The following is a 40675-nucleotide window of genomic DNA, read 5'->3' as shown; positions in this document are numbered from 1 at the left end:
CACGGCGAGGTGCTGCGGTCGGTCGTGGTCTTCACGTGACGGCTCGCATCGACAAGACCGTCGTCAGCGGCGTCTTCAGCCTCGACGGTCAGGACTTCGACGTCGACAACAACGTCTGGCTGGTCGGTGACGACGACGAGGTGCTGGTCATTGACGCCCCGCACGACGCCGCCCCGATCCTGGAGGCGGTCGGCGGCCGCACGGTGACGGCGATCGTGCTCACCCACGGGCACAACGACCACATCACCGCCGCCGTCGCGCTGCGCGAGGCGACCGGCGCGCCGATCTGGTTCCACCCCGCCGACCGGATGCTGTGGGACGACGTGTACGGGGATGGCGGGCGGGCTGGAGTGGTGGCCGCCCCCGACCAGGAACTGGCCGAGGGGACGACGTTCCGGGTCGCCGGGACGACGTTGACGGCGCTGCACACCCCGGGCCACTCGCCGGGCAGCACCTGCCTGCACGCGCCGGACCTGAACACGGTGTTCACCGGGGACACGCTGTTCTGCGGCGGGCCGGGAGCCACCGGGCGCTCCTACAGCGACAAGCCGACGATCCTGAACTCGATCCGGTCGCGGCTGCTCACGCTGCACGGCGACACCGTGGTCAGGACCGGTCACGGCGACGACACGACGGTGGCCGCCGAGATCGGCAACGTGCACTGACGGCGTACCCCCTCCTCGGCGCCCCGGGTGCCGAGGAGGGGGCGTGGTCCCCGGGCATGGTCCCCGACGCTCAGGGGACGGGCACCCGCCGCCGGGCGGAGGCGAAGCCCAGCCACGTGTGCCGGTTGCCGGCCCAGCACCACCCGACCTTCGGGGCGTGGCGCCGCTCGCGGCCGTCCCGCCCGGTGCCGTTGCTGATCCACAGCGCCGGCGTCCGGGGGTCGAGGGTCCCGTTCGGCCGGCGCAACCGCGAGCCGATCGTCATGAAGCAGTGGTTGCGGTCGAGCACCTCGGGGGCCTGGAGCAGCCAGTGGATGCCCTCGGTCAGCGTCAGCGGCGTGCGCCCGGCGCCGGTGATCGCGGGCAGCGCCTCGTCGGGGCTCCAGTTCGCCATCGCGTCGCCCCGGTCGAGGTCCGCCACCAGGTAGACCGGCCCGGCCGGCAGGTCGATCCCCGCGATCGGGCCGAACGCGTCGACGTCGGTCATGTCGGTCACCACGAACCCGCGCCTGCCCCGGAGCTCGAGCAGCGGGGCGAGGGCCGAGGCCGGGGCCAGGTCGGGGGAGAGGACCAGCAGCGCGCCGGGATCCTGGACGCGGGTGGCGCAGCCGCGCAGGTCCCCGGCGGACAGGCCGGCGACCTCGTGCGCGCCGAGGGCGATCAGCCGCTCGGCCTGGTCGGCGGCGGACGGGAGAGCGTGCAGGACGGCGGTCACGGACACCTCCGGGACGGGCGGGTGCAGCCGGGGGTCAACGCGCCGGGTGCCGTCCCGGTTCCCGGGCCCGACGCGCGGACGTGGGCACGGTCACCCCGCGGCAGCCGGGTGCCCACGGCGACCCCGGTACCCTCGACAGGTGCCCCGCGGTGATGGACGGCTGACGCACGACCTCGATCCCCACTCTCCCGGACCCCAGGACGCCTGCGGCGTCTTCGGCGTCTGGGCGCCGGGGGAGGAGGTCGCCAAGCTCACCTACTTCGGTCTCTACGCCCTGCAGCACCGTGGCCAGGAGGCCGCGGGCATCGCGGTCTCCGACGGCGCCTCGGTGGTCGTCTACAAGGACCTCGGGCTGGTCAGCCAGGTCTTCGACGAGGCCACGCTGGGCAGCCTCCGCGGGCACCTCGCCGTCGGCCACACCCGGTACTCCACGACCGGCTCGTCCACGTGGGAGAACGCCCAGCCCACGTTCCGGACGACGGAGTCGGGCACGGGGCTCGCCCTCTGCCACAACGGCAACCTCGTCAACACCGCCGAGCTCGCCAGCCGGGCCGCGGACGCCGGCGTCGCGGGTGCCTTCACGTCCACGACCGACTCCGACCTGGTCACCGCGCTGATCGCGGCGCACCAGGACCTCTCGGTCGAGGCCGCGGCGATGCAGGTGCTGCCGCAGCTGCGGGGCGCCTTCAGCTTCACCTTCATGGACGAGACCACGCTCTACGCCGCGCGTGACCCGCAGGGCGTCCGCCCGCTGGTGCTCGGCCGCCTGGAGCGCGGCTGGGTCGTGGCCAGCGAGACCGCGGCGCTGGACATCGTCGGCGCCTCCTTCGTCCGGGAGGTCGAGCCCGGCGAGCTGCTGGCCATCGACGAGGACGGGCTGCGCAGCCAGCACTTCGCGCCCGCCGAGCCGAAGGGCTGCGTCTTCGAGTACGTCTACCTCGCCCGCCCCGACACCACCATCGCCGGCCGCGGCGTGCACGCCGCCCGTGTGGAGATCGGCCGGCGGCTGGCCAGGGAGCACCCCGCCGACGCCGACCTGGTGATCCCGGTGCCCGAGTCCGGCACCCCCGCCGCGGTCGGCTACGCCGAGGCCTCGGGCATCCCCTACGGGCTGGGCCTGGTCAAGAACTCCTACGTGGGCCGCACCTTCATCCAGCCCAGCCAGACCATCCGGCAGCTGGGCATCCGGCTCAAGCTCAACCCGCTGCGCGACGTCATCCGCGGCAAGCGGCTGGTCGTCGTCGACGACTCGATCGTGCGGGGGAACACGCAGCGGGCGCTGATCCGCATGCTGCGCGAGGCCGGCGCGGTCGAGGTCCACGTGCGGATCTCCTCCCCGCCGGTGAAGTGGCCCTGCTTCTACGGCATCGACTTCGCCAGCCGCGCGGAGCTGATCGCCAACGGCCTCGACGTCGACGGCGTGCGGGCCTCGATCAACGCCGACTCCCTCGCCTACGTGTCCGAGCAGGGCCTGATCGCCGCCACCGAGCAGCCGGTCACCCGGCTGTGCACGGCCTGCTTCACGGGCCAGTACCCGATCGCGCTGGGCGAGACCGAGGTGCTCGGCAAGCACGTGCTCGAGGGCATCGAGCGCCGGGTGGACGAGTCCCGCGCGGTCACGGGGTGGACCGGCCAGCAGGCCGGCAGCGCCACCGTGCCCGGGGGTGCGGACGACGCCCTGACCCGCCCGTGAGCGACGAGTTCACCTACGCGGCGTCGGGCGTCGACATCGACGCCGGCGAGCGGGCGGTCACCCTCATGCGGTCCGCGGTCGAGCGGACCAACCGACCCGAGGTCGTGGGCGGCCTCGGGGGCTTCGCCGGTCTCTTCGCGCTCGACACGGCGAGGTACCGCAGGCCCCTGCTGGCGTCCTCCACCGACGGTGTGGGCACCAAGATCGCCCTGGCCCGCGCGCTCGACCGGCACGACACGGTCGGCATCGACCTGGTCGCCATGGTCGTCGACGACCTGGTCGCCTGCGGCGCGGAGCCGCTGTTCCTGCAGGACTACGTGGCCTGCGGCCGGGTCGTCCCCGAGCGCATCGCGGCGATCGTCACCGGCATCGCGACCGGCTGCACGCGGGCCGGCGCGGCCCTGGTCGGCGGCGAGACCGCCGAGCACGGCGACCTGATGGCCCCCGACGACTACGACCTCGCGGCCACCGCCGTCGGCGTCGTGGAGGCCGACGCGGTGCTCGGCCCCGAGCGGGTCCGGGACGGCGACGTGGTGGTCGCGATGGCCTCGAGCGGGTTCCACTCCAACGGCTACTCGCTGGTGCGCCGGGTGGTCGCCTCCGCCGGCCTCGACCTCACCGCGACCCCGGCCGGCCTGGCCCGCCCGCTGGGGGAGGAGCTGCTGGAGCCCACGCGCATCTACGCACTCGACTGCCTGGCGCTGGTGGAGGAGTACGGCGTCGAGGGCGTGCACGCCTACGCGCACATCACCGGGGGCGGGCTGGCCGGCAACACCGCCCGCGTCGTCCCCGCAGGGTCGGAGGCCGTGCTCGACCGCGGCACGTGGGCGCTCCCGGCCGCGGTGCACCTGCTCGAGGAGCACGGCGTGCCGCGCACGGAGTCCGAGCGCGCCTTCAACTGCGGCGTCGGCATGGTGGCGGTCGTGGCCCCCGAGGTCGCCGACGGCGTCGTCGGGACCCTGAGCGACCGCGGTGTCCCCGCGTGGGTCGCCGGCACCGTCACCGCCCGGTCGGGCGGCGAGGCCGCCCGCCTGGTCGGCTCCTACCGCTGACCCCGCCCCGTCGGTACCCGGGGGCACGAGCGGGGACGACGGCACGCGACGACACCGCGACTCCCCAGGGGGAGGCGGTGTCGTCGCGTCAGACCGTGGGCGTCAGGCGCGGATCAGCGGCTGGCAGCCCAGTCGTCGTCCGTGTCGTCGTCCGCCCAACGGTCGACGAACTCGTCGTCGTCCTCGTCGTCGGTCGCCCGGTGAGGAGCGGTGTACGACGACGACGGTGACCCGGCCAGCTCGCGCTGCAGCGCGGAGAGGTCGGTGTTCGGTGAGCTGTACTTGAGCTCACGGGCCACGCGTGTCTGCTTGGCCTTCGCTCGGCCGCGCCCCATCGGCTCGACCCCCTCGTTACGGAGTACGGGAGCCCAGCTCCGGGCTGGACGGCCCGCGTGGCGACCCCGACTGAGTGACTGTGTCTTGTCCGAGCTTACGACACGGATCGACGGCGGGCACGGGTCTCCCCTCACCGTCCCCCGACCGGGGGCGTGCCCGGACGGAACGGACCGTCCTCCCCGGCCCGCCTAGGACGCCGGGTCAGCGCGCCCGCGTGGGGTCGGCCTGCTCGGCGGACGACCTCGGCCCGGGCACCGCTGCCGCGTCCGCACCGGTCCCGACCAGCCCGAGCTGGACCGCGAACTCCATCTGGTCGTAGTAGAAGCGGTGCTCCACGCCCCGGCCGTCGCGCACGGTGAGGGCGTCGCACTCCCGCAGGCGGATGGCCCTGCCCGTGGGCGGGATCTCACCGTCGGGAGAGGTGAGCGGCTGCGTGTGGGTGCCGACGAGCCAGCCCTCGTCGATGGCGGTGTCGTCGGTCTCGTACTGGTGCCGGGCCTCCCACGTCAGGTCGGGGAACCCGCGGCGGAACGCCATGACGTACTCGACGATGGCGGGGCCACCCTCCAGGCGGCCCGCGTCCGGGGTGTCGGCGACGGCGTCCGCCGCGTACAGCCGACGCAACGCGTCGGCGTCCCCGCGGGTGATCGCGTCGGTGATCCGGTCCATGACCTCACGCGCCTGTCCCATGGCGAGCTCCCGAGTCGTCGCCCGGCGCTCCCGCGAGCTGCGCGGTGCCGGACCGGCTCCGCGCCTGCGGGACGCCGACGCCCCACGATCCGGCCGCACCGCGGCGCCGGACAGGGGCGAACGGCCCGGCCGCGCGGCTCAGCGGGGGAGGCGGATCGTCGCCAGCCGGCCGACGGAGGCCATCCGCTCCTCGGCCAGCCGGTCGGCCGCCACCGCCGGGGAGACGCCCTGCTCCTCCGCCGTCCGGAAGACCCGCAGCGCGACGTCGAGGATCCCGGCGGCCTTGGCCTCGGCGCGGGCGAAGGAGAACCCGTGGCGCTCGTCCTCGACCTGGATCACCCCGCCGGCGTTCACCAGGTAGTCGGGGGCGTAGAGGATGCCGCGGGCCACCAGCTGCTCGGCGATCCCGTCGTGCGCCAGCTGGTTGTTGGCCCCGCCGCACACGATCTCGGCCTCCAGCACCGACACCGTCTCGTCGTCGAGGGCACCGCCCAGGGCGCACGGGGCGTAGACGTCGGCGGAGGTCCGGACCAGCGTCGCGGTGTCGGCGACCGCGTCCACGGCGGGGTGACGGGCGAGCACCCGCTCCACCGCCCGCGCGTCGACGTCGGTCACGACCACGTCGGCGCCGTCCTCGACGAGCCGGTCGACCAGCCAGCTGCCGACCTTGCCGACACCCGCGACGGCCACGGTGCGCCCCGCCAGGGAGGGCTTGCCCCAGCGGTGCTGGGCGGCGGCCCGCATGCCCTGGAACACGCCGTAGGCGGTGAGCACCGAGGAGTCGCCGCAGCCGCCGTAGGCCTCCGACCGGCCGTGCGCGTACCGGGTCTCCCGGGCCACCACGTCCAGGTCGGCGTTGTAGGTGCCGACGTCGCACGCGGTCAGGTACCGGCCGCCCAGCGACTCGACGAACCGGCCGTAGGCGCGCAGCAGGGCCTCGGTCTTGTCCCGGTGCGGGTCGCCGATGATGACCGCCTTGCCGCCGCCGAGGTCCAGCCCGGCCAGGCTGTTCTTGTAGGCCATGGCCTTGGACAGCGCCAGCGCGTCGGCGACGGCGGCCTCCTCGCTGGGGTAGGGGTAGAACCGCGTGCCGCCCAGCGCGGGCCCCAGCGCCGTCGAGTAGATCGCGATGACCGCCCGCAGCCCGGAGCCCGGGTCGGAGCAGAAGACGACCTGTTCGTGACCGGAGCCGAGAACGTCCACGGTGGCGAGCGTAGAACGCCGGCGATCGCCCGACCGGGGGTCCCGGAGGCGGGCTCGCGCCGCGCGCGCCGGGGGAGCCGGGCATGATCCAGGGGCGACACCCGCACGGCGACCGGAGGACGACGGACCCATGGCTGCACCCAAGCGACTGCTGGCGTTCGTGGTGGCCGCGCCGCTGGTGCTCTCCGCCTGCACGACCGGGGGCGGGAGCGACGACGGCGGCAGCGGCGGCGGGACCGGAGGCGGTGGCGGCGGGGGCGACCTGTCCTTCGCGGTGGTCACCCACGGGTCGGCGGGCGACGCCTTCTGGGACGTCGTGCAGAACGGCGCCGAGGCCGCGGGGGAGGACCTCGGGGTGTCGGTGGACTACCAGAGCGACGGTGACCCGCAGCGCCAGTCGCAGCTCATCGACGCCGCGGTCAACCAGGACGTCGACGGGATCGTGGTCTCGATGGCCAACCCGGACGCGCTGCAGGACTCCGTCGAGGCCGCCGTCGCGGCGGGCATCCCGGTGGTGACCATCAACTCCGGCGGGGACCGCTCGGCCGAGTTCGGCGCCATCGGCCACGTCGGTCAGGACGAGACGATCGCCGGGCAGGGGGCCGGTCAGCGGCTGGCCGCCGACGGGCGGCGCAACGTGCTGTGCGTCGTGCACGAGGCCGGCAACATCGGGCTCGAGCAGCGCTGCGCGGGCGCGGCGGAGGGGCTGGGCGCGCCGCTGACCCCGCTGCAGGTGGACGTCAACGACCTGCAGACGGCGCAGTCGACGATCACCTCCCAGCTGCAGAGCGACCCGAGCATCGACGGCGTCCTCGCGCTGAACTCGGCCGTCGCCGCGGTGGCCGTCGCCGCCGTCTCGGACGCCGGTTCGCAGGCGCAGGTCGCCACCTTCGACCTCAACCAGGACGTCATCAGCGGCATCCAGGCCGGCGAGGTCTCCTTCGCCGTCGACCAGCAGCAGTACGAGCAGGGCTACCTGCCGATCGTGATGCTCAAGCTCTACGCGGAGAACCTGAACACCGTCGGGGGTGGGCAGCCGGTCCTCACCGGGCCCGCCATCGTCGACGAGTCCAACGTCGACGCGATCGCCGACCTGGCCACGGCCGGCACGCGCTGAGCGCGGCCACGGCGCCCGCCCAGCGGGCCGACGAGCGCGTCGCCGCCGTCGGCCCGCTGCGCCGGCTGCTGGTCAAGCCCGAGCTCGGTGCCCTCATCGGCGCCGTCGTCGTCTTCGCGTTCTTCGCGGTGCAGTCGCCGGTGTTCCGGTCCCCCGGCGGGGTGGCCAACTGGCTGGACCCGGCCTCGACGCTGGGCATCATGGCGGTCGCCGTCGCGCTGCTCATGATCGGCGGGCACTTCGACCTGTCGGCCGGCGTGATGACCGGGACCACCGCGCTCACCGTCGGCATCGTCGCCACCGAGCTCGGCCAGCACATCTGGGTGGCGATCGCCGTCGCGCTGGTGCTGGCCCTGGCCGTCGGGTTCCTCAACGGCTGGCTGGTCACCCGCACCGGCCTGCCCAGCTTCATCATCACGCTGGGCACCTTCCTCATGCTCCAGGGTCTCAACCTGGGCCTGACCAAGCTGTTCACCGGCACGGTGACCGCCGGCGGCATCGCCGGCGCGCCGGGCTACGGCAGCGCCGAGTGGGTCTTCGCCTCCCGGATGCAGATCGCCGGGGTGGAGTTCCGGGTGGCGATCCTGTGGTGGGTGCTGTTCACGGCGCTGGCCACGTGGGTGCTGCTGCGCACCCGGTTCGGCAACTGGGTGTTCGCCACCGGGGGGGACGAGGTGGCGGCGCGCAACGTCGGCGTCCCGGCCCGGCGGACGACGATCACGCTGTTCATGACCACCGCGGGGGCCGCCTGGTTCGTCGGCACCACCACCGCGATCCGGCTCACCTCGGTGCAGGCCAACACCGGCATCGGCCAGGAGCTGATCTACATCGTCGCCGCCGTCATCGGCGGCTGCCTGCTCACCGGGGGCTTCGGCTCGGCGGTCGGCGCCTCGCTGGGAGCGCTCATCTTCGGCATGACCCAGCTCGGCATCGTCTACCTGCGCTGGGACGCCGACTGGTTCTACTTCTTCCTCGGGGTGATGCTGCTGCTCGCCGTCCTGGCCAACCGGCTGGTCCGCCGCTACGCCGAGGCGGCCCGGCGGTGACCGGGGAGGGGATGCCGCTGCTGGAGCTGCGGGACGTCGGCAAGGACTTCGGCTCGGTCATCGCCCTGGACGGCGTGAGCACCACCGTCCGCGCCGGCGAGGTCACCTGCGTGCTCGGCGACAACGGCGCCGGCAAGTCCACGCTGATCAAGATCCTGGCCGGGGTGCACCGGCCCGACCGGGGAGAGGTGCGCCTCGACGGGCGGCCGGTGTCGTTCGCCGCGCCGCGCGACGCCCTCGACGCGGGGATCGCCACCGTCTACCAGGACCTGGCGATGATCCCGCTGATGGCCATCTGGCGGAACTTCTTCCTGGGTGCCGAGCCGACGAGGGGCTGGGGCCCGTTCCGCCGGTTCGACTCCGCGCGGGCCAAGGAGGTCACCCGGCGGGAGCTGCTCGCGATGGGGATCGACATCCGCGACCCGGACCAGCCGGTCGGCACGCTCTCCGGCGGTGAGCGGCAGTCGGTCGCCATCGCCCGGGCGGTCCACTTCGGGGCCCGGGTGCTCATCCTCGACGAGCCGACCTCTGCCCTCGGCGTCAAGCAGGCGGGCATCGTCCTGCGCTACATCGCGCAGGCCCGCGACCGCGGGGTCGGCGTGGTCTTCATCACCCACAACCCCCACCACGCGTACCCGGTGGGCGACCGCTTCCTCCTCCTGGGCCGGGGCCGCAGCCTCGGCGACTTCCCCAGAGGCGAGGTCAGCATCGAGGAGATCACCCGGATGATGGCCGGCGGCGCGGAGCTCGACGAGCTGACGACCCAGCTGGAGCGGGCGGACCCGCAGAAAGGTCGCGGCTAGCCCTCAAGGTCACCCCGACGGGTGACGAGAACAAGAGGGACAGGAGAGGAACCGGTGCTCCCGCGAGCACGGTGTGACGACTGTGCCGCGTGTTGCCTTTGTCGTCGCCTGCGGCGCTGCGACGCTGCCCCGGTTCCTCCGCACCCCTCTTCCCCAGGGAGCGCCAGTGCTGCACAGCCGTCCTCGCCGCTGCGCGACCGGGGCGCCGGCGCACCGCCCGCGGGTGCGGGCCGGTGCCGTGCGGGTGCTGTTGGCCGGTGCGGTGACCGGCGCGGTGCTGCTGGGCGGCGCCGTCCCGGCCGGAGCCGCGCCCGAGCCGCCGCCCAACCCCACCGACGCCGAGCTCGGTGCCGCGCAGTCCGAGCAGGACGCCGCCGCCGCCGAGGTGGGCCGCATCGCCGGGCTGGTCGCCGAGGCCGAGGGGGAGCTGGAGCGCTACGCGGTCCAGGCCGAGGCCGCCGGTGCCGCCTACCTCGCCGCGGAGGAGGCCCTGACCCAGGCCCAGGAGGAGGCCGAGCGCACGGCGGCGGCGCTGCAGGAGGCCGCGGACGCCGTCGCCGCGGCCGAGTCCCGCATCGCCGGCTTCTCCCGCGACAGCTACATGAGCGGCAGCACGCTCTCCGGTGCGGCGGTCCTGCTCGACGCCGACGGGCCGGCCGAGCTGATCGAGCGGGCCGCGATGCTCGACTACGTCTCCGAGAACCAGCTCGACGTCCTCGGCCAGCTCGAGGTCGCGAAGGTGCGGCAGGCCAACGCCGACTCCGAGGCCCGCGCCGCGCGCGACCGGATGGCCGAGCTCGAGGAGGCCGCCGCCGCCGCCAAGGCCACCGCCGACGACCAGCTGGCCGCCCAGCAGAACGCCTACGCCCAGGTCTCCGCGCAGAAGGCCGAGTACGACCGGCAGCTGCAGGCCGCCCAGATCCGCCTCCTGGAGCTCCAGGGAGCCCGGGACGCCTACCAGCAGTGGCAGGCCCAGAAGGCGGCCGAGGAGGCCGCCGCGGCCGAGGCCGCCCGCCGTGCCGAGCAGGAGGCCGCCGCGCAGGCCGCCGAGGCGCGGCAGGAGGCCAGCAGCTCGTCCGGGGGCCGGGGCTCCTCGGGCGGTTCGGGTCCGTACGTGAAGCCGACGTCCGGCCGCACCTCGAGCTGCTTCGGCTGGCGCTGGGGCGCCCTGCACGGCGGCGTGGACATGGCCGCGCCCATCGGCACCCCGGTCTACGCGGCCCACTCCGGCGTCGTGCAGCGCGCCGGCACCGCGACCGGCTTCGGCTACGCGGTCTACATCCGCGGGGACGACGGCGCGGTCACCGTCTACGGCCACGTCAACCGCTACTTCGTCAGCGCCGGCGAGCGCGTGGTCGCCGGTGAGGAGATCGCCGAGGTCGGCAACCGCGGCCAGTCCACCGGCCCGCACCTGCACTTCGAGGTGCACCCGAGCGGCGCGATGTACGGCAGCCAGGTCGACCCGGTGCCGTGGATGCGCGCCCGCGGGGTCTCCATCAGCGGCTGCTGACCGGCCGCCCCGTCCTCGCGACGGGGGCCTCGCTCAGCTGGCCGGCGCGGGGGTGGCCGCGGTCCCGCTGAGGCCGCAGTTGGTCTCCACGTAGCCCGCGACGGCGGCCTGCGCGGCGGCCAGCTGCTGCGCCACCTGTGCCTCGGCCGCGGTGAACTGCTGCTGGCCCTCGGGCGTGGACAGGTCGAGGGACGCGGCGGTGTCCTGCAGCGAGCGCAGCCCGTCGGCGACGGCCTGCCAGTCGCCGGCGATCTCCGCCGGTGGCTGCACGGCGTCGAACCCGGCGACGACGTCGGGCAGCAGGCCGGGGACCTGGTCCGGGGTCGCGCCCTGGAGCGCCGCGGCGACCTGGGCGAACACCGACTCCACGCGGTCGCAGAACTCCGCGGCGGCGGGGTCGGGCGTCGCGGTCCCGCTGGGCCCGGGCTCGGCGGGGGCGCTGGTCGAGACGGCCGCGGCCGGGCTGGACGAGGCGGCCGGCTCGCCGTCCCCGGAGCTCCCGCAGGCGGTGAGCAGGACGACGGCCGCGGCCGTCGCGAGGACCGAGCGGAACAGGGGAGCGGGGGGACGCATGGGGAGGACGCTAGCCGCCGGTCGCGCCTGGCCGGGCCGGCGCGGCTAGCGTGCCGGGCGTGCACACCCCGGCCGACCCGCGCGCGACGTGGGACCTCCCGGCGCCGGGTGCCATGCCGCGGACGGCGGACCTCGAGCCGCTCGTCACCCGCGTGCTGGCGCCCAACCCCTCGCCGATGACACTCGACGGCACCAACACCTACCTGGTGGGCGCCCCCGGCAGCGGGCAGGCCGTCCTCGTCGACCCCGGCCCCGACGACCCGGCGCACCTGGCCGCGGTCGAGGCGGCGCTGGCGGCGCGGGACGCCCGCTGTGTCGCCGTCCTCGTCACCCACCACCACGGCGACCACGCCGAGGCCGCGCTGCCCTGGGGCGAGCGCTTCGGCGCGCAGGTGGCGGCCGCCGACGCCCGTGTCGCCGGGCCCTCGGGGCGGGTCCTGGCGCCCGGGGAGCAGCTGACGCTGGCCGGGACGACGGTCGGCGTCGTCCCCACCCCGGGGCACACCGGCGACCACCTGGCGTTCCGCCTGGACTCGGGGGCGGTCCTCGTCGGCGACCACGTGCTCGGCCGCGGCACGTCGGTGGTGACCCACCCGGAGGGCGACGTCCTGGCCTACCTGGAGTCGCTGCGGCGGGTGCACGACCTCGGCCCCAGCGCGCTGTACTGCGGCCACGGGCCGGAGCTGACCGAGGACCCGGGTGCGGTCCTCGACTTCTACCTCGCCCACCGGAGGTTCCGGGAGAGCCAGTTGCTCGCCTCGATGGTGCGCGGCGCCGCGACGGTGGACGAGCTCGTGGCCGACGTCTACGCCGAGGTGCCCCGGGAGGTGTGGCCGGCCGCCGCGCAGTCGACCCGGGCGACGCTGGCCAAGCTCGCCGCCGAGGGCCACGTGGTGGTCGACGGCGACCGGGTGCGGTTGCCGTGAGCGCCGTGCCGCTGGTGACCGCCGCCGACAGCGAGCGCGACCAGCGGCGGGCGGCGGCGGCGCTGCGGGCCGCGGGGCTGCGTGCCGGTGACCGGCTGCTCGTCTCGGCGGCGTCCTCGCCGGCGCTGCTCGCGGTGGTGCTGGGGGCGCTGCGCACCGGCGTCGTCCCCGTCGTCCTCGACCCCGCCCTCACCCCGTCCGAGCGGGCCGCGCTGGCCGAGGACGCCGACCCGGCCCTCGACGTCGGACCGGACCCGGCACGGCTGCTGACCGGCAGCGCGGAGGCCGAGCTCGCGCAGGTCCCGCTGGCCCGGCCGATGCACTACACGTCGGGCACCACCGGTCGGCGCAAGGGCGTGTGGTCGGGGGTGCTGGCCGAGGCCGACGCCCGCGCGCTGGCCGGCGAGGAGATCGACCTGTGGGGCTTCGGGCCGGGCGACCGGCACCTGGTGCTCTCCCCGCTGCACCACTCCGCGCCGCTGCGGTTCGCCCTCCACACGCTGCTGGCCGGCGGGGAGGTGCTGCTGCCCGGCCCCTTCGACGCGGCCCGCGCCGCCCGGGTCATCGGCACCCTGCGGCCGACGACGACGTTCTGCGTGCCGACCCACCTGCAGCGGCTGACCGCGCGCGACGACGTGGACTGGTCGTCGTTCCGTCGGCTGGTGCACGCCGGGGCGCCCTGCCCCGAGCCGCTCAAGCGGGCGGTCCTGGCGGCGCTGCCCGAGGGCAGCGTCTGGGAGTTCTACGGCTCCACCGAGGCGCAGTTCACCGTGTGCTCACCGGAGGACTGGCTGGCCGCCCCGGGCAGCGTCGGCCGGGCGCGGCCCGGGCGGGCACTGGAGACCGACGAGCGCGGCCAGCTGTGGTGCGCGGTGCCGCGGTGGGCGCGGTTCGAGTACTGGGGCGCGCCGGACGGGACCGCCGCGGCCTGGCGAGGGGACCGGGTCACCGTAGGCGACCTGGGCCGGGTGGACGTCGACGGCACCGTGTGGCTCGACGGCCGCCGCGAGGACCTGGTGATCTCCGGCGGGGTGAACGTCTACCCGGCCGAGGTGGAGGCGGTCCTCGACGCCCACCCCGGCGTGGTGGAGAGCGCGGTGGTCGGGGTGCCCGACCAGCAGTGGGGGCAGCGGGTGGTGGCCGCGTACGTGGGCAGCGCCGACGCCGCGGAGCTCGCCGACTGGGCCCGCGAGCGGCTCGCCCCGGCCAAGCGGCCCAAGAGCCTGCACCGGGTGGCCGAGCTGCCCCGGACCTCCACCGGCAAGGTGCGCCGGCTGGACCTGCCGGGGGTCCTGGGGCTTGGCTGAGCCGGAGTGGGACGTCGTGGTGGTGGGCGCGGGGACGTCGGGCGCGCCGCTGGCCGCCCGGCTGGCCGACGCCGGGCGACGGGTCCTGGTGCTCGAGGCCGGCGCCGACCACGCCCGGCCCGAGGACTTCCCGAGGGAGCTGCGCGACGCCGCGACCATGGGTGCCGCGGTCCCCGGGCACCCGGCCAACTGGGACCTGACCGGGATCCTCACCGAGGACCTCACCTTCCCCGTGCCCCGCGGCCGGGTCGTGGGCGGGTCCAGCGCCCTCAACGGCGGCTACTTCATCCGCGGCACCCGGACCGACTTCGACGGCTGGGCGACCGCCGGCAACGACCTGTGGTCCGCCGACGCCGTCCTGCCCGCGTTCGTGCGGCTGGAGGACGACCGCGACCTCGGCGACCGCCCCGGGCACGGCCGCGGTGGCCCGGTGCCGGTGCGCCGGCCCGACGGCGGGCACCCGCTGGCCGACGCGTTCGCGGGCGCCGCCGCGGACCTCGGCTTCCCCGCCGAGCCGGACAAGAACGGCGACGGCCCGCCCGGTTACGGCCCGGTCCCGCTCAACGTCGACCGCGGCGTGCGGACCAACACGGCCATGGCCTACCTGTCCCCGCGGCGCGGGCACCGGGGGCTCGCCGTCCGCGGCGGCGTGCACGTGCGGCGGGTGCTGGTCGAGGGCGGCCGGGCGGTCGGCGTGGTGACCGCGGACGGGGTGGTCCGGGCCGGGGAGGTGGTGCTCAGCGCCGGCGCCGTCGGCTCACCCCAGTTGCTGCTGCTCTCCGGCATCGGTCCGGCCGACGCGCTGCGGGCGCTGGGCATCGACGTGGTGGCCGACGTCCCGGGCGTGGGCGCGGAGTGCACCGACCACCCCGACCTCTACGTCACCTACCGGCCCGCTCGCCGGCTGCCGATGCCGCGCGGTCTGCACCCGCTGCACGGCGTCCTGCACACGACCGCCGACGGGTCGGCCACCCCGGGCGACCTCGAGGTGCTGCCGTGGCTCACGCCGTTCAGCCGGGTGATGGTCAGCCGCACCGCCACGGGGGTCGCCGGTGCCCTGCGCCGTCCGGGGGCCACCCTGCGCGCGCTGCGCGGGGTGTCCCTGCACCGGCTGGTCGACACCGCCCGCCGCCGGGACGACCTGTTCGTCGGGGTCGGGCTGCAGGCCGAGGACAGCCGCGGCCGGCTGTCGCTGACCTCGGCCGACCCGCACGTCCAACCGCGGATCGAGTACCGCTACCTGACCGAGGAGTCCGACCGCCGGCGGATGCGGCAGGCGGTGCGGCTGGCGGCCGAGCTGCTGCGCACGCCGTCGCTGGCGCCGCTGGTCGCCGAGCGGACCGGCCTGCCCGACGACGTCCTGGCCGACGACCGCGCGCTGGACCGCTGGGTCCGCCGGCACCTGGCCACCGCGGTGCACCTGGCCGGGACGGCGCGGATGGGGCCCGACGCCGACCCGGGCGCGGTGGTCGACCAGCACCTGCGGGTCCGCGGGGTCGAGGGGCTGCGGGTCGTCGACACCTCGGTCATGCCGCGGGTGACCTCCCGGGGGCCGGCCGCGACCGCGGTGATGATCGGCGAGCGCGCCGCGGAGCTGATGACCGGCGGGTGACCCGGCCTCCCGTCTCAGGCCGGCGGGGGCGGGGGCGGCGGCCCCAGCGGGATGCCCGGCGGCGGGAAGAGGGCGGGCGGCTGGGCGGACAGGATCGGAAGCATCGCGGCGTGCCAGACCGGCGCGGCCAGACCGCCGCCGAACCCGCCGACGTCCTGGTTCTGCTTCGGGTTGAGCAGCATGACGCTGGCCGCGTACTGCGGGGTGTAGCCGACGAAGGCGACCGAGAAGCGGTCCTGGCTGGTGCCGGTCTTGGCGGCCACCTGGTGGCCGGGGATGGCGGCGCGGGTGCCGGTGCCGATGGGCAGCGCGGTGTCGCCGACCAGGATCTGGTTCAGCGTGGTCGCGACCGCCGGGGGCACGGCCTCGGGGGTGCAGGAGTCGCCGGTGGGCACCGGCGACCCGTCGTCCCGGGTGAGCGGCTGCCCGTCCCGGTCCAGGATCTCGGTGACCGGAGTGGGGTCGCACTGGGTGCCGTTCGCGCCCAGCGTGGAGTAGGCGCTGGCCAGCGCGAGGGGGCTGGTCGCCTCGGCGCCGAGGGTGAAGGAGCCGCGCTCCCTGGCGATGATCTCGTCGGCCACCGGGTCGAGGGAGAACAGCCCCATCCGCTGGGCCATCCGCACCGGGCCCTCCACGCTGCCCAGCTGGTCCTGGAGGGCGACGAAGTAGGTGTTGGAGGAGCGGATCAGCGCCTCGGTCATGCTCAGGGTCGGCGGGAAGTTGGGGCTGGCGTTCTCGACCACGTACGGCGCCTGGTTGTTGCGGTACACGCTGGACACGTACGGGTTGCTCGTCGTGATGACGTGGGACGGCGGGAACCCGCGCTCCAGGGCCGCGGCGGCGACGAACACCTTGTAGGTGGAGCCCGCGCCCTGGCTGGCGGCCACGCTGAGGTTCACCGACTCCTGTGCGGGGTCGTTCGCGTCGTAGCCGAAGACCCGGTTGACGCTCATCGCCTGCACGCGCCCGGTGCCCGGCTCCACTGCGGTGAAGATCGCGGCGATCGGGTCGCCCATGGGCTTGGCGGCCAGCACCGCAGCATCCCCGGACCGCTGGATGTCCGGCCGCAGCGTGGTGCGGATGGTCAGCCCACCGTCCTCCAGCCGCTCCTGGGAGATGCCGAGGGTCTCGGTCAGGTGGCGCTGCAGGAAGTCGCAGAAGAACCCGCCGATGACCGCGTCGACGCAGCCGTTCGGCGGGGCGGGGGCGGGCTTGGTCTCCACCGGCTGGGCGGACACGTCGGCGAGCTCCTGGTCGCTGATGTGCCCGAGGTCGTGCATGCGCTCGAGCACCTGGTTGCGCCGCTCCCGGCCCTGCTCCGGGTCGGCCAGCGGGCTGTCGGTCGCGGGGTTCTGCACGAGCCCGGCCAGCATGGCCGCCTGGGGGAGGGTCAGGTCGGCGGCATTGACCCCGAAGTAGGCCTGGGCCGCGGCCTGGACCCCGTAGGCGCCCTCGCCGAAGTAGACGATGTTGAGGTAGCGGTTGAGGATCTCCTGCTTGTCGTAGGTCTCCTCCAGGGCCAGCGCCAGCCGGGCCTCGCGCAGCTTGCGGCCCACCGTCTGCTCGGTGGCCGCCTGCCGGTCCTCGGGGGTGACCGCGGCCTGCAGCAGGGTCTGCTTGACCAGCTGCTGGGTGATGGTCGACCCGCCCTCCTGCACCGAGCCGGCGGTGGCGTTGCGGACCAGGGCGCGCAGCGTCCCCTCGACGTCGATGCCGTTGTGCTCGTGGAAGCGCGAGTCCTCGATGTCGACCAGCGCCTGCTCCATGACGTCGGCGACCTGGTCGGGCCCCACCGGCGTGCGGTTGTTCCGGTAGAAGTACGTGACCACCGAGCCGTCCGCGGCCAGGACGACGGTGTTGCCCGGCGGTGTGGCGTCGGTCAGCTCGACCGGCAGGGGGGCCAGCAGGTCGGCCGAGGAGCTCGCGGCCATCCCCGGTCCGACCACCCACGGCAGCAGGACGGCGGCCACCAGGGCCCCGGTCAGTGGCAGGACGAGGAGCAGCAGGCCGAGGGCCCGCAGCCGCGGGTGGGGGCGTGCACCGACCGACTTCCGCATGTGTGACCTCGCCGTCGGCGACCCACTCGGAGTGAGCGGGTCGGCGCGGTCCGATCATCGCGCACGGTGGCGTTCCGAAGAAGTCGATCAGGTGCGAGGCCGGAGCGTCCCGGCGGCGCGCTGCCGCAGCCGCCGGGACGCCGGGTCGAGGGGCCCGTCAGCGGGCGGTGGGGATCTCCGACGTCGGTGTCGACCAGGCGTCGGGGTGGCGGCGCCCGGTGTCGGCGACCCAGCCGGGTGCGCCGCTCGTGGAGGGGGCGCTGCGCCGGGCGGCGGGCCGGCCGCTCAGGCCGACGATGAGGGCCAGCAGGGCGACGAGCCCCACGAGGACACCGCCGATCACCAGGAGCGTCGTGAGCATGTACTCAACGTAGGCGCCGGACCGGTCCGACCCACACGGCGAATGACCACGGACATCCGGCCCGGATTGCACAGGATGTGCCGGTTGACGACGCGCGAGCACGCCTCCCGTCGGGGGATGCGCGGAGTCCGCGGTCCGCGGGTAGGGACAGGGGGATGACGTCGACTGGAGGACGCGTGCCCGACCTGCCCCTTCTCGCCGGCCGCGCGGTCGCGGTCCCCCTCGCCGTCCTCGCCCGGCTGCGGACGGGCAAGCCCATGCACCCCCGCGGCGTGGTCGTCGACGCCGTCCTGGAGCGGTCCGGCGGCCCGGCCGGCTGGGGGGTGCCCTGGCTGGCGGCGCAGGCCGAGGACCGGGTGCTGGTGCGGCTGTCCCGCGGCGCCGGGCTCCCGGCTCCGCTGCCGGACCTGCTGGGCCTCGCCGTGCGGGTGCCGGCCGCCGCGGGACCGGTGGACCTGCTGCTGTCGAGCACCGGCCGGGGCCGGTTGACGCGGCGGGTGACCGTGCCCCGGCGGGACGCCGCGACGGTCTACTCCTCGATCATGGGCTACCGCTCCGACGCCGGGACCGTGCTGCTGGCGGCGCTGCCGGAGCCGGGCACCGGGCCGCTGCCGTCGGACCCGGACCCGCTGGCGGCGGCCGTCGCGGCCCGCCGTCCGGCGTTCACCCTGGTGGCCGCCCGGGGGAGCGGGGACTGGCGGCCCTTCGGCCGGTTGCGGCTGCTTGACCCGGTCGACGAGTTCGACCCGGACCTGCGCTTCGACGCCGTCCGCCACCCGCCACCGGGGCTGGTCCCGGACGGGCCGATGGCCCGGTTCCGCGCCCCGGCGTACGCGGCGGCGCAGGAGGCGCGCGGCCGGCCGTAGGGTCCGGGCGGTGACCATGACGGCGGCTCGTGCGGGCTCTCCCGCGCTCCGGGTCCACCTGCGCCGCGCGCGGGACCACGTCGACCGGTACTTCGCCGAGGACCTCGACCTGGACCGGATCGCGCGGGTGGCCGGGGTCTCGAAGTACCACTTCGCCCGCTGCTTCGAGGCCGCCTACGGCGAGACGCCGATCCGGTACCTCACCCGCCGCCGGATCGAGCGCGCCCAGGACCTGCTGCGGTCGGCCAACCTGACGGTGACCGAGGTCTGCACGGCCGTCGGCTTCGCCAGCCTCGGCTCGTTCTCGTCCCGCTTCCGGCGGCTGGTGGGGGAGTCGCCGGTGGCCTACCGCGACCGGTGGGCCGCGCGGGGCGGAGCGCACGTCCCCGGCTGCCACCTGTTCATGCGCGGCGTCGTCGACCTCGGCGGGACGACCGGCACCGAGCAATCTGGGAGAAGCCAGCGGGGCGCTCGGTCCGTACGGTCGACGCCATGATCACCAACATCTCGCTGGTCACGGTCTACTGCCTGGACCAGAGCGCGGCCCGCGACTTCTACGTCGACGTCCTCGGCTTCGAGCCGCGCACCGACATCACGATGGGCGAGGGCTTCCGGTGGGTGACCATCGCGCACCCCAGCCAACCCGAGCTCGAGGTGACCCTGATGACCCCCGGCCCGCCCCTGGACGACGCTGCCGCGGACTTCGTGCGCGGACAGCTCGAGAAGGGGTCGATGGGCGGGCTCGGGCTCGCCGTCGACGACTGCCGGAAGACATTCGAGGAGCTGTCGGCGAAGGGCGTCACCTTCCTGCAGGAGCCGGCCGAACGGCCCTACGGCGTCGAGGCGGTCATGCGGGACGACTCGGGCAACTGGCTGGTGCTGGTCGAGCGGCGGGAGTTCACACCCGCCGACTTCGACTGAGAGGGACTCCTCCCTCGCCACCACGGAGGGAGCGGTCCCGGCCTCAGCCGAGTGCGGCCAGGCCCTCGTCGAGCACCGTCCAGGGTCGGTGGCCGCCCCGGCGGCCAGAGGGCCACCCCGAGCTCGGGCGGCGGCCTCGGCCAGGCGCGCCCCGTGCCCGGGGTCCAGGGAGGCGCCGGGTGCCCGGAAAGGCCGTGACAGTGCAGGACGGGCGGTGGTTCGATGCCCCTGTCCGACAGACCGTGCACGGGGGATCGAGGCGCACGGAGGTCCGGTGGACGCCTCTGCCACGCACGCCGCACCACCCTCCGCACCACCCGCCCCGCCGGTCCGCCGGCTGCTGCCGGGGATGCGGGTTCTCCTGGGCTCCTTCGCCCTGCTCACGGCCCTGGCGGTGGGCGCGCTCTACGTCCTGGCCGACCAGACCGACCGGACGTTCGCGTGGACGATCCAGCCACCCCTGACCGCCGCCTTCCTCGGCGCGGGCTACGCCGCGGGGTGCGTGCTGGTCGTGCTGTCGCTGCGCGACGGGGTGTGGGCGCGCACCCGGGTGCCGCTGCTGACGATCCTCGTGTTCGTCGTGGCCACCCTGGCCGCGACGCTGCTGCACCTGGACCGGTTCCACCTCGCCGCGGAGTTCGCGGGCCTGCCGTTCCTGGCGCGCGCGGCGGCCTGGTTCTGGCTCGGTGTCTACGTCGTCGTCCCGCTGGCGATGCTGGCGCTGCTGGTGCCGCAGGAGCGGGCGCCGGGGACCGACCCGCCGGCGCGCTCGCCCGTGCCGCGGCTGCTGCGCGGGTTGCTGGGGGTGGAGTCGGCGGCGTTGACGGTCGTGGGGGCGGCGCTGTTCGTGGCGCCGGCGACGGCGGGCGCCCTCTGGCCGTGGCCGCTGACCCCGCTGACCGGCCGCGTGGTGGCCGCCTGGCTGGTCGCCTTCGGCCTGGCGACGGCGCTGGCCGCGGTGGCCGGGGACCTGGAACGGCTGCGGACGGCGGCGATCGCCTACACCGTCTTCGGTGTCCTCGTGGCGCTGGCGGTGGCGCGGTTCCCCGGCACCGTCCGGTGGGACCACCCCGCGGCCTGGGTCTCCACCCTCCTGGTGGTCGCGGTGGTCGGGACGGGCGCCGCGGGCTGGCGGCTGGCGCCCCGGCCGGGAGCGGGGCCGGCGTGATCGAGCAGTACCCGGGGGCGCTCGTCGTCGTCTGCCGGGACGAGAAGCCGCGCCTGGCTACGGTCCGCGAGCTCAAGCGGCGCTACGGGGGCGACTACGTGGTGATCGCGTGCGTCTCCGCCGACGAGGTGCCGGTCGCCCTGGCGGCGTGGGGGGACCCGCCGGTGGCCGCGCTCCTCGGCGGCCTGGGGGCGGAGGACCCGGACGGGCTCGCGGTGCTGCGGTCGCTGCACGCCCGGCACCCCGGCGCGCTCGCCGTGGCGCTGGTCCGGTGGGGCGCCTGGGAGACCGCGCGCCCGATCTTCGAGGCGCTGACCCTCGGTCAGCTCGACCGGTGGGTCTACGCGCCCGAGGAGCAGGTCGACGAGGAGTTCCACTGCGCCATCACCGAGGTCCTCGACGAGTGGGCGAACCGGCACAACGGCGGCCGCGAGGCGGTGCGGATGATCGGTGACCGGTGGTCCCCGCGTGCCCAGCACCTGCGCGACCAGCTCACCCGCAACCGCATCCCGACCGGGTTCTACGAGGCCGACAGCCCCGAGGGGCGCGACCTCCTGGCCGGCCTGGAGCTGGACGAGCCGCGGCTGCCGGTGCTCGTGCTGCGCTTCCAGCCGGAGCGGACGGTGCTCCAGGACCCGACCGACCTGCAGCTGGCCGAGGCGTTCGGCCTGTTCCAGCCGCTGGACCCCGAGGTCGTTTGGGACGTGGCCGTGGTGGGCGCGGGCCCGGCGGGGCTGGGCGCCAGCGTGTACGCCGCGTCCGAGGGCCTGTCCACGCTGGTGCTGGAGGCCGAGGCGGTCGGCGGGCAGGCGGGGACCAGCTCGCTGATCCGCAACTACCCCGGCTTCCCGACCGGGATCAGCGGCAACCGGCTGGCGTTCAGCTCCTACCAGCAGGCCTGGGCCTTCGGCAGCACCTTCCACTTCATGCGGTTCGCGCAGGGGCTGCGGACCCGGGACGGGCTGCACGTGCTCGACCTCAGCGACGGGACGTCGGTGCGCGCGAGGACGGTCATCCTGGCCCTGGGCGCGAGCTGGCGGCGGATCGGCGTCCCGGACCTGGAGGCGCTGGTCGGGCGGGGGGTCTTCTACGGCGCGGCGGTGAGCGAGGCGCCGGCGATGCGCGGCCGGCACGTCTTCGTCGTCGGCGGGGGGAACTCGGCCGGGCAGGCGGCGGTGTACCTGTCCCGCTTCGCCGACCGGGTGACGGTGCTGGTCCGGCGGCCCGGGCTGGCCGAGACGATGTCGGACTACCTGATCCGAGAGCTGGAGGCGTTGCCGAACGTCGACATCCGGCCCCGGGTGCAGGTCGTGGGCGGCACCGGCACCGAGTTCCTGGAGTCCTTCGTCGTCCAGGACCTCGACTCCGGGGCGGAGACGGTCGAGACCGGCGTGCTGTTCCTGCTCATCGGCAGCGAGCCGCGCACCGACTGGCTGGCCGGCACGCTGGCCCGGGACCGCTGGGGCTTCCTGCTCACCGGCCCCGCGCTGCGCGCCACGGACGCGGCCCTCTTCGAGCCGCTGGAGCGCCCGCCGGCGCTGCTCGAGACCAGCACCCCGGGCGTCTTCGCCGCGGGTGACGTCCGCTCGGGGTCGGTGAAGCGGGTCGCCTCGGCGGTGGGGGAGGGCGCCCTGGCGATCACGCACGTGCACGCGCACCTGGCCTCCCTGCGGGTGCCCGCGGCGCGCTGAGCCGTGCGGCACCCCTGACTCCTTCGGGTGTACCCGCGCACCGAGGGTGATGTCACAGGTTCGTCGCCCCGATCATGGGTAGCCGAACCGGACCAGAGTCCTGACGACCCGCCCCTGCCGTCGCAGTGCGCGGCCGCAAGAGGAGCAGCACGTCGTGAGCGCCGAGCAGAGGCACGGGATCCGGGTGGTGACCGTTCCCCACACCGACGCCTACGTCGACGCCGTCCTCCCCTCCGGGACCGTGCGGGTGGGGCCGGCGCACGACCCGAGCCCGTGGCTGGACCCGGCCTACCTGGCGGCCCACGCCGCCGAGGTCGACGTCGTCCACGTGCACGGCGGCTTCGGTCACCTGCCCGAGGACGAGATGGTCAGCTGGACCGAGACGCTGCGCCGCAGCGGGGTGCCGCTGGTCGCCACGGTGCACCAGCTGCGCGACCCCGCGCAGGCCTCCCCGCGCCGGCACGACGCCCACCTGGCGGCGCTGCTGGCGACCGCGGAGGTGGTGCTCACCCTCACCCCCGGCGCCGCGGACGAGATCGCCGAGCGGTACGGCCGGACGGCCATCGTCGTGGCGCACCCCTCCGTGGCGACCCCGGTCCCCGAGCTGGGCGCCGAGCGCGGCCTGGTGGGGCTGCCGCTGCGCCGCTACGGGCCCGCGCTGCCCGACCCCGCGGGGATGGTGCGCGCGGCGCTGTCGGGGGCGGTCAACGGGGGCGGGCGGCTGCGGGTGTTCCTCGACGACGGCGTCGAGCCGCCACCGGTCCCCGCGGCCGGTGACACCCTGGAGTACCTGCCGCGTAAGGCCGAGGCCTGGGTGACCCAGCTCCAGGAGCTGCACGCGGTCGTGCTCCCCGAGCGCTGCGGCACGCACTCGACGGACCTGGAGGTCTGCCGGGACGTCGGCACCCGCGTGATCGCGCCCAGCTGCGGCTGGTTCGCCGACCAGTGGTCCGACGTGGTCACCTACGGCAACGACGAGGAGCAGGGCTTCGACCCGGTGTCGCTGGACGCGGCCGTCGCGGCGGCGCTGACCCGGCCGGCGCCGCGACCGGCCGACCGGGCCTGGCGGGCCGAGCAGCGGGCCGCGGTCCAGGAGGTGCACGACCAGGTGTACGCGCAGGTGGTCGCCGACCGCGGCCGCTAGAGCTCTCGCTTGAACCCCACGTGGGAGGCGACGAACCCGAGCCGCTCGTAGAAGCGGTGTGCGTCCGCGCGGACGGCGTCCGTGGTGAGCTGCACGAGGCCGCAGCCGCGCCGGCGCCCCTCCTCGACCACCCACCCGAACAGCGCGGCGCCCACACCGGCTCCGCGGCGGTCGGCGCGGACGCGCACCCCCTCGACCTGCAGACGGGTCGTGCCGCCGCGGGAGAGGCCCGGCAGGACGGTCAGCTGGGCCGTGCCGACGACGTCGGGCCCGTCGGTGACGGCGACCAGCAGGTGCGCGGGATCGGTGTCCACGGCGGCGAAGGCCTGCCGGTAGGGGGCGAGGTCGGCAGCCTCCCGGTCACGGCCGAGCGGGTCGTCGGTGAGGAGGGCGACCAGGGCCGGGACGTCGTCCGCGGTGGCCCGGCGGAGGCCGAACGTGCGGGACCCCACGCGAACGGTGGTGGGGAGGGAGCTCACCGCGGCAGTCTGCCCGACCCTTGGGCGGGGTAGGCGCGGGGGAACTGGTGTGGGCAGGGGCGGGGTCGAACCGCCGACCTCTCGCTTTTCAGGCGAGCGCTCGTACCGACTGAGCTACCTGCCCCTCCCGGTGTCTCCACCGGAGAGCGACCCTGACGGGACTCGAACCCGCGACCTCCGCCGTGACAGGGCGGCGCGCTAACCAACTGCGCTACAGGGCCTTGCTGGTACTGCTGGTGGTGCCGTGCCCCCAACGGGGTTCGAACCCGTGCTACCGCCTTGAAAGGGCGGCGTCCTGGACCGCTAGACGATGGGGGCTCGTGTTCGCCGGGGGCAGCGAGAACGATACATGCTCCTGCGGGCGGCTCTGACAGGGGGTGCCCCCGGCGGGTCACTCCCCCGGACAGGCGGGGCGGCGCGCCGGGCGCGGCCGGGGCGGCATCGGCGCAGGTCGCGCCGGAGGCCTGACCCGCGTCCCCGGTCGTCACCCGCGGCGGCGCCCGGCCCGGCTCGCTCGCGTGTGTGCCCAGCCTCACGCAGCCCGGGGTCCCCGAGTCGGCGCCGTGCTGCGCGATGCCGGCGGGCCGGCGACCTCCCACCCCTCTGACCCGAGGGCGCGACACGGGCAGTGGGCTGCCGCGCAGCGGGCCCGGAGGCTGACACGCTCGGAGCGTGACTCGCCGTGCCACCGCTCTCGTCTGTCCGCCGCTGCTGCTCGCCGTCACCCTGCTCGCCGGGTGCGCGGAGGCGCAGGGTGGCTCGTCGACGTCCGGCTCCCCGGTCGCCGCCACCTCGTCGGTGTCCGCCTCGACGGCGACCGCGACCACGGCTCCCGAGGACGAGACCGAGGGCGAGACGGGCGGGGAGGACGCGACGGACGAGGACGCCTCCTCCGACGCTCCCTCGTTCCCCGCCGACACCGAACCGGACACGCAGGACGCGTCGGCCGACGCGCGCGGGACCGTGAGCGAGATCCGCACCGGCCGTCAGGACGGATTCGACCGCGTGGTCTTCGAGGTCGGTGGCACCGGTAGCCCCGGCTGGGACGTGCGGTACGTCGACGAGGCCAGCTCCCAGGGCAGCGGTGCACCGGTCGAGCTCGAGGGGGAGGCCGTCCTGCAGGTCACGCTCACCGGCATGGGCTACCCCTACGACACCGGCGTCGAGGAGTGGGCCGGCCCCGACCCGCTGCCCGGGAGCGGCACCCAGGTGGTCACCGAGGTCGCCTGGGACGCCACCTTCGAGGGCACGTCGGTGGCCTTCATCGGCACGACCGCGCGGGCGCCGTTCCGGGTCTACGCGCTCGAGAGCCCCACGCGTGTGGTGGTGGACCTCCGCGACGCCGGCTGAGCCGGCCAGCCGAGGGAGCCGGTCAGCCGAGGGAGGCGGTCAGCTCCACCGAGTCGGACTCGACGGTGGTGCACTCCAGCGTCAGCGGACCGGCGCTCACGGTCTCGCCCTGCGCGCAGGACACGCTGGCGTTGCCGACGCTCAGCGAGGCCCGGCCGTCCTGGACGCCACCGAAGGCCAGGTTCGTGCCCAGGATCTCCACCTCGGAGCCGCTCCCGGAGAGCGTGACCGAGCAGGAGGAGCCGCTGCAGGAGAAGTTCTCCGAGCTGAACGAGCAGCCGGCGAGCGGCAGCAGGGCCAGCGCGCCGGCGAGGGCGCCGGAGGTCAGGCGGGCGGCGCGGGTCGTGGTCGTCGCGGACATGTGCTGAGGGTAGGTCGAGGCGGTCAGCCGGTCGGGGAGGCGGGCGGGGTCGTCGTCCCGCCGTCCGGCGTGCCCGTCCCGTCCACCGGCGTGCCCGTCCCGTCCACCGGCGGCCCCGTCCCGTCCTGCGGGGACGGCGGCGGGACCACCACGCGCTCGATGGTCACCTCGGTCTCCCCGAGCCCGCCCAGGGTGATCTCGTCGTAGGCGGTCAACCTGCCCGTCGACGGGTCGAGGTACAGGACGGTGCAGGTCAGCGGCTCGGGGTACTCGCCCTGCAGCGCGCGCAGTCCCGCCCCACCGGTCGAGCCCTGCACCATGAGCAGCGTCCCGTCGTCGAGCTCGGAGACCTCGCGCTCGTGCGTGTGCCCGGCCAGGACCAGGGGGACGACGCCGTCCAGGGGTGGTGCCTGCTCCGGGTCGTGCACCATCGCGATCGCCGGGCGCCGGGGCAGGGCCTCGGCGAGCTCGGCCAGGTCCTCCCCGGTCTGCTCGAGGGACTCGGTGCCGCCGGTGGCGTCCCGGTCGGGCGTGAACCGCGGGTCCGGCGTGCCCACGACCTCGATGTCCGCCACGACCACGGCGGCGTCGTCCAGCACGGTCGTGTTGGGTTGCGCCTCGACCAGCTGTGCGGTGACGGCGGAGTCGTGGTTGCCGCGGATGAACACGTACGGGACGTCCAGCGTGCCGACGGAGGTGATGAGGCTGTTCTCCGGCTCGCTGCCCCAGTCGGTGATGTCCCCGGTGTCGAGGACGGCGTCCACGCCGAACTGGGCGACGACCTGCCGCACCAGGTCGAACCCGGCCGGGTTGAGGTGCAGGTCGGACACGTGCAGGAAGGCCACCGTGTCGTCGGCGTCCCCCGGCGGGGGCAGCGCGGAGAGCGCGGAGTACAGCGTGCTGACGTTGGAGACGAGGTCCTCCAGCGACGCCCGGTAGGCGTCGAAGCGGGCGACGATGTCCTGCGCGCTGCCGATCAGGCTGTTGGCGTTGACCAGCAGGCCGGTGTAGGTGGGCTGCGAGAGGGCCTCCGGGCGCCAGGTCGCCGCGGCCAGCCCGCCGGTCCCGGCCACCAGCCCGGCGGACAGGCCGAGGGCCAGGAGCACCTCGCGGCGCCGGCGGAGCAGCAGCAGGGACGCCGCCGTCGCGCCTGCCACCCCGGCGAGGGCGGTCAGGACGGCGACCCGCTCGACGGCGTCCCGGAGGTCCGCGCTCACCCGGTCCACCACGGTGTCGAGCCGGGCCGGGTCGCTGGCCAGCGCCGAGGCCCTGATCTCGTCCACGCGGCTGAGCTGGATCTCCAGCCGGAGAGGGCCGTCGTAGGCGTCGACCTGCAGCGCTCCCAGGGGCGGGATGTCGAGGTCGGCGCCGCCGCCGAACGGACGGAAGGCGAGCGTGGCGTCGAACGGCCCGATCGGCGCGTCGACCCGGCCCAGCAGCAGGATGCCCAGCCACGCGCCGGCCAGGACGACCGCCACCCGCCCGGCCCAGCGGCCGGCACCGCGCAGCAGCCGGGAGCGTGCGGAGGCGCCAGGGGTGCTCGGCTCGCTCACCCGGACCAGGCTAGTGAGCCCGGGTGTCCGGGCGCCGGGCTGCGGCAGGCGGTCAGGCGATCTCGGCGGCGGGCGTGCGGAAGATCCAGCGCAGCGCCAGGAAGCGCATGAGGCCGATCACCGCGGTGACCGTGACGACCAGCGCGACCTGGGTGAGGACGCTGACCTGGCCGACGGAGGAGTCGAGGACCCCGAGCGCGGCGCTGGTGGCCAGCAGCCCCAGCACGGTCACGCCACCGGCCTCCCACTGCGCGGTGAACCAGTGCACCCGCTCGCCGGCACGGAAGGTCATCCGCCGGTGCAGCTCGTTGGCCAGGGCGGTGGACGTCGCCGTCGCGAGGAGGTGCGCCGGGAGGTAGCCCAGCCACTCGAGGGCCACGAACAGCGCGGCGTAGACCAGCGTGGTCGCCCCACCGACGAGGACGAACCGGGCGAACTGCCCGAACGTGTCCTCCGCGCGGACCCGGGCCACGACGTTGTCCACCGCCTCACCCAGGACAGGGTGGCGGCAGATCAACGACGGGCAGGTCACGACGTTCCTCTCGACGGGCACGAGGTCCTCAGCACGAGGTCCTTTGTGCAGGCTCCACCTGGGGATCGGCTGTGTGCCAGCCTTTATTCCCCTGAGGTGCGACAGAATCGTTGTGCACCGCGTCACCTGCTGACCTGACACGCGACGTCCAGGTCGCTCCCAGGCGCGGCGGTCACCGTCGGTCCATGGGCAGCGACCGACCGGACAAGGGCCGCCACCTCCTCTCCGCCGCCGTCGCGGCGTCGGTCGCGCTGACGCTGCTCCCTGCCGGCGGGGGGAGCTGGCAGGGCGGGGTCGGGTGGTCGCACTCGGCATCGTCCCCGGTCGGCGCGGGTAAGGGCCGCCCATGAGCCTCATGGGGATCCTCGACCGGGTCGCAGACGTGACGACCTTCGACAAGGCGATCGAACCGGCTCGGCGAGCCGTGCAGGCCGCGCTCAGGCCACAGGCGCTCAAGGACTTCCTGCACGGCACGTGGCTCGGCCACCCCCTGCACCCGGTGCTGGTGCAGGTCCCCGTGGGCAGCTGGACGTCGGCGGGCCTGCTCGACGCGATCCCCCCGCTCCGGCCGGCCGCGACGGTGCTGATCGGCACGGGCGTGGCCGCCGCCGTCCCCGCGGCGCTGTCCGGCGCGGCGGACTGGTCGGAGCAGGGCTCCGGGGTGCGCCGGCTCGGCGCCCTGCACGCGCTGGGCAACACCGTCGCGCTCGGCCTGTTCATCGGTTCCCTGGTGGCCCGCGCGCGCGGCCGGGGCGGCCTCGGCCGGGTCCTCTCCTACTCGGGGCTGGGCATCGCCACCGGATCCGCGGCGGTGGGCGGGCACATGTCCTACGCGCAGTCCTCCGGCGCCTCGCACGCCGCGACCGCGGCGCGGGCGCTGTCCACGGACTGGATCGACCTCGGCCCGCTCGACGACCTGCCCGAGGGGCGGCCCGCGCTGCGCACCGGCAAGGGCGCGAGCATCGAGGTGCCGCTGGTCGCCGTCCGGCGGGGGACGCGGGTCGACGCCTTCGTCGGTGCCTGCTCGCACCTGTCCGGCCCGCTGTACGAGGGGTCGGTGGAGGAGGTGCACGGCGCGGCGTGCCTGGTCTGCCCGTGGCACGGCTCGGCGTTCGACCTGGAGGACGGCCAGCCGCGGCGCGGTCCCGCCGCCAACCCGCAGGAGAAGCTGGAGATCCGGATGGAGGCCGGCCACGTGATGGCCCGCCTGCCCGGCCACCAGCGGTAGCCCCGCGGGCCTACGCTGCGGCGCCATGAGGCGGGCGGCCGCAGCGCTGATCGCGGTCCTCTGCGCGGCCTGCAGCTCCCCCGCGGGCGGCGGTCCGGCGTCCTCCCCGGTCGCTGGCGGGACGACGTCGACGGCGCCGGCCGTGCCGGCCGTGCCCGGCATCGCGGCCGAGGTGGTGCGGCTGCGCACCGACGTGGTCGTCGGCGGCCGGGTGCAGGTGCGGGTGGCCGACACCGGTGCGGAGCCGTTCACGGTGACCGCGGTGGCCCTGGACTCGCCGGGCTTCGCGCCCCTGCCGCCGACCGCGCTCACCGCCGAGTTCGCGCCGGGGCGGGTGATCGACCTGCCCACGCCCTACGGTCGGCCGGTCTGCTCGGCCGACCCCGCCCCGGTCGCGGCCCGCCTGACGGTGACCCGGCCCGGCGGCGCGGCAGAGGAGGTCCGGGTGCCGCTGGCCGGCGACGACCTGCACGTCGTCCACCGCGAGGAGTGCGCCGTCGCCGCGGTGCGGGCGGTCGTCGACGTCGCCTTCACCGGGGTCACGGGCACGGCCGAGGAGGTCACGGGCACCGTCGTCCTGACCCGACACGGGGACGACGACCGGCCGGTGACCGTCACTGACGTCCGCCGGAGCGTCCTGATGGACGTCGCCCTGGCGGGGCTGCCGCTGGAGCTCGCGGCCGGCCGGCGAGAGGCGTCGGCGCCGGTGACGATCACGCCGGCGACCTGCGAGCCGCACGTGCTCGCCGAGGTCAAGCAGCCGTTCCTGTTCCCCCTGCAGGTGGCGGTCGGGGACGACGAGGCGGTCCCCGTGCCGCTGCCGGTGGACGAGGCGCAGCAGGCCCTGCTCTGGGACCTCGTGCGGCGGGTCTGCGGCTGAGTGGAGCCGGCCCGGCCGCCCCGGGGGGAACGGGACGGCCGGGCCGGGGCCTGGCACCGGGGAGCTCGCGGAGCCCTCGCTCGGTGGATGTGACGCTACGTAACGAATACCGCAGCACCCCATCCCCTGAGCGGGTGAAACGCCGTGAGCAATGTCACGGACTGTGATGTTCCGGTTCAAACCGGTCCGGAACGGCTCGCCCCACGGATGCGGCGGGGCACTGCCCGGCGCGTAGTGTGGCGGGCAGGCGTGGGGAGGGACCGGCGTCGATCGTGCGTCCAGCAGCGGCGTGGTGCGCAGCGCGGGCTCCAGATCGGGGTCGCGCAGCCGAGGTCACCCGCCCCCGGTGCAGAGCAGACCGGAGGCCGTGCCGTGGCCAGCAACGAGAACCCGCAGCCCGCCGACGCCGCCGAGGCGCTGGAGCGCCTGGGCCGGCTGTCCCTGCGTGAGCTCTCGATGGACAGCCTGCTGCAGACGGTGGCAGATCTGAGCAAGACCGTGATGCCCGGCGACCCCGAGACGTCGGTCACCCTGCTGGTCAGGGACAGGCCCACCTTGTTGGCGAGCACCGGCCCGCTGGCCGTCGACCTCGACGAGCGCCAGTACGAACGCGACCACGGTCCCTGCCTGCACGCCGCCCGCTCCGGCGAGGTGATCGAGGTCGCCGACGCCCGCACGGACAGCCGCTGGCGGGACTACCTGTCCCGAGCGGTCGAGCGCGGCTGCCTGAGCTCCCTGTCGATCCCGCTGCGCATCGACGAGGAGGAACAGGTCAGCGGGGCGCTGGACATCTACGCCCGGGACGCCGGCGCCTTCGACGAGGACAGCCGCTCGGCCGCCACCCGGTTTGGCCCGTACGCCGCGGTCGCGTGCGGCAATCTGTTCGCCTACCAGAACGCCCGCGACATGGCCGACAACCTCCAGCTCGCGCTCGAGTCCCGGGCGGTGATCGACCAGGCCAAAGGCGTGCTCATCGAACGCTACAAACTCACCCCCGACCAGGCCTTCCAGCTGCTGGCCCAGGCGTCGATGCACGCCAATCGGAAGGTGCGCGACCTCGCCGACCACCTCGTGCACACCGGCGAGTTCCCCCTCCGGTAGCTCCGGGGGCAGCCGACCGTCGTCGGCGCCCGACCCGCGTCGGCTCGCCCGGGGGCCGGGTGTCCTGGACGCTCAAGGCAGCCACCGCGGCATCCCTGGGGGGCTGCGGTGGTCAGGCCCCGCCGCTCCAACGCACGGGCGGCGGGGCCGCCCAGCAGGGCCGTGCACCGCAGACACCGGTGGTGCTTCGCGGGCGACCCGGTGCGCAGCTGAGGACGCTGACGGGGTCAGTGGTCCGGCCCGCGGTGGTCTCGCGGCCGGGCCGTCCCCTGCCGCGCGGTCGACCGGACCTCGGTGGGGGTGGAGTCGATGCGAGCCCAGACGGACTTGCGGTGCCCGTCGGTCGTCCAGCCGTGCGCGTCGCACAGTTGGGGGACCAGGTGCAGCCCGAGGCCACCCCTCGCCGGATCGCGGCCGATGGCAGGGCTGGGCGGCCGGTCGGCTGCGGCGTCGCTGACCTCGAGCAGCCAGGACGTGGTGGTGCCGGTCACGGTGACCTCGTCCGGGCTGCGACCGTGACGCAGCGCATTGGAGGCCAGTTCCTCGTAGGCCAGCAGCAGGCGCTCGACTGCCCCCTCCTCGGCGCCGGGAGAGCGAGCGCCGTCGTGCAGAGCGGCGGCGAGCTGTCGCCGGCCGGCGGTCAGGTCGGCCAGGCCGGCCGGCACCCAGCGCCCGATCACAGAACCGCTCCCCACTTCCGGCCGCGCCCGTTGTACCCACGCCGGGCTCATGCCGGTGCCTTCAGCTGCCCCGAAGGGCGGTCGGCAGCTCCCGCTGAGGGGCCAGGCTCGGGTGACCGAGGTCCCACGGGAACTCGTTGACGGCATGCGCGAGGGTGTTGTGCTCGACGTCGCTCCATGCGGCGGTGCCGTCGAGGTACTCGACGACCGCAGCGCGAGGTCCGTTCCCGCCCAGCGCGACGTAGTCGGCCCACAGGTCGCAGACGAGGGGATCGCCCAACCGCCAGGCGATGAGGGTCAGGGGGCAGACAGCAGTGGAGGCGGGCACCGGGGTCCTCGAGGGGTGGGAGCGGTCGGTCGGAGCCGTGGCCGGCTCGACGACGGGAACGAGGCGGGTGGCGATGGTGGCGTGGTACCCGCGGACGCGCTCCGGCGCCTTGTTGGTGGGCGACCCGAACAGTGCCTGGTCGTACCCGCATGGGCGTGTCGGGAAACGCAACGACGGCCCCGGGACCGTGTGCGACGGGCGATGCGGTCCGACGGATGTCGGGCCGCATGCAGGCGGCGTGGCTCCGGGAGTTGGAGCTCCTCCGCCTCCGGCTGGCCTCGTCGTCGAAGCGTCCGCCGTCCGCCGCACGGGTCGCGCTAGCCCCGCAGCGGGCCGCAGGCGCAGCGGACCTCTCCTCATGTCCTCGTGAGGAGTCGGGGGCTCCCTGCTCCACCCGGGCCTCTGGTGGATGCAGAGAACCCTGTTGAGCTGCGCTTCGGCTGATGCAGCGGACAGTCCGACGTGTGTTTCCAGGACGATCCTCCTCCTTCGGGGGAACGCCGCAGCTCCTCGTGTGGAACGGAGCTGTGCGGCATCTGTGGACGTTCGCGACCCCTCATGGGAGAGCGGTTCCCTGTCCCTCCCGCTCAGCCGTCGCTCCAGTCGCCGGCGCCCGCCTCGATGCCGGCTCCGGTGATCCTCCGACCACCCTGTCGCACACCGGGTGACGACCCTTCGCTCGGCGGCGGCTCCGGTTGTCGAAACCGCCAGCACCGCGGCGTCGGCTGAGAGGCTCCGCCGGCATGCCCACTCCGAGGTCGGCCACCTGGCCGAGTGGCCTCGCGCCTGAACTGATGCGTCTCATGACCATGCAGTGCAGGAGCCGAACCCGAAGTGCTCGGCGAGGCCTCGTGGCGGCAGCGGTCCTGGCCGTGCTCCCGCTCGCGGTGACTGCGGTGCCGGCCGGCGCGACGACCTCCGGTGACACTCCGCAGGAGGAGACGCCCTCGGCGATCGCGGACATCGTGCAGAGCGCGATGGCCGAGGATCACCTCCGGGCGGTGATCGTCGAGGTCACTCGGGGCGGGGAGGTGGTGACGAGGCAGGCATTCGGTACGTCGATGGACGGCGTGCCGGCGACCACCGACATGCACTTCCGTAACGGCGCCGTCGCCTTTGCCTACCTGGGCACCCTCCTCATGCAGTTCGTCGACGAGCACGAGGTCGGGCTCGACGACACCATCGACCGCTGGATGCCGGACCTGCCCGAGGCCGACGAGGTCACGCTGGAGATGCTGGCGAACCAGACCTCCGGCTATCCCGACTACGAGACCGATCCGGCCTGGGAGGCCGCCTGGAACGCGGACCCGTTCCACATCTGGACCTTCGAGGAGCGGCTCGCCTACGCGTTCACCCGCCCGGTCGCGTTCCCCCCGGGGACGAACTGGAGCTACGCGCACACCAACTTCATGATCCTCGGCGAGATCCTCGCCGAGATCGGCGGGAAGCCGTTGGACCAGCTGCTGCGCGAGAAGGTGCTCGGCCCGATGGGCCTGGCCGACACCGTGGCGTCGGTGACCTCCGGCGTTCCCGACCCGGTCCTCCACACCTTCAGCTCGGAGCGCCGGGGGGCGCTCGGCATCCCGCCGACGACCGCCTTCTACGAGGAGTCGACGTTCTGGAACACGCAGTGGGGCACGCCGATCGGCGCGAACCAGACGACGACCATCGGCGACATGGCGACGACCGCGGTGCAGGTCGGCACCGGCGCCCTCCTGTCGGAGTCCAGTTACCACGCCATGACCGACCCGAACCTGCTGGGCTTCGGGCACACGGACCCCAGCTGTTCGCCCTCGTGCTTCACGCAGGTGGACGGGTACAACTACGGCCTGGGCGTCGTCCGTTCCGGGTCGTGGATCCTGCAGAACCCGCTACTGGCCGGCATCAGCGGGACGGCGGCGTACCTGCCCTCCCAGGAGGTCGCCGTCGCGGTGGCCGTGACGTACCTGCCTGGTGCTTTCGACGCCGAGGGCAACTACGCCAACGCTGCCGACCGCCTGTTCCGGTTGATCGGAGCCGTCGTGGCACCGGATGACGCACCGCCGATGCCGCCCGGTTGAGGCGCTGCGTCGACTCGCCGGTTGGCGGAAACCCGCACGATCGACGAGGTCACCCCGCGCGCGGGGCGGCTTCCGCCGCGGACCAGCGTGAGGAACGGACGGTAACCTCGCTGCAGGCCGCAGCGGCCCCCCGATGTCTCACGCGTTGTCTCGTGGGTTGTCTGGAGGGTTTTCTGCACCCACCGGGCCTCTGGTGGATGCAGAAAACCTCTTCTGCCTGCGCATTTGTCCATCCCCGGACGGTCCAGTCGTTGCAGCCTGGGACGTCGGATGCGCCGTGGTGGAACGCCGTCGGTCGGCTGTGGAACGGCTGGCGGGTCTTGAATGACGTGGCTGCCTGCAGTCGTTGGACGTGCACAACTGCGATGTGCCTCAGCCCTCGCCCTTCCGGGTCCGCCGGTCGGTGGCAGTAGCGTGCGAAGTGTGGGGGGCATCGCCGGCGGCGACTCAGGTCCGGCCGCACCACAGGTCGTCATCAGCTGGTCTCATGCCTCGAACGCGGGACGGGGCCTCGAGGACCGGGCGGCGCAGCGAGCGGCCGACGAGGCTTGGCGTGATGAAGTCCTTGAGTTCTTCGTTGCACTGCGCCGCTTAGGGATTGACGCCGACATCGACCTCGCTCACTTCAGTGAGCGGGGAGTCGACTGGACGCGGTGGGGCCCCAGGATGGTCCGCGAGCGTGACGTCATCGCCGTGGTCAACGCGGGGTGGCGTCGCGCCTGGGAGGAATCGGGAGACGGCCGCACCGGACGCGGCGCCGCCGCTGAGGTGGACGTCCTCCTGAGCATGTTCAACGAAGATCGCGACGCCTTCCAGAAGAAGGTGGTACCGGTCCTGCTTCCGAGCTGTGATGACTCGGACGTGCCGTATGGCCTCGACCGACTTCCGCGGGTCCGCGTACCGGCGTTCGACGACGACGGCATGACCCCACTCCTCCGGATCCTGACCAACCAGCCTGAGTACCCGGTGCCGTCTCTTGGTGCGATCCCGCTGCTCCCGCCCGCCGCCAGCGCCGGGATCCAGCGACGGCTCGACCATCCTGCTGCTGTCGGAGGAAGCGCGGCGGCCCACGACCAGGTCGGCATCACCGACTCCGTGACTGTGGAGCACGTGCGCGGCGGCGCCGAGGAAGACCGGGACACGACCGAAGCCGAACTGCGCGATGAGATCGCCTTGCTCCGCAGTGCACTGCGTCAGGTGCCGCAGCCGGGGCCCGGTGAGGGGCCCCACCTCCCCTGGTACAGAACCTGGGAGCAGCTGCAGCTTCAGCTCGCAGGGCTTCAGCGCCAGCTGGCCGACCTCGAGACGGTGCCGGCAGCGTCGGGATCCGCGCCGTCATCTCAGGACCAGCTCCGCCTCGCGTCCCTGCTGGACGGTCTTGCCGCCGAGGTCGAGCGCAACAACCGCTGCTGGTTGCTGTTGGCGGCGATCCCGACGGGCTCGCGGTTGGCCGCGCAAGTCTCAGGCCGGACGACAGTCGAACAACGTCGCGAGCAGTTGACGCGCTGGCGGGAGAGGAGCGCACCGGTCGTCCTGCTCGACTGGAGCACGCAAGCCGTTCGCCGCCCCGGCCGCGTGACCTTCACCGGCGAGTCCTTGCACGGCCCGGCACCTTCGACCCGCTGGCGCGTCGAGCTGCTGGACGACGGCAGCGCCGTCGTGGCCGCCGCCGTTTCGGAGCCGCCGGCGATCGACACTCCTGGGTTCGTGAGCTGGTCCGGGCAACCAGGAGAGACGGTCCGCGATGCGGCCATCTTCCTTCCGGTCCGACGCGACCTACTCGAAATCTGGATGCTGACCGCCGTCGAGTTGGCCCTTGATCATGCCCGGCACGACGGCGAACCCATCGACGCGATGGTCTTGCAGGCGCAGGTCATGCTGCCGACCGACTTGGCCATCCCGGGCGTGCACGACCCGCGACAACTCGGTGTCCGGATCGTCGAGGAGGTCCGGGACGAGGACGAACACCGCCTCGGCGATCGGCCAGTTCCTGGCGGCTACGACCTGCCGCTCGGCAGCACGCCGCCGACGGCCACGGAGCTGGTCGAGCTGCCAGCCGCCGAAGACCCACGCGCAGTGGTCCAGACAGCGCGGCATCTAGCCGGAGGGCTCCTGGAGTACTTCGGCGTGGAGGGCACAGCGCTGCTTCGAGCAGACAACACCGTCGATGCGTTCGCGGCGGCCGAGGGCGACCAGCAGGTGACGCATCAGCATGCGCGCGCAGTCGGGCTCCCCGTCGATCCCCGTAGCCCGGCTGAACGCCGGCGACGCTACGAGGAGATGGTCGTCGAAGCACGCGCCCAGTTGCGGCCGGACTGACCGAGGGCCCGTGCGGCGCATCGGACCTACGCCTCAAGGGTCGCGAGACGAGGCGCTAATACCTCGAGGCCAGCCGTGCGCACGCGGTACTCCCCGATGCTGACTTCGCTGTGTTCGCCGCGCCCGGGGTAGACGAGGGTCGCGGTGCGCAGGCCGAGCCGGTAGGCGTAGGTGACGACCTGGTAGATCTCGTCGGTACTCGGCTTGGCGCCCCACGGCTTGTACTTCGCGTCGTAGAGCGCGACCGGGCTGTGGTCGGGGCCGACTTCGAGGAGGTCGGCAGCGGCGGTGATGTTCGTCCCGTCGGTACTCAGCAGGACTGGGTGCTGGACGGACAGCCGATGCCCAGGGCGCAGGGACCGTGCCAACGCAGCCTGCACGAACGACTCCCACACTCTCGTCATGTTGAACAGGACGCTGACGCCGCCGGTGCCACTGCCGGCGGGCAGTGTGGTGCGACCGGCGAGGATGAGGGCGGCGAGGCCGACGGCTTCGCGGTAGCGAGTCGGCATGTTGCGTCTGGCTATGTCGAGCAGGTGCTGCGGGTCGGCGACGGCGGTGATGCCGGTGAGGACCGGTGCCAGCGCGCGCAGCCGGACGGCCAGTTGCGGGTCCTCGTAGGTCTGGTGGACCAGAACGCGGTGCGCGGCGGCGAGGACCTGGTTCACCGGGATGTCGACGGTCTGCCGCCGCGCACGCGTGATGAGGCGATCGGGCCGACCGAGGTGCCGGGCGAGGTGGGCGGTGGCATCGGGGACCCCCGGGTAGGGCGGTCGGGTGAAGGTGCGGGCGACGTACCCCTTCGCAAGGCCGAACCCGGCTATGCCGCGGAGCTCGCGCGCGAACGCGGTCGCGATCAGCTCGAGCAGCCCCCGGCCGACGCGGAACAGCGTAGGCGCTTCGTGCAGCACAGTGGGGTGACGTGCGGCGACCCGCAGGACCTCGAGCAGGTCCGTGAACGGAAACCGGCTGGCGATGTCGACGGTCAATCCAGAGCGCAGCGTGAACCGGCCGACGAACGGGCCGGGCTGGACGTCGTAGCAGCCCGGCTGCGCCGAGGGGGTGAGCTGCTGGATCACCCGCGGCTCGGCACTGTCGGTGATGGCACCCCGGGTCAGCCGCGCGAGCTCGACGGCCTGCGCGGCCGTCAGGGCGACGGTGCGGGTCTCGTACTCGCGCAGCTCGAGCACGTCAGCTCCGTTCGGCGATCAGCGCGCGAACGTCTTGGTCGAGCCGGGCGAGCTGCTCCGGCTGTTCGAACCAGTGCTCGGCCAGATAAGGCCGCACCTGGTACGACCAGATCCGTTCGGCGGTGACCGCGTCGGCGTCGTCGACCATCCAGTAGGAGTGGCCGGGCGCGACCGGACTGTCGGCGCCGACCCGGTCGAGCACCAGGTCGAACAGGCCGACGAGGAGGTCGCCGTCGACGTCGGGGTGCGTCGTCGCCCAGCGCGCCAGCACGTCACGGCTCGGGTGAAGCGGGAAGGCGTTGAACCGGCGACGCAGCGCGAAGTCGACGAGGGCGAGGCTGCGGTCGGCGGTGTTCATGGTGCCGAGCACGACGAGGTTGCGCGGCACTGAGAACCGGCGCTGGGAGTAGGGCAGGAGCACGGATCGGCTACCGCGGTACTCGAGCAGGAGCAGCAGCTCACCGAAGACGGCGGCGACGTCGGCGCGGTTCATCTCGTCGATGACGAGCACGAACGTGTCATCGGCCGCCGCACGTGCCTTCGTGCACAGCTCCTGGAACAGCCCCGGACGGACCGTGTAGCGGAGCGCGCCGCTGTCGGCGGTTGCGTCGGGACGCAAGCCCTCGATGAAGTCCTCGTAGGAGTAGGCGGAGTGGAACTGCACTAGCTCGATGTGCTCGGCGGAGGTGGCAAGGTGGCGGGCCAGGGTGGTGGCGACGTGGGTCTTCCCGGTCCCTGGCGGCCCGTAGAACAGCCCCTGCCGCAGCGTGGTCAGGGCGCCGACCCACTCGTCGATCACCTCGGCGGGCAGGTGGCAGGCTTCCGCGACGTCTCCCACCGACAGCGGCCCCCCGGGGTCACCGCCGCCGTCATCTTCCTCGTCGTCCTCGACGGGGACGACGACGTCGTCCCCCCATGCTGCGGCCGCGAGCGGGTGCAGGGCGCGGAACAGCGTCCCGATCTGGTCGGCGAGGTGCGGGTCGTCGAGTCGTGGGTCGCCCGCCGGGATCGCCCACTTGATCGACGTGCCGCCGGCGTCGAGCCAGTTCTGCATGCCCGCGGCGTCTCCGACCGCGCGTCCTGGCACCGCCTCGTCGAGCGGGTGTTCGCGGACGTGGATCTCCCAGGTGAGCTCGTCGAGGTGGGGCGCCACGGAGGCGAACAGCTCGTCGGCCCGGTTGGTCAGGGCGGTCCTGAGCCGCTCCCGCTGTTCGTCGGTGGCCGATCCCAAGAACAACGACGCCTCCAGAGCAGCGGGCTGGACGAGCACGGCGAGCTGGACGTCCTCCTGCTTACGTCCTCGGCTGAACGCGCCCCACAGGTACGTGTAGTACTCGCCCTGCTCGTCGGGGAACCGCTTGCGGATGGAGGCCAGTACATGGTTGGTCTTCACCGCGGTGTCGAGTTGCGGGTCCAGTTCTCTGAGATGCCGCTCGGCGAGCTGCTCGAGCAGGGTGACGAACGGTTGCCGGAGCTCGGTGCGATACCGGTCCCGGTTGGCCTGCATCCAGGCACCGTCGTTGTGGTTTGCCAGGTCGGCCAGGAACGCCAACGGCGCCTGCCCGAACGTGGTGGTCGCGCCGGTGTCGGCGCGTGCCTGCCGCGCCTCACGCCACAGTGCGGTCAGGACGGCGTCGGCTTCTTGCGGCGCGACGTCGTGGCGCGTCCGCCACTCGTTCAGGGACCGACAGAACCGCTCGTACTCCGCGCGGCTGTCGGCGTGGAAGGGCGGGCAGCGCATGGCGGCGGCGAGCCCCCGCATGGTGGCGTTGATGCACACACCGAACTGGTCCGGGTCGCGCAGGTACAGCAGCATGCTCGGCAGTGACGACCCGGCGCCGGGGAGAACGGAGCGGTCGCCGAGGATCCCTCCAAGCGTGTCCAGCGCCGTGTCGACGTCCGCTGTCCACAGGGTGGCCACGACGTCGTTGAACCGGTCGAGGTCTTCGGTGACCTTCTGCATCGTCGCGCCGGCGAACGCGGGGGAGAACCGGTCTTGGCGGATCCGGCCGGCCAGTTCGTGGGTGTTGAACAGCTGCCCGAGCCGCGTGGCCTCATCTCGGTCCAGACGGCCGGCGCGGCTGTCCAGGAGAGCCACGGCTGCCTGCTCGGCGAGCATGCGGCCGGCCACGAACCGGTCGCCGAAGGCGGTACGGACCTGGCTGAGCACATGCGGGGTCGAGTCCGTCGTGAGGTCACTGGCGGTCATGTTGCGAGCCTCCCCGCACTGCGCTCATAGCTCGGGTCACTCATCCCGTTCACGTCCTGCCTGGTCACCCTGACACGGCGGACCTTTGGGAGAGACGCCGCGGTGTGGGCCCCGCCGTGTTGAGGCGGGGCCACACGCTGGCAGCGGTCACGCCGCCGCAGAGGAGCTGGAGCGCGGCGGGTTGGGTGCGCACAGGCGGCACCGGGAGGCCCGCGGGTCGGTAGCGGTGTGGAGCCGTGTGGCGTCGGTGGTCGCCCAGGCGGCGTGCTGCTCGGCCCAGGTGTCCGGGAACAGGTCGCGCAGCCGTGCCTCGGCGTCATCGGCGGCCAGCCACAGCAGTTCGGCGCCGACCTGGTCGTGGGCGGTGTGCTCGGCTGCTGCGGTAGCCAGGTGGTCGCGGCGGCGCAGCAGCTCCAGGCGCAGGACCCGGCGGGCCGGGCCTTCGACGCGCATCCAGGCGTTGGGATCGCGGGCGGGGTCGGTTGAGGTCATGGCTCCCTGCTGGGTTGACGGGGACGGAGTCGGCCGGGGGCGGTGCCGGTGTCGAGGAGCCGCGGTCAGGTCAGGCGGCGTACAGGTCAGGGCTGCGCAGCCGCAGCGACAGCGCGATCTGCGCGCGGGTTGCAGCGCTGGCCAGCCGGGCCTCGAGCGTCCCCAGCTCCTGCGCGCACTCCAGCCGCCGATCGGTGTCGGCGCCGGCGCAGTCCGGGCAGGGCAGCAGCGGCTCCAGGCGGGCCAGCAGCAGCTCGGCGGCGGTGCGGGTAGCGGCGAGGCGCTCACTGCTGTGGTGGGGGCTGAAGCCGATGGGCAGTGAGTCGAGGTCGATGTCGACCAGTGCCGCCGCGCGGCGCAGGACGGCTGCGTCCCGCAGGGCGAGCAGCACGTCCGGGTGCAGCGGCCGGTGGGGGCGGGCGGTGAGGAAGTCGGGCACGGGGTGGGGCACCTCCGG

40 protein-coding genes and 3 tRNA genes are annotated in these 40675 nt (G+C 74.2%); 23 read left to right on the top strand and 20 right to left on the bottom strand.

Going from position 1 to position 40675, the window contains the following annotated elements; all coding sequences use genetic code 11:
• Positions 1-35: 35 nt before the first annotated feature.
• On the top strand, positions 36-665 hold the full coding sequence (locus ACI79I_RS13620) for an MBL fold metallo-hydrolase (protein ID WP_456992870.1): 630 nt from the start codon (positions 36-38) through the stop codon (positions 663-665).
• Positions 666-735: 70 nt separating this feature from the next.
• Here ACI79I_RS13620 and ACI79I_RS13615 read toward each other — a convergent pair whose 3' ends face one another.
• A complete protein-coding gene (locus ACI79I_RS13615) occupies positions 736-1380 on the bottom strand; it encodes a DUF5701 family protein (RefSeq protein ID WP_456992868.1) in 645 nt (214 codons plus the stop codon).
• Positions 1381-1519: 139 nt separating this feature from the next.
• Between ACI79I_RS13615 and purF the strand changes: the two genes are divergently transcribed.
• A complete protein-coding gene (purF, locus tag ACI79I_RS13610) occupies positions 1520-3073 on the top strand; it encodes an amidophosphoribosyltransferase (RefSeq protein WP_456992867.1) in 1554 nt (517 codons plus the stop codon).
• Positions 3070-4125 carry a phosphoribosylformylglycinamidine cyclo-ligase gene (purM, locus tag ACI79I_RS13605; protein ID WP_456992866.1) on the top strand — a complete coding sequence of 352 codons (1056 nt, stop codon included), beginning with the start codon at positions 3070-3072 and terminating at the stop codon, positions 4123-4125. Before purF ends, purM begins: the two co-directional genes overlap by 4 nt.
• 113 nt (positions 4126-4238) lie before the next feature.
• Here the strand turns inward: purM and ACI79I_RS13600 are convergent, their stop codons facing one another.
• The 3 genes from ACI79I_RS13600 to ACI79I_RS13590 all read right to left on the bottom strand — a co-directional run bounded on the left by ACI79I_RS13600 (position 4239) and on the right by ACI79I_RS13590 (position 6354).
• Complete coding sequence (locus ACI79I_RS13600) at positions 4239-4460, bottom strand: DUF3073 domain-containing protein (RefSeq protein ID WP_456948430.1); 222 nt, start codon at positions 4458-4460, stop codon at positions 4239-4241.
• 202 nt (positions 4461-4662) lie between these two features.
• The gene (locus ACI79I_RS13595) at positions 4663-5151 is read right to left on the bottom strand and encodes an ester cyclase (RefSeq protein ID WP_456992865.1); all 489 of its coding nucleotides are present in this window, start codon (positions 5149-5151) and stop codon (positions 4663-4665) included.
• A gap of 138 nt (positions 5152-5289) precedes the next feature.
• On the bottom strand, positions 5290-6354 hold the full coding sequence (locus ACI79I_RS13590; protein ID WP_456992864.1) for a Glu/Leu/Phe/Val family dehydrogenase: 1065 nt from the start codon (positions 6352-6354) through the stop codon (positions 5290-5292).
• A gap of 130 nt (positions 6355-6484) precedes the next feature.
• On the opposite strand from ACI79I_RS13590, the gene ACI79I_RS13585 reads away from it, so the two are divergent.
• The 4 genes from ACI79I_RS13585 (at position 6485) to ACI79I_RS13570 (ending at position 10830) form a co-directional block, all read left to right on the top strand.
• Entirely contained in the window at positions 6485-7471 is a 987-nt protein-coding gene (locus ACI79I_RS13585) for a sugar ABC transporter substrate-binding protein (RefSeq protein ID WP_456992863.1), read from the top strand.
• 128 nt (positions 7472-7599) lie between these two features.
• Entirely contained in the window at positions 7600-8517 is a 918-nt protein-coding gene (locus ACI79I_RS13580; RefSeq protein WP_456992862.1) for an ABC transporter permease, read from the top strand.
• Positions 8514-9320 (top strand): ATP-binding cassette domain-containing protein, encoded by an 807-nt coding sequence (locus ACI79I_RS13575; RefSeq protein WP_456992861.1) that lies wholly within the window; start codon positions 8514-8516, stop codon positions 9318-9320. Before ACI79I_RS13580 ends, ACI79I_RS13575 begins: the two co-directional genes overlap by 4 nt.
• A gap of 223 nt (positions 9321-9543) precedes the next feature.
• Positions 9544-10830, top strand: coding sequence for a M23 family metallopeptidase (locus ACI79I_RS13570; protein ID WP_456992860.1), 1287 nt, complete (start codon positions 9544-9546; stop codon positions 10828-10830).
• 33 nt (positions 10831-10863) lie between these two features.
• On the opposite strand, the gene ACI79I_RS13565 is transcribed toward ACI79I_RS13570, so the two are convergent.
• The gene (locus ACI79I_RS13565; protein ID WP_456992859.1) at positions 10864-11403 is read right to left on the bottom strand and encodes a hypothetical protein; all 540 of its coding nucleotides are present in this window, start codon (positions 11401-11403) and stop codon (positions 10864-10866) included.
• Positions 11404-11462: 59 nt separating this feature from the next.
• On the opposite strand from ACI79I_RS13565, the gene ACI79I_RS13560 reads away from it, so the two are divergent.
• From ACI79I_RS13560 to mftG, 3 genes are read left to right on the top strand one after another with little or no spacing between them, the layout of a single operon-like run.
• Positions 11463-12329: an MBL fold metallo-hydrolase gene (locus ACI79I_RS13560; RefSeq protein ID WP_456992858.1), complete on the top strand. Its 867-nt coding sequence runs from the start codon at positions 11463-11465 to the stop codon at positions 12327-12329.
• Complete coding sequence (locus ACI79I_RS13555; protein WP_456992857.1) at positions 12326-13636, top strand: class I adenylate-forming enzyme family protein; 1311 nt, start codon at positions 12326-12328, stop codon at positions 13634-13636. The genes ACI79I_RS13560 and ACI79I_RS13555 overlap by 4 nt, the downstream gene beginning before the upstream one ends.
• On the top strand, positions 13629-15248 hold the full coding sequence (gene mftG, locus ACI79I_RS13550) for a mycofactocin dehydrogenase MftG (RefSeq protein WP_456992856.1): 1620 nt from the start codon (positions 13629-13631) through the stop codon (positions 15246-15248). Before ACI79I_RS13555 ends, mftG begins: the two co-directional genes overlap by 8 nt.
• A gap of 14 nt (positions 15249-15262) precedes the next feature.
• Here mftG and ACI79I_RS13545 read toward each other — a convergent pair whose 3' ends face one another.
• Together ACI79I_RS13545 and ACI79I_RS13540 are read right to left on the bottom strand one after the other, a co-directional pair.
• Positions 15263-17305, bottom strand: coding sequence for a transglycosylase domain-containing protein (locus tag ACI79I_RS13545; RefSeq protein WP_456992855.1), 2043 nt, complete (start codon positions 17303-17305; stop codon positions 15263-15265).
• A 157-nt stretch (positions 17306-17462) separates the two neighbouring features.
• Positions 17463-17666 (bottom strand): hypothetical protein, encoded by a 204-nt coding sequence (locus tag ACI79I_RS13540; protein WP_456992854.1) that lies wholly within the window; start codon positions 17664-17666, stop codon positions 17463-17465.
• A gap of 176 nt (positions 17667-17842) precedes the next feature.
• Here ACI79I_RS13540 and ACI79I_RS13535 point away from each other — a divergent pair, with 176 nt between their 5' ends.
• The 6 genes from ACI79I_RS13535 (at position 17843) to ACI79I_RS13510 (ending at position 23456) form a co-directional block, all read left to right on the top strand.
• The gene (locus ACI79I_RS13535; protein ID WP_456992853.1) at positions 17843-18532 is read left to right on the top strand and encodes a phosphodiesterase; all 690 of its coding nucleotides are present in this window, start codon (positions 17843-17845) and stop codon (positions 18530-18532) included.
• 16 nt (positions 18533-18548) lie between these two features.
• Positions 18549-19028, top strand: a complete 480-nt coding sequence (locus tag ACI79I_RS13530; protein ID WP_456992873.1) for a helix-turn-helix domain-containing protein — start codon at positions 18549-18551, stop codon at positions 19026-19028.
• Complete coding sequence (locus ACI79I_RS13525) at positions 19025-19453, top strand: VOC family protein (protein WP_456992852.1); 429 nt, start codon at positions 19025-19027, stop codon at positions 19451-19453. The genes ACI79I_RS13530 and ACI79I_RS13525 overlap by 4 nt, the downstream gene beginning before the upstream one ends.
• Positions 19454-19727: 274 nt before the next feature.
• Complete coding sequence (locus ACI79I_RS13520; RefSeq protein WP_456992851.1) at positions 19728-20621, top strand: hypothetical protein; 894 nt, start codon at positions 19728-19730, stop codon at positions 20619-20621.
• On the top strand, positions 20618-22312 hold the full coding sequence (locus ACI79I_RS13515) for an FAD-dependent oxidoreductase (protein ID WP_456992850.1): 1695 nt from the start codon (positions 20618-20620) through the stop codon (positions 22310-22312). Before ACI79I_RS13520 ends, ACI79I_RS13515 begins: the two co-directional genes overlap by 4 nt.
• A 154-nt stretch (positions 22313-22466) precedes the next feature.
• Entirely contained in the window at positions 22467-23456 is a 990-nt protein-coding gene (locus tag ACI79I_RS13510) for a glycosyltransferase (protein ID WP_456992849.1), read from the top strand.
• Here the strand turns inward: ACI79I_RS13510 and ACI79I_RS13505 are convergent.
• The 4 genes from ACI79I_RS13505 to ACI79I_RS13490 form a co-directional block, all read right to left on the bottom strand.
• Complete coding sequence (locus tag ACI79I_RS13505) at positions 23453-23935, bottom strand: GNAT family N-acetyltransferase (RefSeq protein WP_456992848.1); 483 nt, start codon at positions 23933-23935, stop codon at positions 23453-23455. The genes ACI79I_RS13510 and ACI79I_RS13505 overlap by 4 nt on opposite strands.
• A gap of 50 nt (positions 23936-23985) precedes the next feature.
• Positions 23986-24059 (bottom strand) — tRNA-Phe (locus ACI79I_RS13500).
• 23 nt (positions 24060-24082) lie between these two features.
• Positions 24083-24156, bottom strand: a tRNA-Asp gene (locus ACI79I_RS13495).
• 24 nt (positions 24157-24180) lie between these two features.
• A tRNA-Glu gene (locus ACI79I_RS13490) sits at positions 24181-24253 on the bottom strand.
• Positions 24254-24607: 354 nt separating this feature from the next.
• Here ACI79I_RS13490 and ACI79I_RS13485 point away from each other — a divergent pair.
• On the top strand, positions 24608-25285 hold the full coding sequence (locus ACI79I_RS13485) for an AMIN-like domain-containing (lipo)protein (RefSeq protein ID WP_456992847.1): 678 nt from the start codon (positions 24608-24610) through the stop codon (positions 25283-25285).
• Positions 25286-25307: 22 nt separating this feature from the next.
• Here the strand turns inward: ACI79I_RS13485 and ACI79I_RS13480 are convergent, their stop codons facing one another.
• From ACI79I_RS13480 to ACI79I_RS13470, 3 genes are read right to left on the bottom strand one after another with little or no spacing between them, the layout of a single operon-like run.
• Positions 25308-25646, bottom strand: a complete 339-nt coding sequence (locus ACI79I_RS13480; RefSeq protein ID WP_456992846.1) for a hypothetical protein — start codon at positions 25644-25646, stop codon at positions 25308-25310.
• A gap of 23 nt (positions 25647-25669) precedes the next feature.
• Positions 25670-27199, bottom strand: coding sequence for a metallophosphoesterase (locus tag ACI79I_RS13475; RefSeq protein WP_456992845.1), 1530 nt, complete (start codon positions 27197-27199; stop codon positions 25670-25672).
• Between the two features lie 52 nt (positions 27200-27251).
• Positions 27252-27752: a GtrA family protein gene (locus tag ACI79I_RS13470; protein WP_456992844.1), complete on the bottom strand. Its 501-nt coding sequence runs from the start codon at positions 27750-27752 to the stop codon at positions 27252-27254.
• Between the two features lie 164 nt (positions 27753-27916).
• Here ACI79I_RS13470 and ACI79I_RS13465 point away from each other — a divergent pair, with 164 nt between their 5' ends.
• The 4 genes from ACI79I_RS13465 (at position 27917) to ACI79I_RS13450 (ending at position 30940) form a co-directional block, all read left to right on the top strand.
• On the top strand, positions 27917-28081 hold the full coding sequence (locus tag ACI79I_RS13465) for a hypothetical protein (protein WP_456992843.1): 165 nt from the start codon (positions 27917-27919) through the stop codon (positions 28079-28081).
• Positions 28078-28959: a Rieske 2Fe-2S domain-containing protein gene (locus ACI79I_RS13460; protein ID WP_456992842.1), complete on the top strand. Its 882-nt coding sequence runs from the start codon at positions 28078-28080 to the stop codon at positions 28957-28959. Before ACI79I_RS13465 ends, ACI79I_RS13460 begins: the two co-directional genes overlap by 4 nt.
• 25 nt (positions 28960-28984) lie before the next feature.
• On the top strand, positions 28985-29839 hold the full coding sequence (locus ACI79I_RS13455; RefSeq protein WP_456992841.1) for a hypothetical protein: 855 nt from the start codon (positions 28985-28987) through the stop codon (positions 29837-29839).
• A gap of 372 nt (positions 29840-30211) precedes the next feature.
• Positions 30212-30940: an ANTAR domain-containing protein gene (locus tag ACI79I_RS13450; protein WP_456992840.1), complete on the top strand. Its 729-nt coding sequence runs from the start codon at positions 30212-30214 to the stop codon at positions 30938-30940.
• A gap of 227 nt (positions 30941-31167) precedes the next feature.
• Here the strand turns inward: ACI79I_RS13450 and ACI79I_RS13445 are convergent, their stop codons facing one another.
• Both ACI79I_RS13445 and ACI79I_RS13440 read right to left on the bottom strand, forming a co-directional pair.
• A complete protein-coding gene (locus ACI79I_RS13445; RefSeq protein ID WP_456992839.1) occupies positions 31168-31620 on the bottom strand; it encodes an ATP-binding protein in 453 nt (150 codons plus the stop codon).
• 61 nt (positions 31621-31681) lie between these two features.
• Positions 31682-31948, bottom strand: a complete 267-nt coding sequence (locus ACI79I_RS13440) for a hypothetical protein (RefSeq protein WP_456992838.1) — start codon at positions 31946-31948, stop codon at positions 31682-31684.
• An 851-nt stretch (positions 31949-32799) separates the two neighbouring features.
• On the opposite strand from ACI79I_RS13440, the gene ACI79I_RS13435 reads away from it, so the two are divergent.
• Together ACI79I_RS13435 and ACI79I_RS13430 are read left to right on the top strand one after the other, a co-directional pair.
• The gene (locus ACI79I_RS13435) at positions 32800-34008 is read left to right on the top strand and encodes a serine hydrolase domain-containing protein (RefSeq protein ID WP_456992837.1); all 1209 of its coding nucleotides are present in this window, start codon (positions 32800-32802) and stop codon (positions 34006-34008) included.
• A 423-nt stretch (positions 34009-34431) separates the two neighbouring features.
• On the top strand, positions 34432-36327 hold the full coding sequence (locus ACI79I_RS13430) for a hypothetical protein (protein ID WP_456992836.1): 1896 nt from the start codon (positions 34432-34434) through the stop codon (positions 36325-36327).
• Positions 36328-36353: 26 nt separating this feature from the next.
• Here ACI79I_RS13430 and ACI79I_RS13425 read toward each other — a convergent pair whose 3' ends face one another.
• The 4 genes from ACI79I_RS13425 to ACI79I_RS13410 all read right to left on the bottom strand — a co-directional run bounded on the left by ACI79I_RS13425 (position 36354) and on the right by ACI79I_RS13410 (position 40657).
• Positions 36354-37517 carry a 5-methylcytosine restriction system specificity protein McrC gene (locus ACI79I_RS13425; RefSeq protein WP_456992835.1) on the bottom strand — a complete coding sequence of 388 codons (1164 nt, stop codon included), beginning with the start codon at positions 37515-37517 and terminating at the stop codon, positions 36354-36356.
• A 1-nt stretch (position 37518) separates the two neighbouring features.
• Positions 37519-39726: a DUF2461 family protein gene (locus ACI79I_RS13420; protein ID WP_456992834.1), complete on the bottom strand. Its 2208-nt coding sequence runs from the start codon at positions 39724-39726 to the stop codon at positions 37519-37521.
• Positions 39727-39873: 147 nt separating this feature from the next.
• On the bottom strand, positions 39874-40218 hold the full coding sequence (locus ACI79I_RS13415; protein WP_456992833.1) for a hypothetical protein: 345 nt from the start codon (positions 40216-40218) through the stop codon (positions 39874-39876).
• A gap of 70 nt (positions 40219-40288) precedes the next feature.
• Positions 40289-40657 (bottom strand): hypothetical protein, encoded by a 369-nt coding sequence (locus tag ACI79I_RS13410; protein ID WP_456992832.1) that lies wholly within the window; start codon positions 40655-40657, stop codon positions 40289-40291.
• Between the last annotated feature and the right edge of the window lie 18 nt (positions 40658-40675).

The sequence above is a fragment of the Geodermatophilus sp. SYSU D01105 genome (assembly GCF_054050095.1).
This window is presented reverse-complemented; position numbering and strand designations above follow the sequence as displayed.

Coding starts and splice junctions, on each gene's coding strand:
- ACI79I_RS13460 (WP_456992842.1), top strand. CDS start 28,078: ATGAGCCTCATGGGGATCCTCGACCGGGTCGCAGACGTGACGACCTTC.
- ACI79I_RS13480 (WP_456992846.1), bottom strand. CDS start 25,646: ATGTCCGCGACGACCACGACCCGCGCCGCCCGCCTGACCTCCGGCGCC.
- ACI79I_RS13530 (WP_456992873.1), top strand. CDS start 18,549: ATGACGGCGGCTCGTGCGGGCTCTCCCGCGCTCCGGGTCCACCTGCGC.
- ACI79I_RS13455 (WP_456992841.1), top strand. CDS start 28,985: ATGAGGCGGGCGGCCGCAGCGCTGATCGCGGTCCTCTGCGCGGCCTGC.
- ACI79I_RS13600 (WP_456948430.1), bottom strand. CDS start 4,460: ATGGGGCGCGGCCGAGCGAAGGCCAAGCAGACACGCGTGGCCCGTGAG.
- ACI79I_RS13420 (WP_456992834.1), bottom strand. CDS start 39,726: ATGACCGCCAGTGACCTCACGACGGACTCGACCCCGCATGTGCTCAGC.
- ACI79I_RS13565 (WP_456992859.1), bottom strand. CDS start 11,403: ATGCGTCCCCCCGCTCCCCTGTTCCGCTCGGTCCTCGCGACGGCCGCG.
- ACI79I_RS13585 (WP_456992863.1), top strand. CDS start 6,485: ATGGCTGCACCCAAGCGACTGCTGGCGTTCGTGGTGGCCGCGCCGCTG.
- ACI79I_RS13525 (WP_456992852.1), top strand. CDS start 19,025: ATGATCACCAACATCTCGCTGGTCACGGTCTACTGCCTGGACCAGAGC.
- ACI79I_RS13415 (WP_456992833.1), bottom strand. CDS start 40,218: ATGACCTCAACCGACCCCGCCCGCGATCCCAACGCCTGGATGCGCGTC.
- ACI79I_RS13540 (WP_456992854.1), bottom strand. CDS start 17,666: ATGCTCACGACGCTCCTGGTGATCGGCGGTGTCCTCGTGGGGCTCGTC.
- ACI79I_RS13595 (WP_456992865.1), bottom strand. CDS start 5,151: ATGGGACAGGCGCGTGAGGTCATGGACCGGATCACCGACGCGATCACC.
- ACI79I_RS13465 (WP_456992843.1), top strand. CDS start 27,917: ATGGGCAGCGACCGACCGGACAAGGGCCGCCACCTCCTCTCCGCCGCC.
- ACI79I_RS13545 (WP_456992855.1), bottom strand. CDS start 17,305: ATGCGGAAGTCGGTCGGTGCACGCCCCCACCCGCGGCTGCGGGCCCTC.